The organism is Actinosynnema sp. NPDC050801 (assembly GCF_040673975.1).
In the GTDB taxonomy this organism is placed as follows: Bacteria; Actinomycetota; Actinomycetes; order Mycobacteriales; family Pseudonocardiaceae; genus Actinosynnema.
This window is the reverse complement of sequence record NZ_JBFAQZ010000002.1, coordinates 738,662-796,332: the sequence shown is the minus strand read 5'-3', so window position 1 is coordinate 796,332 and position 57,671 is coordinate 738,662. Positions and strand designations below refer to the sequence as shown.

Below are 57,671 nucleotides of genomic sequence, written 5' to 3'. Positions count from 1 at the left end.
GGCCTGGGTGGCGAGCACGTACTTGCCGGTGTTCTCGTTGTACGCCACCCCGAGCCGCCCGACCCACCCTGTCGAAGCCATGGTGTTGCCGTTGTGGATCGCGGTCGAGCGCGTCGCGACCCGGTTCTCGAACTTCCAGTTCACCAGGTCCCTGGACGAGTACACCGGGATCGACACGAACGAGACTTCGCCGTCGTACTTGCGCGTCGGGTTGGCCCGGTAGCTCTCGGCACCGCGGTAGTGCACGCCGTACCAGTAGTACGTGTCGCCGAACTTGAAGACGCCGCCGCCCTGCGAGTAGATGGGGTTGCCGGCCGTGTCGTTCCAGAAGGTGTTGTTGGTGATGGTCTGGAACGTGCCCTCGTCCGCAGCCTCCAGCTCGCCGGCGGCGGTGACCACGGCCGTCTTCGCCGCGGCGGCCTCCGTCGCGCTCGCCGAGGGGTTCTTCGCGACTTCATCCGCCGTGGTCAGCGCCTTGGCGAAGGGTTTCCAGGAGTCGGTGGTGTACTTGGTCGGGATGCGCGTCCGGTAGTCGGCGACCGTCTTCTTCAGACCGTGGGGATCGTCCGCCGCGTCCTCGACGCCAGGAGCGTCCTGGGCTGCCGGTGCGACCGCGGCGGCCGGGGCGGCTTCGGCGACGGGCTGCGCCGCGGCCGCCATCGACTGCGGTGTCAGCACCGACGCGAACAGCAGTGCGGCTGCGGTCAGGACGCGCCGTTTCAACGGCGTGCGCGATGTTCTGGTCATCTTGGTGCCTTTCACAGGGTGAGGTGATCGATGTTGGGCAGGCCGTCCGCCGCGGTCGGGTCCAGTCGGATGGTGTTGTCGCCGGCGTTCAGGGAGGCGGTGAGGGTCTTGGTGGACCAGGTCGTCCAGCTGCCGGTGGCCTCGAACGTGACCGTGGCGACCGTGGACCCGTTGACGACGAGGTTCGCCGGTCGCGCGGTGCCGCTGCCGTTGGCGAAGCGGATGCCGAGCGTCGCCGGGCCGGCTGTCGTCGCGTTGACGGTGAACTGGGCGTAGGCGCCCACGGCGGGGTTGCCGTTGCAGAACCCGGTGCCGGAGAAGCCGGCCTGGTTGGAGTCGATGGTGCCCTGGCACACCGCCGGTGCGGTCTCCGCCTCATAGCGCGACGGCGGTGGCGTGCCGCCGGACTGCTCGAAGGCGCCGAGGTCCGGCGCCGACCCCTGGTAGGGCAGGCCGACGTTGGTGCCCTTGTCGATCAGGGTGCTGTTCGCGGCGAGGCGGAGGTTGGGCAGCACGGGCAGGCTGCCGTCGGCCTGGCGTGGAGCGTCCCAACCGGATGTCGAGACGCTCTGGAACTGCGCGTCGGACAGGGGCAGGCCCAGGTTCCAGGAGTTGTTCGAGGCGCTCGTGCCGGTCATGTTCGCCGTGGCGGTGCCGTTGTAGGCGATGTTGTTGCGCAGGTTGCCCCGGCCGACGGACGCGCCGCTCGAACTGATTCCCCGCATGTCGAAGTTGGGGTGGTTCCCGTAGCCGGTGTTGTTGAAGTAGTCGTTGGCCACCGGGTGGTGGTTGGAGTAGAAACCCTGCGCCTTGTTGAGCAGCGCCACCGAGAAGCGGACGGTGTGCTTCACCGCGCCGGCGTCGTACTCGGCGCCGAAGCCGCCCACCTTGAAGCCTGCTCCGTTGCCGGAGGGCGTCGTCGTCCCCGGCACGTACCCGTTGCGCCAGGACCACGAGTTCTCGATGATCACGGGCGAGTAGGTGGAGATGAGGTCGTAACCGTCGTCGGCGTTCCACCACGCGCGGGAACCCCGGAACACGTTCGCGGGCCGACCGGCGGGCGTGTAGTGCGCACCGAACCCGTCGGCGTTCTCGCCGGGACCGTCCGAGCTGCGCAGGTCGTAGTTGTCGTGCGAATCCGTGTTGAGGACGAGGTTGCCGCCGCCACCGTTGATGAACAGGCCGGTTCCCATGTGGTGGTGGGTGTTGAGCAGCTCGAAGGTGTTGTTGCTACCGGAGACCCAGATGCCCCAGGACTCGGCGTTGAGGTTGTTGTTCTGCGGCACGCCGGTGACTTCCAGGCCTTTGAGGTGGAGGTGGCTGCCGGTGACGTTGAAGCCCTTGATCCGGCAGTCGTCCCGCATGGCCGAGAAGGTGAAGACCGGCTTCTCGCCGGGGTGGGCCCAGTAGCGGATGGGGTTGCCCGAGGTGCCGCTCTTGTTCAGGGTGATCGCGTCGACCCGGGCCGTCCGACTGGCACAGGCCGTCGTCGCGCGGGTGTAGGCGTAGGTGCCGCCCCGGAAGTAGACCGTGTCCCCCGCCGTGGCGACGGCCTGCGCGCGGGCGATGGACGCCCAGGGCGCGGCCTGTGTTCCCGCGGCGCTGTCGTTGCCGTTGGGTGCGACGTAGTAGGTGTTCCCGGCCGCTGCCGCCGTGCCGGGCACGATCGCGGCGCTCAGGGCGACGATCACTGAGGTGGCGGCGACCCGGCGAAGGGTCCGCCACCGTGGTGTGGGTTGCATCGGGATGTCCTCCGTCGGGAGTCACACGTTGAGGAAGCCGTCCATGGCGGCGTTCGGCCTGCGGGTGCCCGGGTCCCGGGCGGTGCCGGCGTAGCCGGTGAACGGTGAGTAGCCCTCGGGCTCCCAGAAGAACGTGCCGAGGCCGCCGAAGCCCTTCTGGCCGGTGATGAACTGCCGCAGCCCGTCGCGGACCTGGTTGGCCTGGGCCGGGTTGCTGATGCTGTCGTTCATGGCGCGGCCAGTGCCGTACGCGGTCATTCGATCTCCTTTGATCGAGTGCGAGCAGGGGGCGCGGCGGCAGGACTGTGAACGTGCACCGTCAGGTCGTGCTGTGCGCGGCGTTGGCCGTCCCAGCGCAGGCAATCGCGGTCCGGGCAGGCTGTTGCGGCGCAGCCGACAACAACACGTGGCAGCGCGGGGCCCTGACGGCGCGGCGACCTTGACCGAGCGGCTATCGGCATGGTCCGCGACGCGGTGAGGCGAACACGCTTCCGGTACGCCCGACCGACCCGGTGTGCTGAGTCAGCGGTCCGCCCCGACCGGAGCCGTAGGCGGCGGTAGTGTAAACGTTTGCACGTCTGGGGCTCAGCTTAGAGGATCGCCCGACGCTGTCAACAGCCTGTCGTCCGTAATCCGTGTGACCGCTGGACATCGGCATCGATCCCGTCTGACCCACCGCAGCCACCTGAAGGTAAACGTTTACACCGGTCGCACCGTCGGGCAGCGCCGCACGCAGGTTCCCGCAGTCTCCAGGACATTGTGGACCGGCGCCGGACCGATGGATCCGGATCGAGTCGACCCATCCTGGGTGGACCTGGGTGCCGCACTGTCGAACATTCGACGGAAGCGTCCGTTTGCCACGACCAGGCTGACCCGCTCGGGCTAGTGCATGGGAACGTGCACAGCCTGTTGGGACGCGTTTGTCGTGTTCTATCAAGGAAGTTGGCGTGTTTACATACGTGATGAGTCCGGTTACTGTGCACGTTCACAGGCCTCACCGCCATCCACCGTCCGCCGCCGCGGGTAGCAACGATGCAACTCCGACGAACGGAAATCCGCCATGCACAGATCAACGTTGATACGTGCACTGCTGGTCGTGACGTCATCGGTCCTTGTGGCCGGGACTGTGGCCCACCCGACCGCGGGAGCCGCGCCCGATGTCCCGCAGGCCGAGAGACTGGACCGCGGACTCATCAGCGTCCACACGGGGAAGGGCAACTTCGTCAGCTGGAGGCTGCTGACCGGTGACCCCCGGGGGACGGCCTTCAACGTCTACCGCGACGGCCTGAAGGTGACGTCCAGCCCGATCACGCGGACGAACTTCCAGGACCACGGCGCACCGGCGAGCACCATCTACTCGGTTCGTCCGGTGGTGAACGGTATCGAGCAGGTGAGTGCCGCTTCGGTGGAGCGCTCGCTGCGGATGTCGGCCCACACCGATGGCGAAGTGGGTGTCACCGCGAGCACGAGGGACGTGCCGTTGCAGATCCCCGCCGGTGGTTCGACGCCGTCGGGCAGCTTCACCTACGAGGCCAACGACGGCAGCGTCGGCGACCTGGACGGTGACGGGCAGTACGAGATCGTGCTGAAGTGGCAGCCGACCAACGCCAAGGACAACGCGCAGGCCGGCTACACGGGCAACACGATCCTCGACGCCTACAAGCTCGACGGCACCCGGCTGTGGCGGATCGACCTGGGGCGCAACATCCGCTCGGGCGCGCATTACACCCAGTTCCAGGTGTTCGACTACGACGGTGACGGCCGGGCCGAGGTGGCGATGAAGACCGCCGACGGCACCCGGTCCGGCACCGGCCAGGTGATCGGCAACGCCAGTGCCGACCACCGCAACTCCAGCGGTTACGTCCTGACCGGCCCGGAGTTCCTGACCGTGTTCCGCGGCACCGACGGCGCCGTCCTGGACACCGAGAACTACGTGCCGGGACGCGGCAACGTCGCCGACTGGGGCGACAACTACGGCAACCGGGTGGACCGGTTCCTGGCCGCGACGGCGTATGTGGACGGTTCGCGACCGAGCATCATCATGGCACGCGGCTACTACACCCGTGCCGTGGTCGTGGCATGGGACTTCCGCGGCGGACAGTTGACCCGGCGCTGGACCTACGACTCCGGCCGCGGTGGCGCGTACGGGCAGGGCAACCACAACCTGTCGGTCGCCGACGTGGACGCCGACGGTCGTGACGAGATCGTCTACGGCTCCGCGACGATCGACGACAACGGCACCCTGATGTACAGCACCGGCCTCGGCCACGGCGACGCCATGCACGTCAGCGACCTCGTACCGAGCAGGCCCGGCCTGGAAGTGTTCAACGTCCACGAGTGGACCAGCTCACCAGCCATGGACGTGCACGACGCACGGACCGGCGCGTTCCTCTACCGGGCACCGTCGTGCGGCTGCGACACCGGTCGCGGGGTCGCGGCGGATGTGTGGGCGGGCAACCCCGGCGCGGAGATCTGGTCCTCGTCGGTCGGCGGGCTGCGCAGCGCGGCCAACGGCAACCAGGTCGCCGCCCGCAAGCCCGGCTCGCAGAACTTCGTGATCTGGTGGGACGGCGACGCCCAACGGGAGCTGCTCGACGGCACCCAGATCTCCAAGTACGGCACAGGAGGCGACACACGCCTGCTCACCGGCTCCGGCGTGGCGTCCAACAACGGCACCAAGTCCACCCCCGTGCTCCAAGCCGACATCCTCGGCGACTGGCGCGAAGAGGTCATCTGGCGCACCGGCGACAACCGCGCGCTGAGGATCTACTCCACCACCGACCCGACCACCATCAGCCGCCCCTCGCTGATGCAGGACCGCCAGTACCGACTGGCCGTCGCCTGGCAGAACACCGCCTACAACCAGCCACCCCACCCCGGCTTCGCCGGCCCGTGACGCCGCTCGTCCCGATTCCCGCGACCATCCCTGCACCATAGGAGTCATCCATGACCATGCAACGGCGGACATTCCTCAGCGTGAGCGCGGCCGGAGCGGCGGGCGTCGGCCTGGGCCTGCTCGGCGTGGGCCAGGCGCTCGCCGCCCCCGTCGGTTCGCTGGCCACGGCGCCGACCACGCCGTTCGCGGTCGGCGTGCGCCGGTACAACTGGACCCGCGGCAGCCGCCCCTGCACCACCTACGTCTACTACCCCGCCACCGGCACCGCAGGCGGCAACCCCGTGACGGACGCGCCGGTCGCCAACGGCGTCTTCCCCGTCTACAACATGACCCACGGCTACGGCAGCAGCCCGCAGAACTCCCTGTTCATCATCCGGGCCCTGGCCTCGGCGGGCTTCATCGTCCCCGCGCCGCACTTCAACCACAACTTCACCGACGTCAACAACGGCAACACCTCCAAGGACGTCTCCCAGGTCATCACCAACACCCTCGCCCTCAACTCCAGCGGACCACTGGCCGGGCACATCGACACCTCGATCGGCGTCGGCGTCGCCGGCCACTCCCTGGGCGGCATGGTCACCCACGGCCTGCTCACCTCCTGGCCCGACAGCCGCATCATCTCCGCCAACCCCCAGTCCTGCGTCGACATGGGCAACCCGTCCTCCTCGGTCAACGCCAAGGTCCTGTTCGTCCACGGCGACCGCGACACCACCACCCAGTACTCCTCGGCCCGGCAGGCGTACACGGAGATGACCTGGCCGAAGGCGTTCCTGACCTTCGTCGGTGGCAGTCACACCAGCTTCTGGAGCGACCAGCGCTTCCCGAGGACGGTCGTCGACTGGGCCCGCTGGACCATGTACGGCGACACCGCCGCCCGCGACCGCCTCCCCGCCGACGCCTCCGGCTCCAACACCAGGTGGGAAGCCCAGCTCGGCACCACACCCACGGTGCCCGGCACCTACACCCTGGTGGCCCAGCACAGCGGCAAGGCCGCCGAGATCAACGGCGCCTCCACCGCAGCCGGCGCGGCGCTCGTCCAGCGGACCGTCACGAGCGGCACCCACCAGCAGTTCGAGTTCGTCGCCGCCGCCGACGGCCACGTCCGCCTCAAGGCACGCCACAGCAGCCTGTTCCTCCAGCCCACCGGCACCACCAACGGCGCGAACGTCGTCCAACAGGCCGACTCCACCGCCACCGGCCAGCAGTGGCGCGTGGTCGACCACGGCAGCAGCGTGGTCAGCCTCGTCAACCGGGAGTCCGGCCTGGCCTTGGACGTCTGGGAGCACTCCACCGCCGACGGCGCCCGCATCTCCCTCTACACCTACAACGCCGCCAGCCCCAACCAGCGCTTCACCCGCCGCAGCGTCTGACCAGGTGGCGGGGCTCGGCCGGCCCTACCCGGCGAGAGCCGGCCGAGCCCCGCGACGCCTTCCGGCGATTCGACCCCTGCATTGGAGTTCATCTTGCTCTCACTGAGAAAGCGCGCCGTGCTGCTCCTCACCGGTCTGGCCTCGGTCGTGGCCGGTGTCGGTGTCGTCATGCCCTCGGCCGCCTCCGCGGCAGCGACCCGCTACGAGGCCGAAGCCGCACCCGCCACCTGCGACGGCTCCATCGGGACCAACCACACCGGCTACTCCGGCAGCGGGTTCTGCGACGGGCGCGCCGCGGTCGGCGCGGCAGCCCAGTTCACGGTCAACACCGCGTCCGCGGGAACCGCCACGCTCAACGTCCGGTTCGCCAACGGCGGCACCGTCGCACGTCCCGTCGACGTCGTCGTCAACGGCGCCACGGCCCAGTCCGTGTCGTTCGAGCCCACCGGCACCTGGTCGACCTGGTCGACCCGATCCCTTCCGGTGCAGCTGAGTTCGGGCGGCAACACCGTTCGGCTCAGCCCGACCGGCGCCAGTGGTCTGCCCAATGTGGACTACGTCGAGCTGGAACTCGGCGACGGCTCGCCGCCCGGTCGGCCCGCGGAGTGCACCGGCACCTCGCCGATCAGGTGCCACTTCGCCGTCCCGCCCGGCAATTACACGGTGACGGCGTGGGTCGGCGACCGCGCCTCCGCCGGCAACACCTCGATGTCGGTGGAGGCCCGGCGGCGCATCCTGCCCGCGGTCGACACCGCGGCAGGCACCATCACCCAGCACGTCTTCACGATCAACGTGCGACAGCCCGAGGGCCAGCCGACCGGCCAGGGCGGCACGGGCACCCCGGGGTTGACCGTCACCTTCGCCGGCACGGCCCCCAAGCTCTCCGGCCTGACCGTCCAGCCCGCGACCGCCCCGCTGGCCGTGTACCTGGCCGGGGACTCCACCACGTGCGACCAGTTCACCGCCCCGTACACCGGGTGGGGGCAGATGCTGCCCGCACACGTGTCCGCCGGCGCGGTCATCGCCAACTACGGCGACTCCGGCGAGAGCTCGGGCAGCTTCCTCAACAACCCGGCCCTGTTCCCCGCGGTGAAGCCGCTGATCAAGCGGAACGACCTGGTCCTGATCCAGTTCGGGCACAACGACAAGTCCACGTCGGCGTCCGCCTTCCGGAGCAACCTCACCTCCATGGTCAACCAGGTGCGGGAGAAGGGCGGCGTTCCCGTCCTCGTCACCCCGCCGGTGCGACGGCAGTTCAGCGGAACCCAGCTCAACTCCACCGCCCTGCACGTCAACGGCCTGGGCGTCAACCTGCCCTCCGAGATGCGCAACCTCGGCTCCGCGCTCAACGTCCCGGTGATCGACCTCACCGCCAAGAGCGAAGCACTCGTGGAGTCGATGGGCCCCACCAACTCCGCCCAGCTCTTCCTCCGCCAAGCGGTGGACGGGGTCACCGACAACACCCACTTCTCCGAGTACGGCGCGGCGAAGATGGCCGAACTGGTCGTCCAGGGCGTCCGCGAACGCAACCTGCCCCTGGTCGGCTACCTGCGCTGACCAAGCAGACACCCTCCGGAGTTGTGCTTCCGGCTCGTGATCCGATGCCCGGCTACCGGCGTTCGTCGCGTCAGCGCTGGTGTCGCCAGGACGATCCGGCCGGGTGGAACTGGTCCACCCGGCCGGATTCGCGGCTTGGGCCGTGCCCGGTGCCGGATCGGATCCCGGTACACCGAGCGCTGCCGAGCGACCCGAACCTCACGCCAGCAAGGAGAACGGACGATCATGTCGGTCGCGGTTCCCGTCGAGGCGTCACCCCGCGCGCGGCGGTCGGGGCGCTCCGGTCGCACACGCGTCGAGCGGAGGGGTTGGCTGTTCGTCGCCCCGTTCCTCGCTGTGTTCGCCCTGGTGTTCCTCGCGCCGATCGCCTACGCCGTGTGGTTGAGCCTGTTCCGCGAACAGGTCTTCTTCGGCGGCACGACCTTCGTCGGGCTGGACAACTACGCCGCCGCCCTCGGTGACGACAAGTTCTGGTCGGCGTTCGGGCGCGTGCTGCTGTTCCTGGTGGTCCAGGTCCCGGTCATGCTCCTGCTCGCGCTGGTCGCGGCCCTGGCCATCGACAGCGCCCGGTTGCACGCCGCCGGGTTCTTCCGGATCGTGATCTTCCTGCCGTACGCGGTGCCCGCCGTGGTGGCGGCCCTGATGTGGGGCTTCATCTACGGCGACACCTTCGGCCTGGCCGCCGACCTCAACAACCTGTTCGGGCGGCCGGTCGTGCGGCCGCTGTCGGACGACTGGATCCTCGCCTCGATCGGCAACATCGTGACCTGGGAGTTCGTCGGCTACAACATGCTGATCCTCTACTCGGCGCTCAAGGTGGTGCCGCGCGACCTGTACGAGGCAGCGGCCATCGACGGCGCGGGCGCGTTCCGGACCATCCTGAGCATCAAGCTGCCCGCGATCCGCGGCGCGCTGGTGATCGCCACGATCTTCTCGATCATCGGCAGCTTCCAGCTGTTCAACGAGCCCAACGTGCTGCGCACCCTCGTGCCGAACGTGATCACCACGTCCTTCACGCCCAACATCTACGCCTACAACCTGTCCTTCGGCGGCCAGCAGTACGACTACGCGGCCGCCGTCGCGATCGTCATGGGCGTCATCACCGCCGTCATCGCCTACGTCGTGCAACTGCGCGGCGCGCGGAAGGACGCGTGACCACCGTGGCATCCGCAGGTTCGTTCCTCAGGCCCCGCAAGTCGGTCACGCTGACCGTCGTCATGACGGTGTACCTGGTCTACACGCTGGTGCCGCTGGCCTGGCTGCTGATCAACGCCACCAAGACCCAGCGAGCCCTGTTCACCACGCCGGGGCTGGCCTTCGGCGGCACGTTCGCGCTGTTCGACAACATCGCGGAGACCTTCACCTACAACGACGGCATCTTCCTGCGCTGGCTGGGCAACACCCTGCTCTACGTCGTCGTGGGAGCGGGCGGCGCGACCGTGCTGGCCACCGCCGCCGGCTACGGCCTGGCCAAGTACCGGTTCCGCGGTCGCAACGCGGTGTTCGCGGTGCTGCTCGGCGCCATCGCGATCCCCGGCACCGTGCTGGCCGTGCCGACGTTCCTGCTGTTCAGCGCACTCGATCTGACCAACACGCCGTGGGCGATCATCATTCCGTCGCTGATCAGCCCCTTCGGCCTCTACCTGGTCTGGGTGTACGCCACCGAAGCGGTGCCGGACGAGCTGATGGAGGCCGCCCGCATCGACGGCGCGGGCGAGGTCCGGATCTTCCTCACCGTCACGCTCCGGTTGCTCGCGCCCGGCATCGTCACGGTCGCGTTGTTCGCCGTGGTGTCCACCTGGAACAACTACTTCCTGCCGCTGATCATGCTCAGCGAGCCGGACTGGTACCCGCTGACCGTCGGCCTGAACCAGTGGAGCGCCCAGGCCAACGGCGCCGGCGCCCAGCCGGTCCACCATCTGGTGATCACCGGCTCGCTCATCACCATCACCCCGCTCGTCGTGGCGTTCCTGCTGCTCCAACGCTTCTGGCAGTCGGGCCTGGGCGCGGGCAGCGTCAAGCAGTAGGCCCGCACCCGCGGTCCCACCCGGTCGCCACGCCACCTCACCGTTCCCATGCCCGCCGTGAAAGGACCGCACATGTCACCGACCAGGCGTCCCTGGAAGGTCGCCGCCGCCCTAGCTGCCGCGCTCGTCACCGTCTTGTCCGGCTGCACCTCCGGCGGCGGCGCGGCGCCGAACGGAGCCACCGGCACGCAGGACGCCGTCGACGCGGCGCTGCGCGAAGGCGGCGAGATCACCTACTGGAGCTGGACCCCGTCGGCCAAGGCCCAGGTCGAGGCGTTCCAGCGGGAGTTCCCCCACGTCAAGGTCAACTACGTCAACGCGGGCAGCGGCAACGACCAGTACGTCAAGCTCCAGAACGCGATCAAGGCGGGTTCGGGTGCGCCCGACGTCGCCCAGATCGAGTACCAGACGCTGCCGCAGTTCGCCCTGCCCGGCTCGCTGGTCCCCCTCGACCAGTACGGCTTCGGCGCCTTCGAGGACGAGTTCACCCCGTCCACCTGGAACGCGGTGAAGGTCGGCGGTGTCCTGTACGGCGTGCCCCAGGACTCCGGGCCGATGGCCCTGTTCTACAACAAGCAGGTCTTCGACCAGTACGGCATCGCCGTGCCCAAGACCTGGGACGAGTACGTCGACGCGGCCGAGAAGCTCCACGCGGCGGACCCGACCAAGTACATCACCTCCGACGTCGGCGACGCGGGCTTCGCCACCAGCATGATCTGGCAGGCGGGCGGACGGCCGTTCAGCACCGACGGCAAGTCGGTGAAGATCAACCTCCAGGACGAGGGCACCGAGAAGTGGGTCTCGACCTGGAACCGGCTCGTCGAGGGCGAACTGATCGCCCCGATGGCCGGCTGGACCGACGCCTGGTACCGGGCGTTGGCCGACGGCACGATCGCCACACTCCCGTACGGCGCGTGGATGCCGGGCATCCTGCAGTCCTCGGTGCCCGACGGCGCCGGCAAGTGGGCCGTGGCGCCCATGCCGACCTACGACGGCAAGCCGGTGACCGCCGAGCACGGCGGCAGCACCCAGGCGGTGCTGAAGCAGAGCCCCAAGCCCGCGCTCGCGGCGGCCTTCGTACGCTGGCTCAACCACGGCAACGGCATCAAGCCGTTCCTGGAGAGCGGCGGCTTCCCCGCCACGAAGGCGGATCTGGACGCCCCGTCGTTCAAGGACGCGGAGTCGGCGTACTTCGGCGGGCAGAAGATCAACCAGGTGCTCACGGCCGCGGCCGGCCAGGTCGCGCCGGGCTGGAGCTACCTGCCCTACCAGCTCTACGCCAACAGCATCTTCGGTGACACCGTCGGCAAGTCCTACAAGGAGAACACCGACCTCGCACCGGGCCTCGAAGCCTGGCAGGAGGCACTGGTGGACTACGGCACCCAACAAGGTTTCACCGTCACCACCGGATGACCTCGTTCGCCGGCCGACGCCCTGCCGGCCTGCGAACACGCGGAGGTGATCCCGCCCGGCAGCGTCGCAGTGCCCACCAGACCAGTGCGGTCCGCCACCGTCGGCGTGGACCGCGCTGATGATCAGTGTCGAGGTGTGCTCGCTGCGACGCCGCTCGGGCGGGTGGTCGTGCGGTCAGGAGAGGTAGGGCCAGCCTGCGGAGTCGAGCCTGAGCAGGTTGATGCCGAGCAGCGACGCGCCGTTGTCGGCGTAGTAGTGGTAGACGAGGACGTCGCCGTCGCTGTCGGCGAGCACGTCCTGGTGGCCGGGGCCGTGGATGCTGCCCTGGCCCGCGAGGATCTCGGTACCGCCGCCGGAGGTCAGGGCGCGACCCGCGCGGTCCACATAGGGGCCGGTGACGCTGGTGGAGCGGCCGACCATCACCCGGTAGGTGCTCGCGGCGCCCTGGCAGCACCGGTCGAACGACACGAACAGGTAGTAGTAGGAGCCGCGCTTGACGATGTTCGGCGCCTCGATCGCCCCGCCGTTGCGACCGGCGATGGAGCGCACCGTCGAGTCCGACCGCAGGCCGGTGGACGGGTTGAGCGCGATCATCTTGATGCCCGACCAGAACGAGCCGAAGCTCAGCCACCAGCGGCCCTGGTCGTCGACCACCAGGTCGGGGTCGATGGCGTTGAAGTTGTCGCTGGTACGGGACTCGACCACGAGGCCGCGGTTGGTCCACGTGCCGGAGTTGCCGCTGGGGCTGGTGGCCAGGAAGATCGCCGACCGGTTCGAACCGAACGTGGAGGCCGAGTAGTACATGTAGTACTGGCCGTTGTGGAAGGACAGGTCCGGCGCCCACAGGTGACGTGAGTTGTTGGTGTAGGTGTTCGCCCACGGCGTGCCGTTGGGGAACGCCGCACCGGCGTTGCGGAACGCGGTGCGGTCCGCCGAGGTCTTCAGCGAGATGCCGTTGCCGGTGTGGGCGACCAGGTAGCTGCCGTCGGCGCGCTTGACGGTGGTCGGGTCGTGCACACCGATGTCACCGGTCACCCGACCGGGCGCGGGATACGCCGATGCGGAGGGTGCCGCCACGACGGTGGCGGCTATGACCACCAGACCTGTCAGAACGCGTTTCATCGAAAAGACCACGATGTCCTCGATTCCAGGCGAGTGGAAATGGCGGTCCGGGCTTGGCACGGCAGCGCAGTCGCCCCGTCGAGCGGCGAGGACGTGGTGCGACGACAGCGCGTATGTGCCGACGACCCGGAACGGCCCCGGCGGTCTGCGTGGTGCTCGATCACCGACCGCCTGAGCGTGTCAGCACGATAACGACGCCGATACCCGTCTAGCAAGAGGACCTGTTATCGTTAACACCCTTTGTGCAATCGAATCGTTCGACAGTCGAATGGTGTTCGACGTGTCGAACAGGAGTTGTAGATGTCGAATTCAATCGAATCGACGTCTACAAGATCCAGTATTGTTAGCGCTCACACTTGGCCAAGCGGTGACTGCGCACCGGCTTACGAGTGGAGGCCCGCCCCTCCGAACGGCGTCGAGCTCGGCGGGTCCACGACCCGGACCCCGCGGGCAGGGCACTGGTCAGCGCAGCGCCACCCCGTCGCCCGCCACGAGCAGGGCCAACTCGTCCTTGGTGGGCAGTCCTTCCCAGTCGCCGGTGGCCATCACGGCGAACGCACCGACCGCGTTGCCCCGGGCCAAGCGCTCCTCCGGCGCCAGGTCGTCGAGCAGTCCGGACAGGTAACCGGCGGTGAAGGCGTCGCCCGCGCCGATGGTGTCGACGGCGGTGACGCGGTGCGCGGGCGCGGTCCAGTCCCCGTCGCGGGTCCGCACGGAGGCGCCGTCCGCGCCGTGCTTGGTCACCAGTTCGGCGACGCCGGCCGCCATCAGCGGCTCGGGCCCGCCCACGAGGTCGAGCTCGTCCGGCGAGCCGATCACCACATCGGCGTTCCGGGCCAAGGGCGAGAGCACGGCGGCGGCGCGGTCCGTCGACCACAGCTTGGCGCGGAAGTTGACGTCAAACGACACGGTCCACCGTCGTTCGCGGGCATGGGCCAGGGCGGTGTGCACGGCGTCGAGCGCGGTGGCGCTCAGGGCCGGGGTGATGCCGGTGAGGTGCAGCAGGCGCGCGCCGCAGTCCGAACCCGCCGTCACGTCGTGGCGGTCCAGGCGCGACCCGGCCGATCCGGCGCGGTGGTAGAGGACGCGGGTGACGTCCGGGGTGCGCTGCTCGAACAGGATCAAGCCGGTGGGTGCGTCCGGGTCGCGGACGGCAGCGGAGACGTCGACGCCCTCGGCGCGCAGGGTCCGCAGGACCAGTTCGCCGGGCTCGTCGGCGCCGACCCGGCCGACCCAGCGCGCCGCGTGGCCGAGGCGGGACAGTCCGATCGCGACGGTCGCCTCCGCGCCGGCGATCGAGGTGCGGGCGTCGGCGCCGAGCCGCCACGTGCCGCGTGCGCGCAAGGACATCATGGTCTCGCCGACGAGCACGACGTCGGTCATGACACCGCCCGGAGGAAGCGGGCGGCGCGGTCGGCCAGCGCGGACAGGTCGCCTCCGTCGGCGGCGTCACCAACCAGCGGGCCGCCGACGCCGACGGCGAGCGCGCCGGCCGTGAGGTAGCGGGCGACGTCGTCGGCGCCGACACCGCCCACCGGCACGAACGGCACACCGGGGAACGGGCCGCGCAGGGCGGCGAGGTAGTCGGGCCCGTGGGCCGAGGCGGGGAAGAGCTTCACGGCCGCGGCTCCGGCCGTGACGGCGGCGTGCACCTCGGTGGGTGTCAGCGCACCGGCCAGCACGGGCAGGCCCAGCTCGATCGACGCGGTGACACCCTCCCCCAGCGCCGGGGTGACGGTGAACGTGGCGCCGGCTTCGCGGGCTCGGCGGGCGTCGTCGGCGGTCAGCACGGTGCCCGCGCCGATCCACGGCCCCAACCCGGCCAACCGTTCGAGCACGGTGAACGCGTCGCGGCTGGTGAGCGAGACCTCCAGCACCGCCACGCCGTGGTCGAGCAGGGTCTTGGCGGTGTCGACGCACGCGCCGGGGTCGTTGCCGCGGATGATGGCGAGCAGCCGGTGCTCGGCCAGGGCGTCGGAGATGCTCAAGGTCGTCCTCTCGATCAGTGTCACCACTCCGCGAACGAGCCGTCGTCGTGCCGCCACAGCGGTGGTCGCCACCGGTGGCCGACGGCGTCGGCGCGCCGCACCTCGTCCTCGTCCACCTCGATGCCCAGGCCGGGGGCTTCCCACCGGCGGATCACGCCCTCGGGGAACGCGAACGGCGTGCGGTCCACCACGTAGTCGAGCAGCTCGGCGTCTCGGTGGTAGTGGATGCCGACGCTCTGCTCCTGGATGAGGAAGTTGGGCGTGGCGAAGGCGACCTGGAGGCTCGCGGCCAAGGCGATCGGGCCGAGCGGGCAGTGCGGTGCCAGCAGCGCGTCGTGCGCCTCGGCCAGCGACGCGATGCGGCGCACCTCGGAGATGCCGCCGGCGTGGGACAGATCGGGTTGGGCGACGGCGATCCCGGCGCGCAGCACCGGCAGGAAGTCCGCGCGCGAGTACAGGCGTTCGCCGCAGGCGATGGGTACGGGGCTGGCGTTCACGATCTCGGCGAGCCGGTCGCCGTGCTCGGGCAGGACGGGTTCCTCCACGAACAGCGGGTGCAGGGGTGCCAGTTCGGGCAGCACGCGGCGTGCGGCGGCGGTGCCGAAGCGGCCGTGGAAGTCCACGGCGACGTCGCGGGTGTCGCCGATGACCTCGCGGACGGCGGCCAGCCGGGCGACGACCTCGGCGACCTCGGCGCGGTTGGGCAGCCGTCCGATCCGGCCACTGGCGTTCATCTTCACCGCGGTGAGCCCGGCTTCGACCTGTGCCGCGGCGGCGTCGGCGACCTCGGTGGGCTCGTCGCCGCCGATCCAGCCGTAGACGCGGACCTCGTCGCGGACCGCGCCGCCGAGCAGTTGGTGCACGGGCACGCCCAGCGACTTGCCGAGGATGTCCCACAGCGCCTGGTCGACACCTGCGACGGCGCTGGAGAGCACCGGTCCGCCGCGGTAGAAGGCCGACTTGGTCATCAGCTGCCACAGGTCCTCGATGCGGCGCGGGTCCGCGCCCAGCAACAGGTCCGACAGTTCACCGATCGCGGCGCGCACCGTCTCGGCACGGCCCTCGACGACGGGTTCACCCCACCCGACGACGCCCTCGTCGGTGGCGACGCGGCAGAAGAGCCAACGGGGTGGGACCAGGAAGGTCTCGACAGCGGTGATCTTCACGCGGTGCGCCTTCTCTCGGGGTCGGGGACCGGTCAGGACGAGGTCTTGTAGACGCTCCAGCCGCCGTCGACCGGCACCGAGGCGCCGGTGACGAAGGAGGCGTCGTCACCGACCAGGAAGGCGATGACGGCGGCGACCTCCTCGGCGCGGCCGAGGCGGCGCACGACGGTCTGCTCGGCGCTGGCGCGGCGGTCGTCCTCGTCGATGTCGGCCCAGGCGGCGGTGAGCACGGGTCCGGGCAGCACGGCGTTGACCCGCACCTCGGTCCCGTACTCGGCGGCGAGCTGACGGGTCAGGCCGGTGAGTCCCGCTTTGGCGGAGGCGTAGGCGGCGCGGCCGGGCAGGCCGATCAGGGCGTGCACCGAGGAGGTCAGCACCACCGCGCCACGCCGCTCGCGCCGCAGGTCGGGTAGGCATTCCCGAACGCCGAGGAACGCGCCGGTGAGGTTGACCGCGAGCTGCCGTTCCCAGGATGCGGTGGTGGTTTTGTGCGCGGGTCGCACGTCGACGGTGTAGGCGTTGTTGACCAGCACGTCGACCGGCCCCAACCGCTCCCGGCACGTCCGGACCGCGTCGGCCCAGTCCGCCTCGGAACCGACGTCGCAGTGCAGCGCTGTCGCCGATCCGCCGGCGGAGGTGATGGCCGATGCCACGGACCGCACCTCCGGGGACACGTCCAGCAGCGCCACGGCCGCGCCGTCGCGGGCAAGGCGGTGCGCGGTGGCCTCCCCGATGCCCCGGGCCGCGCCGGTGACCACGGCGACGCGCCCGGCGAGTGGCCCGGTCACCGGCGTTCCGCGGGCGCGGCCATGTTGTCGATGTCCTCCAGCGCCTTGGCCAGCAGGTCGAGCATCGCGAGCTCGGCACGCGGGGCGTCGCCGTCGCGCACCGCGTCGAGGACGGCGCGGTGACTGGGCACGGGATCGTCGACGTCGGTGTGGGCGTGGACCAGGCGGTCGCGGGCGCGCAGGCCGGGTTCCAGGAGCAGGTCCATGCGCGCGAACAGCTCGTTCCCGGTCGCGACCAGGAGCGCGCGGTGGAAGGCGGCGTCGGCTTCCGCCGCGGCCGTCGCGTCGTCACCGGCCGAGGCCATGGCGTCCAAAGCGGCGTCGAGCGACGTCAGGTCGGCTTGCGTGCGGCGCAGGGCGGCGCGGTGCGCCACGGCGGGTTCGATGACGGACCGCAGGTCGGCCAAGTCCCGCAGGACGCGTTCGGCGTCGCCGCCGTCGATGCGCCAGTCGATCACGTCGGCGTCCAGGAGGTTCCACGCCGAGCGCGGCCGCACGAAGGTGCCGCGCTTCTGCCTCGCGTCGACCAGGCCCTTGCCGGTCAGCACCTTCAGCGCCTCGCGCAGCACGGTGAGGCTGACGTCCAGTTCTTCCCCCAGTGCGCGGAGGTCGAGGACGTCACCGGGCGCGTAACGGCCCCCGACGATGCGCGAGCCGATGTCCTGCACGACCTGGTAGTGCACCCCGCGGCCGGTGTAGCGGGCCATGTTGCTCCTCCCAGCGGTGGTTGGCGACAGCCTACCAAGTCATCATTATTTATGAATACTTCTTGACAGTCGTGTGGCGGCTGCTCACGATGAACCCGCCGCTGACACAGGAGTCCAGGAGCGCCACATGCTCTCGCTGCACGCGCACGATCCCTCCCCGCCGCTGGTGGGGCACCTGCCGATGGGCTCCGCCCCTGGTGACGCCAGGCCGGTCCGGGTGGACAGCCGGGCGTTGAGCCGGGACGAGCGGCCGTGGCTGCCCGTGATGGGCGAGTTCCACTTCAGCCGCTTCCCCGAGTCGCTGTGGCGGCGCGAGTTGTCGTTGATGAAGGCGGGCGGCATCGACGTGGTCGCCACCTACCTGTTCTGGAACCACCACGAGGAGGTCCGCGGGCAGCGCCGCTTCGACGGCAACCGCGACGTGCGCCGCTTCGTGCGGCTGTGCGCCGAACTCGACCTGGTCGTGTCCGTGCGCATCGGTCCCTGGTCGCACGGCGAGTGCCGCAACGGCGGCTTCCCGGACTGGTTGTCCGAGGTGGCGTGCACGCCGCGCACCGACGACCCGGCGTACTTGGCCCTGGTGCGGCCCTACTACACCGCCATCGCCGAACAGCTGACCGGGCTGTGGTGGGGCGACGGCGGTCCGGTCGTCGCGGTGCAGGTGGAGAACGAGCTGTACGACCAGCCGGAGCACCTGGCCACGCTGCGCGCCGTGGCCGAGGAGGTGGGTATCAGCGCTCCCCTGTGGACCGCCACCGGGTGGGGTGCCGCGCGGCTCCCGCCGGACCTGCTGCTCCCCCTCTACGGCGGCTACCCCGAGGCGTTCTGGGAGGACGTCTCCGACGGGTGGGCGCGCGAGGTGCGCCGCCACTACTTCGCCACCCCGATCCGCGACGACCACGCGATCGGCGCCGACCTGCGCACGACCGCGCCCGAGGGCAGCGGACCCGACGACACGCGCTACCCGTACGCGACGTGCGAGCTGGGCGGGGGCATGGCCATCGCCTACCACCGCCGCCCGCTGGTCCCGGCGGCCGACGTGTCCTCGCTCGCCCTGGCCAAGCTGGCGAGCGGGTCGGCGTGGCAGGGCTACTACCTCTACCACGGCTGCTCCCAGCGGCTGGACCTCGCGACCCGCAACCAGGAGTCGCACGACACCGGCTACCCCAACGACCTGCCGGTGGTGGACTACGACTTCCAGGCCCCGCTGGGCGAGTACGGGCAGGTGCGCCCGTCGTTCGCCGCGCTGCGGCTCCAGCACCTGTTCATCCGCGACTGCGGCGCCGACCTCGCCCCGGCCGCACCGCACCTGCCCGACGAGCAGCCGCCGAACCTGGACGACCGGGGCACGTTGCGCTGGTCGGTGCGGTGGAGCGGCGGCCCGGCCTTCCTGTTCGTGAACAACCACCAGCCGCACGAGCCGCTGCCCGACCACGACGACGTGCGCTTCGAGGTGGTGCTCGGCGACCGCACCGTGCTGCTGCCCGCCCGAGGTGTGACGATCCGCTCCGGCGCGCACTTCGCGTGGCCGATCGCCTACCGCGTCGGCGGGGTGGAACTGGCCTGGGCGAGCGCCACACCGGTGGCGCGCTCGGACTGGGAGGGCGTGCCCACGGCCGTGTTCGTCGCGACCGCCGGTGTCAGCCCGCAGTTCGCCTTCCCCGCCGGGACCCGGGTGACCGGTGCGCGGATCGACGAGTCCGGCGTGGTCACCGTCGCCCACCCCGGTGTCGACACCGTCCTCACCGCCACCACACCGGACGGCGCGAGCACGCGGCTGCTGGTGCTCGACGAGGACAGCGGCCTGCGTTTGCAGCGCCTGGACGTGGCCGGCGTCGACACCCTCGTGCTGTGCGACGAACCCGTGGTGGCAGACGGTGAGGCGATGTGGGTGGAGACGACGGCCGATCACGTCGACGTGTCGTTCCTCCCCGTACCCCGGCAGGTCGTCGGTGAGCCGCACGGCGCGTTCACCCGCGTCCGCCTCGCGGCCGGCGGCACAGGGCACGAACCGGCGCTGGAAGTCGTGCGCGCCCACGCGCAGCCCCCGCCCGCCAGGACCGGTGGTTCCCAGCACCGGGCCTCGGCACCGCTGGACGAGGACTTCGAGCACGCCGCGGTGTTCCGCCTCGACGTGCCGGGCGAAGCGCTGCGCGGCGACGACGAGGTTCTCCTGGCGGTCGGCTTCACCGGCGACGTGGCACGCGCGTACGTCGACGGCCGGCTCGTGGCCGACCACTTCTGGTACGGCCCGCCGTGGGAGATCGGTCTGCGCCGATTCGCCGACGAGGTGGTGGAGCACGGAATCGAGATCAGGGTCCTGCCGCGGGCACCGGAAGCCGCGGTGTACGTCGATCCGTCGGTGCGCGCGCAGTACAAGGCCGCGCTGGACACCGCCTCGGTCGACTCGGTCCGGCTGGTGCGCCGCACGCGGGTGGAGCTGTGGTGAGCGCGCCGAGGGACCTGTTCACCAGGCGTTCCCTGCTGCGCGGTGCGCTGGGCGCCGCAACCGCGGGTGCGCTGGCCGCGTGCGGCTCGCGCTCGACGGCCCCGGTCACCTCCGGCGGGGTGGACCTGCGGATCTGGACCCACGACCCCGGCTACATCACCACCTTCACCAAGGCCGCCGCCGACCCCGCGCTCACCGGCGGGTCGACGTTCACCTTCCGGCCGCGGATCACCACGGTCGCACCGGGCGACATCGTGACGCGGATGATCGCCCAAGCCGTGGCCGACGGCAACACACCGGACCTGGCGGGTTTGGTCATCGACCAGTTCCCCCGGGTCATGGGCTCGGCCATCGCGGAGAACCTGTTCGTCGACCTGACCGACACCGTCGCGCCGTTCGGTGACGACCTGCTCAAACTCGCTCCGTACGCCGTGAGCGGCAAGCCCTACGGCCTGGACTCGGACAACTCGATCACCGTCCTGTACTACCGGCAGGACGTCTTCGCCGAGCACGGCGTCCCCGAGGACGTGGCCACGTGGGAGGAACTGGCCGAGCACGGGGAGCGCCTGGCCCGGGACGAGCAGATCAGCCTCGGCATGGTGTCGGTCGGCGACAACGGCGCGATCGTCAACGGCTTCACGCAGATGTTGCTGCAACGCGGCGGTCGGGTGTTCGACGAGTCGGGCGCGCTGGTGCTCGACTCGCCCGAGGCCGTCGAGGTGCTGGAGTTCCTGGCGCGCGGCGTGAGCAGCGGTTTCCTGCTCGCGCTGCCCGACCCGTACGGCAGCGCGTGCGCGGCGGCGCTGAAGTCCGGGCGGCTCGCCGCGACCGCCATGCCGAACTGGTACAACGCCTACGGGCTGCGGGCCAACGTGCCCGACCAGAAGGGCCGCTGGCGGATGCGCACGCTGCCCAGATTCGCCGGCGGCGGCCACCTGGCCACCACGCTCGGCGGCACGGCGTTCACCGTCGTCAAGGACAAGCCCGCCACCGAAGCGGCGCTGGAGTTCCTGCGGCGGGTCTACCTGACCCGCGAGGGCCAGGTGCTGCGCTACCACGCGGGCGGCTACCTGCCGACCCTGCGCCCCCTGTACCGCGACCCGGAACTGCTGGCCGTGCAGGACGAGTACCTCGGCGGGCAGCGGGTGTTCGACGTCTACTCCGCGGCGGCCGACGACCTGCCGCTGTTCCACCAGGCCGCGGGCATGCAGGTGCTGTCCGCCGTACTCGGCGGCCCCGTCCTCGACGCCCTCCGGGGACGCACGACCGCCCACGCCGCGATCCGGACGGGAATCGCGGCCTACCGCCGGCAGGTGAAGCGATGAGCACACCAACGCTCGAAAGAGCGCCGACCACCGCTCCCCCGGCCGGTGGACCGGGCTCGTGGTGGTCCCGCCACCAGCGCGAAGCAGCCCCTTACGCGTTCATCTCGCCCTTCTTCATCCTGTTCGGGCTGTTCATGGCCGTGCCGATCCTCGTCGGCCTGTACCTGAGCTGCACCGAGTGGGCCGGCCTGGGCACCCCGAAGTGGGTCGGCCCGCGCAACTACACCGACCTGCTCACCGACGCGAGCTTCTGGACGTCGATGGGCAACACCGCCGTGTACGTGCTGTTCACGCTGCTGGTCGTCGTGCCCGCCGCCCTGCTGATCGCCCAGGCGCTCAACACCCGCGGACTGCGCGGCCGCGACGTGTTCCGGCTCGCGTTCTTCATGCCGGTGGTCATCTCCCCCATCGTCATCACGCTGGTGTTCGGCCTGTTCTTCGACACCGAGTTCGGCATCGTCAACGGCGCGCTCAAGGCGGTGTTCGGATTCGGCGGCATCGACTGGACCGGCGACCCCGTCTGGGCCAAAGCCACCGTGATCATCCTCGTGCTGTGGCGCTGGACCGGCTACCTCACCGTGTTCTTCCTGGCCGGATTGCAGAACGTGCCGCGCGAGCTGTACGAGGCCGCCGCCCTCGACGGCGCCGGGCCGGTGCGCCGCTTCACCAGCGTCACGCTGCCCGCGCTCAAGCCGGTGACCGCGTTCATCGCCGTGACGGTGCTGGTGAGCACCGCGCAGATCTTCGACGAGCCCTTCCTCCTGACCCAGGGCGGACCGGGCGAGTCGACCCTGTCGGTGGCGATGTTCGTCTACCGCGCAGGCTTCCAGCGCCAACAGCTCGGCTACGCCGCCGCGGCGGGCGTGGTGCTGTTCCTCGTCGTCGTGGCCCTCGGGCTGCTGGCCAACCGCCTGCTCGGCGTGGGAAGGGACCCCCGATGAGCACCCTGACCACCACACGTCGACCGCTCGCCGGCCGCGTGCTGCTCTACGCGTTCCTGCTCACGCTGCTCGTCGTGTTCGCCCTGCCCTTGCTGTGGGCGCTGTCGGCGTCGTTCAAGAGCCGCGCGGACATCTTCGGCTACCCGCCGTCGCTGCTGCCGGACCCGGCGGTGCTGGCCAACTACCGAGGCCTGCTGGAGGCCCAACCGTTCTGGAGCTGGTTCACCATCAGCACGGTCGTCGCCGTCATCGCCACGGCCGTCTCGGTGCTGCTGTGCTCATTGGCCGGGTTCGCGTTCGCCAAGTACCGCTTCCGCGGCCGCAACGCGCTGTTCACGATCATGTTCAGCTCGCTGGCCGTGCCCTTCGCGGTGATCGTCGTGCCGCTGTTCATCATGGTCGCCAAGGCGCGCCTGACCGAGCCGTACTTCTCGCTCGTGGTGCCGTGGGTGGCCCCGGCGTTCGGGATCTTCATGATGCGCCAGTTCACCGAGCAGGCGGTTCCCGACGAGCTGCTCGACGCCGCCCGCATGGACGGCTGCACCGAGTTCGGCCTGTTCCGCCGCGTCGTGCTGCCGCTGCTGCGCCCGGCGCTGGGTGCGCTGGGCGTGTGGTCGTTCCTCAACAGCTACAACAGCCTGCTGTGGCCGCTCATCGTCATCAGCGAGCCGGAGGACTACACGCTGCCCATGGGCATCCAAGCGCTGTTCGGCGCCACCGGGCGGCAGTACGACCTGGTGCTCGCCGGGTCCGTGCTGGCCGCCGTGCCGAGCCTGCTGGTGTTCTTCCTGCTGCGCAAGCAACTGCTGGAGGGCTTGACCGCCGGGGCGGTGAAGGCGTGACCCCGGACAAGCTGACCATCACGCTGTGGGACTTCACCTGGTACACCCGCACCGGGCCGGGCGAGCCCTTCGAGGACCTGGACAACGCCTTCGCCGAAGCGGTGGAGCGCGGCTACAACACCGTGCGGATCTGCACCATGCCGCTGCTGCTGTTCGGCTCGGGCATGAACACCGCGCGGTTGCGGCTGGGCCCTTTGGGCGGCGGATACGGATCGCGGGTGCGCTGGTACGACGTGGGTGCGGAGACCGTCATCAACGCACGCGCATGGCTGCTGGAGCTGTTCCGCGCCGCACGACGGCACGACTGCCACGTCATCCTGTCCAGCTGGGAGTACCAGCAGAGCCCGTCGTTCGCGCTGGACCGCTCCTGGTTCGACGCGGTGATGGCGATCGACCCCGAGGACCGTCCCGTCGCGCTGGCGAACGCGCTGGCCGACCTGGTGGACCTCCTGGCCGAGCACGGACTGGACGACCGCGTGGCGTTCACCGAACTGCACAACGAGGTGCAGGCCGGGCACCTGACCGACGGCCTCGACGGCGATCTCGTGGTCGCGTTGCGCCCCAGGTTGGAGCGGGGGATCGAGCGGTTCAAGCAACGCCACCCCGACCGCCCGGTCACGGTCAACTACGCCGGGGTGCCGGTCGGCTCGATGCGCGGCATCCCCCGTGACGTCGACGTGGCGGTGTTCCACCCGTACGTGTACGGCGTGCTGGACGAACTGCTCGACGAGTTCGCCCTGCGCGACCCGTCCCGCCCGTTCCCGCAGGACCGCGCGCACCGGGAACTGCTGCGCCCCGGCGCTCCCGACTTCGACGACTGGCTGCCGCCACCCGACCAGCGTTGGCGACTGGAGGCCACGATCGTCGGTCGGCGCGAGCTGTACGTGCACGACTGGTGCGACCCCGACAAGTGGGACGCCTGGCTGTACGACCGCTACGCCACCCACCGCACCGCCATGCACCAACAGCTCGCCACCTGGATCGACGCCGCCGCCGACTGGGCCGCCGAAACCCGCGTCCCCTTGGTCTTCGGCGAGGGCTGGATCGGCTACACCCCGCTGCACAGCACCTTCGAGGAGGGTCCCATCGGCGCCGCGTTCTGCCGCACCGCCGCCGCAGCAGCCGCCAGGGTCGACGCGTGGGGCTCGGTCGTGTGCTCCAACGCCGCCCCGCACCACCCCATGTGGCAGGACATCGCGTTGCAACGCGAGTGCAACGCTCTGCTCAGCGGCTGACTCCCCCGCTCCGAACCTGCTCAAGGAGGAACAGGTACCCGAACCCCCATCAGCCGGTCCGGGCCGGCCGCATTCCTGACGGGCTTCGCGCTGATCGAGTGAATCGGCGACTGCCGCGCGGACTCCTCGACTGCTTCCGCACCATGGCGGAGCACCGGGCAACCCTGGGGTCGGCGGTGCGTCCTGTGTTCAGTGGGCGGGGAGGCCCACGGTGAGGGGGAAGATCATGCGCAAAATCTCATTGGTGGTCGTCGCTGTGCTGGCGGCGATGTCGTTGGTTCCGGGGAGTGCCGGGGCCAGTACCTGCGAGCCGGTCGACTGGGGTTCGGAGCTGAAGACCGTGTTCGACGGCACGGGCGGCACCGTGACCGACATCCGCTCAGGGCGTCACGAGTGCTTCGACCGGTTGGTGATCGACACCAACCTGGTCGAGGGCGGGTACTACGTGCGCTACACCGACGAGGTCACCTACGTCGGGTCGGGCGAGCCGGTTCCGCTGCGGGGTGGGGCGAAGTTGTTCGTGATGGCCTACACGCCGTCTTACGACGGGAACTACGACCCGACCTACCTGCCGGCGAACCCGACCGAGGTCGTGGACGTGACCGGGTACGAGACGTTCCGGCAGGTCGCCTGGGCCGGGTCCTGGGAAGGCACCACGGACCTGGGACTGGGCGTCCGCGCCCGGTTGCCGTTCCGGGTCTTCACGCTGCCGGACCGCGTCGTCGTGGACGTCGCCCACCGCTGGTGAGGCGTGGGGTTGCCCGCCGGGGCAACCCCACCACGCAGTGCGCGTGCCGTGGTCCGCACACCGGGACCACGGCACCGCAACCCGGAGGGGACGCACCAGCATCGTCACCGTCATCCGCGAGAGGTCGGCGCACCGCTCTTTTGCGGCTGCCACCTTCGGCCGCGCTGCTAGCCTCTGTTGGAGATCAGACGCGGTATCACGGGGTCGACGTGCAGAACGAGTTCTCCGGACATGCGCGCAATGTGGTCCAGGCCGGGATCATCTCGGGTGGCGTGCACATCAAGATCCCCACTCTGATCGCCCTCGGCGATGCACTTCGGTCAGCCCGACCTCGCCAGGCAGCAGTGGCAACTCGCCCTGCACATCTTCGACGCCCTGGACGCACCGAAAGCCGCCGAGATCCGCGCCCGCATCGAAGGCGCGGAACAGCCTACCGGGTGACGCCTCCCGCAGACCTCTCCTACCGGACGGTCGAACCAGGCGGGATCACGGGGCACCGTGCCGGTGGTGGCGTTCACCAGCGTCCTTCGCGGCACGCCGGTGCCGCCCGGTCCGGAGGCGCTGTGGCACGCGGCGACCGGTGAGTCGGAGGAGCTGCGCCAACTCCGCAAGGAGAACGCGGAACTCAAGCGCGTTAACGAGATCCTCAAGACCGCGTTCGCGTCTTTCGCGCGGCGGAACGCGACCCGACCGGCGACGGTCGTGAAGCTCGCCGAGCAGCTTCGCGGCCGCTTCGGGGTCGAGTTCGTCCTCCGGATCCTGGGCATCGCCTCCTCCACCTACCACGGCTGGGTGGCCCGCCAGATCGACCCCTCCCGTCGCGAGCGCGACGACCGGGCCATCTTGTCCGAGATCGCCGGCATCCATGCTGTCTCGGGCGGCACCTACGGCAACCCGCGAGCGCACCAGGTGCTGCGTCGCCGGGGTATCCGCATCTCGTGCAAGCGGGTCGAGCGGTTGATGCGCCAAGGCGGGTCACAAGGGGCGTTCCTGCGCAAACAGTGGCAGACACCGTCGACCAGGCGGGATCCGCGGACCGCACCGGCGCCGCACACCCGCCGTGTCGAATAGCTTTATGGTACAGTGGGTAACTGGCCCGTCACTAGTGGTTACCATGGATGTGCAGGGCGGTTGGCGGTCGTAGCAGAGACTGAAGATCCGGCCTCTCCTCATCGGGTTGAAACGGTATCGGCGTTGTGCCAGATAGCTGCTGCCGGAGACCGGAGTGCGGCTGGATCGTTCCACCTGGCTTGTCCTGCGCTCAACCAGGAGGACTTCGCAGATGGTCGAGTTGTGCGGAAAGACAGTCGAGCCGGACCTCCTCCCATTTCGACACTTCATCGTCGACGACTTATGGGAATCCGATCTGTTGACATCGGTGCTCGACGAGTTCCCGGACGAGTCCGATGACCGGTGGATTCGCTACGCGAGCGCCGACACCGAGGAAAAGCTCGAAGGTCCGGAGACGATGTTCGGGCCTGCCACTCGTCGCCTGGTCCGCATGATCGCCGAAATCGGTCCCGACCTGAGTTCGGTGTTCGCCATGCCGCCCCTCCGGCTGTCCACGGAAGGCGGTGGATACCACCAGACGAACCCGGGCGGCGGATTGGCCGTGCACGCGGACTTCAACCGCAGCGAGGACGGCCTCTACCGGCGGGTCAACGTGATCATCTACCTCAATCGCCGGGACCAGCCGGTCGAGGGTGGCGAGCTGCAACTCTGGGACCTCGACGGACCTCGTAAGCACGTGGTTCCGCAGTTCAACCGGACATTGGTCTTCGAGACCAGCGACCACTCCTTCCACGGGCACCCGGAACCACTGCGCGGTGTGCACCCGCGTCGGAGTTTCGCCGCCTACTTCTTCTCCGCAGAGCAACCGGACGGGTACTCCGAGGAGCACAGCACCATCTGGCACCCGCGAGGGATGCGGACGCCATGAGCCTGAACGCGCTCCTGATCGGCTACGGGTTCATCGCGCAGGGGCACGAAGCCCACTACCGCACCAACGGCCAGGTGACGATCGCCGGAGTCGTTGACCACTCGCCGCAGCGTCGACAAGCCGCCGAACGGCGCGGTCTCACGGTCTTCGCCGACGTGGCGACCGCCGTGCGGGAACTCGACATCGACTTCGTCGACATCTGCACACCGCCGACCTCGCACGCCGGGTACCTCACCATGGCACTGGAGCACGGTGTCAGCGCCCTGTGCGAGAAACCCATGTTCGTCAACGGGTCGGCCGTCGAGGCGGACATCTTTGACCGGTCGATCGACGGAGACGTCTTCGCCTTCCCGGTGCACAACTACCGCTTCGCGCCTGTGTTCCGGAGATTGCAACAGGTCGCGGACGAACACCCGGGAGGGCCGGCGTTCGGTGAGGTGCGGGTGGTCCGCAGCGGACACGCCCGCGGGGTCGTCGACTGGCTGCCGGACTGGCGGAGGGACAACGCCATCGCCAACGGGGGGATCCTGACCGACCACGGCCCGCACGCGATCTACACCGCCGAGATGATGGCCGGCTCCCGGGTCGAGGCGGTGTCGGCGTGGTTGCACTTCGAGTCCGCCGACAGCGACAACGAAACCACCGTCAACCTTCGGCTGCGCTTCGCCAACGGTGCGAGCACCACGGTGTTCCTCACGTGGGAGGCCGACACCCGCGAGTCGCACTATGCGATGATCTTCGACGACGGTTTCGTCACCGTTGACGACGACCGGATCCACAGCACCGTTCCCGGGTCCCGGTTCGTGGAGGACGTCCGATCGGACTTCAACGACGCGTCGCACTCGTCGTGGTTCGGCGGGGTTCTGGACGAGTACCTGTCAGCACATCACGACAAAGAGCTGCGGCGCTCCCGGCTGGTCGAGGCGCGACGGGTGCAGCGCTGCATCTCGGCGGCGTACTCGTCGGCGTCGGACAACGCCCGGTGGCAGGTGGTCGAGTCGTGACCGACGTCGAACTCCGCACCTCGGGGTTGTTGGACACGGCGTTGCGGGTGGACGCCCGTGCGCGAGCCCGCGGTCCGATCACCGGACGGGATTACGACGTCGATGCCTACCCGGTGCACGCGCGCAGCGCCAAGGGCTCCCGCATCCGTGACGACAGTGGTCGCGAGTACCTCGACTTCCTCCTCGGTTACGGCCCGATCGTGCTGGGGCACAACGACGACCGGGTGAACAACGCGGTGATCCGGTGTCTCGTCGACGGCGGGGCCAACTGCATGGCGCCGTTGTGGCCGCCGGAGCAGGTCGAACTGTGCGACCTGCTGTGCGAGGTCGTCCCCAACGCCGAAGCGGCGTTCCTGCTGAAGACGGGTTCCGATGCCACCTCTGCCGCGGTGCGCCTGGCCAGGATCCACACAGGGCGCGAAGTTGTCCTCCGGGCGGGTTACAACGGCTGGCACGACTGGTCGGCGCCGCGTCCGGTGGGGATCCCGGAGTCGGTCCGGTCGCTGACCCGGGAGTTCGACTTCGACGACCTGCACAACCTCGAAGAGCTCCTCTCGGACGACGAGGGCCGCGTCGCCGCGGTGATGACGACCCCTTTCCAGGAGTCACGGACCACCAGTGCACATCTCGCGGCGATCAGGGACGCGGCGCACCGCCACGGAGCCCTGTTCATCCTGGACGAGATGCGAAGCGGGTTCCGGCTCGCACTCGGCGGTGCGCAGGAGTACTTCGGGGTCGACGCGGACATGGCGACCTTCAGCAAGGCGATGGCCAACGGCTTCGCGATCTCCGCGCTCACCGGTCGTGCGGAGGTGCTCGACGGCCTGTCGCGGACGAAGATCTCGTCGACGTTCTTCGCCAGCCGCCCGGAGATGGCGGCGGCCATCACCACCGTGAGGCTACTGCGTGACACGGATGCGCTGGAGACGATCCGGATCCGGGGGGAACAGCTGTTGGACGGCATGCGCCCGATCTTCGCGAACCACCGGGACGTGGTGAGCGTGCACGGCTACGGACCGATGCCGGCACTGGTGTTCGCGCCGGAACCGGCTGCTCGCGCTGCGGCTGACCGGTTCGTGGAGGCGTGTGCCGCACGGGGCGTGCTGGTCCACCCGAACCACCAGTGGTTCGTCTCCGAATCGCACACATCGAAGGACATCGATCACGCGCTGGAAGTCTTCGACGCGGCCGCGGCAGCGTTGTGATGGCGGCGTTCGAGCACATCACGGATCGCTTGCTGCAAGCTGTCCTCGACGTCGAGGACGTCCTCCGGACCGTGGATCGAGATGGCCGGGAGTCGGCCGAGGGGTCGGCGAACCCCGCCGACGTCGCCGCGCACAAGCACCTGGTGTCCAGCGCGGCGGCGGTGGCGGTGCGAGCGATCTCGGAGGAGGACGCGGAGCCGGGCGAGGGACGCCCGCTCGCGTCCGGTCTGCGGGTCTACGTCGACCCGGTCGACGGCAGCCGGAACTGGGAGACCGGGAGCGGTCCGTTCGGCCCGAGCGTGTGCCTGCTGGACTCGGCAGGTCCACTGTGGAGTGCGGTGTACGACATCGGCGCCGGCCGGCTGGTGACGGCGGAACGCGGTCGTGGTGTCACCACCCGGTCGACGCTGCCGCAGCACGACGTCGAACGCCGTCCACCGGTGGTGTTGGGTGGACCTTCGTGGGCCCCGCCCGAACCCGGTCTGCGGCACGCGGTCAACGGCGCCACGGCGCACGACCTGTGCGCGCTGGCCTTGGGCGAGTGTGAGATCTACCTCGACACCACGAACACCGTCCGCCCGTGGGACTACCTGGGCGGACTGCTCGTCCTGTGGGAGGCAGGCGGCTACTGCGCCGACCTGGACGGTCGTGTGCTCGTTCCGGCTGCGGAAGAGCGCTTCACCCGCAGGCTCGTTGCCTTGTCGCCGGCCATGACGGCGGCGGTCCGCACGTCGAGCACGGGGAGGGCCTCAACGTGAGAGTCGGTGTCATCGCGCCACCGTGGCTCGTTCCCGCCACGTCCTACGGCGGTGTCGAGAACGCGATCGACACGGTGTGCAGGGGCTTGGCGATACTCGGTAACGACGTGTTCCTGTGGGCGGCAGAAGGATCGACGTGCCCCGTGACGACGAGCGGGTCGCAGGCCGCGACGGACAACGCGGCCGCGTGGCACTCGGCACCGGAGGAGGCGGACCACGTCCTGAAGGGGTATGAGTGGCTCGACGGGCATGCTGTCGACGTCGTGGAGGACCACACCTACCTCGGCCCGCTGATCGGGCCCCTGCTGACGCGCGCGCCCGTCGTCGCGGTGAACTCGTTGCCTTTCACCTCACCGCACCGGGAGGGATCGCATCCCGACCTGTCGCGCATCTACGCCGAAGCGGCTCGGCGCGCCCACGTGGTGGCGATCAGCGCCGACCAGGCGACAGGCGCGGCGGCCCCGGTCGCGGCCGTCCTCCACCACGGGACCGGATTCGTCGAGGAGACCGCCAGGTTGCGGGCCAGGCCACCTGGACCCGACAGCTACGCGGCGGTGCTCGGGCGCATGTCACCGGACAAGGGCATCGTCGAATCGATCAGGGCGGGTCTGGACGCCGGACTCGGCGTGCGCATCGCGGCCCGGATGGAAGAGCCCAAGGAGTTCTCCTACTTCCACGATCAGGTGGCGCCACTGGTGGACGGGGACCGCGTCAGCTATCTCGGCTGCTTGGGGCGTGCGGAGCGCGATGCCTTCCTCGCAGAGGCCGTCTGCTTGATCAACCTCGCGCAGTGGCCGGAGCCGTTCGGTCTGGTGACCATCGAGTCGATGGCCGTCGGCACCCCGGTCGTGGCGACTCGTGTGGGCGCGGCTCCGGAGCTCATCACGCCGGGGATCACCGGCTTTCTCGTCGACTCCGAACCCGACGCGGCCGAAGCCGTGGGCGAGTGCGGATCCCTCGACCGGTCTTCGGTCTACCACGAGGCGCGGAGGCGGTTCAGCGCGACGGCGTGCGCGCGTCGACGGATGGCCTTCTACTCGGAAATCGTGAAGGGTGCCGATTCGTGACCGACGAATCCTCGGAGCGGGACGTGACGGTCTCGATCCTCGTCGTCAACTGGAACTCCGCCGGTGAGACCGCGAGCTGCGTCGAGTACCTGCGCAGCCGTGGTCCCGCCGACCGGGTCGAGTTCATCGTCGTCGACAACGCGTCGAGCACGTCGCTCGAACCAGTGGAGCAGGTGCTCGGACCTGCCGACAAGTTGATCGTGTCGCCGGTGAACCTCGGCTTCGGCGCGGCCTGCAACCTCGCCGCCACCGTCGCACGTGGGCAGAAGCTGTTGCTGCTGAACCCCGATGCCCGGGTGGACGCAGGCGCCGTGATGCGGATGGCGGACGCGCTGGACGCCGATCCGACGGTGGGTTGCGTCGGGATCCGCCACGTGTTCGAGGACGGTTCTCTCCAGTGGAGCACGGATGACGCGCCCACCGTCGGACGCGAGATCTTCTTCCTGACGCCCTTCTCCGATTGGAAGCCGGCCCACCTGCTGATCGGTTCACCACGTCGCTGGTCCGATCACACCGAAGACCTCGACGTGGACTGGGTCAACGGCGCCTGCATGATGATCACAAGGAATGTGTGGGACGACGTGCGGGGATTCGACGAGCGGTTCTTCCTGTTCGCCGAGGAACTCGACCTCTGCCTCCGGATCCGGGCTTCTGACCGAAGGGTGAGGTTCCTGTCCGATCCGACAGTGGTTCATCGCCTCGGTGGCAGCTTCTCGCACGGCAATGCACGAGAACTGAGACTGGCGCTGCTGAACCAAGGTATGCTCCGCTACTTCCACAAACACCGCTCGCGGCCGGCGTACGCCGTGTTCGACATCGGCCTGAGACTCGTCGCGCTCGCCGGCATCGCGTGGTCCGGTGCGGCGGCCCTCTATGAGCGGCGGCGTGGGCAGGAGCTGCCCTCCGCGGTGTGGGCACGCCTGTGCCAGGGGGAACAGGGAATATCCGGGCGGGCTTGCATCCGGGCCTGGTGGCGAGTGCTCACCGTCCGCCGGGACGCCGTGCTCCGACCATCATCGGAGTCCGCCGCATGATCACACTGGGACTGCACCGCTACGTCCGACTCGCCCGCGTGGACGGCGCGAGGCCCCTGATGGTCTTTAGCGCGCTGGCTCGCCTCGGTGCGGCGATGATCGGCGTCGGTGTGATCGCGATGATCGCTTTCCGGGACAACGGTTTCGACACCGCCGGCATCGTCACCGCAGCGGGACTCGCATCGCTGGGCGTCTGCGGTCCGTTCGTCGGGCGTTTCATGGATCGTGTCCGCGGCGGAGCATGGGTCTTCGCGGCCTGCGCGGCGTCGACGGCGAGCCTCCTGTTGGTGACGTGGCTGTCGTTCACGCACGCGCCGGCGTACGTGCTCGCCATCGCCTACATCCCGTTCGGCGTGCAGCCCCAACTCGGCGGACTGGTGCGGGCTCGATGGGTGGAGAGACTCGGCTCGGACCGCAAAGCCGTGCACACCGCCAACGCCTACGAACAGATCGTCGAGGAGAGCTGCTACCTCATCGGACCGGCGTTGAGCGGCGGTCTGGCCGCCTGGTTCTTCCCCGAGGCCGGCACCCTCGTAGCGGCCGCGCTGTTCCTCATCGGGGCCGCGGGGTTCGCGTTCCTGGTCAACCACGAGCGCAGGCCGGACGACGACCACGTCCAAGATCCGAACCGCCCGGCTCGCAGGCCCCTGTCGGACGTGCGGCTGCTCGGCTTGGCCGTGTCGACGGGCTTGCTCGGTGGTGTCTTCGGGTCCTATGACGTTCTCGCGGTGGCATACGGTGACCAAGCCGGTGCGCGCGGGGTCGGCGGAATGCTCATCGCCGTGTTCGCCGTGGGCTCACTGATCGGAGGCCTGGTGAACGGCGCATACGCCTCAGCACGGCATCCATCGCGCCGGTTGGCCGGGTGCCTGCTCGGATTGTGCGTATCGCTCGCGTTCGCGCCCTTCGCGCAAACGATCCTTCTACAGTGCGTTGTGGCGTTCGGTGCCGGTTTGTTCGTGGCACCGTCGCTCGCAGCGTCAATGACGTGGGCTCAACAGATCGTGCGCCGGGACAGCCTGGTCGAAGGGATGGCAATCGTCACGACCGCAATCATGTTCGGTGTGTCGATCTCGGCGTGGATTGCCGGTTTGGCCGCAACCGCGCTATCGCTGCCGCACGCCTTCCTCCTGTCGCTGGGGTTCGCCGTCCTGTCGCTGTCAGGCTGCCTGGTATGCCGCCGCCTGATGGGAGTTCCCCGATAGCTCGGGGCGACTGAAGCGCTCCGATTGTCGTGGATGCTCTCATGTGCACCGACGTCAGTAAGTGGTCAGTTCAGTATGGGCTGGCGTGGCGGCTCTGCCGACGCCGCAGGATGTTTTTAGATCACCGTGTGCGTATCGGGAGTCGGTGCGACAGCGCACCGATGAGATCGTCGGTAGGCACAAGGTCCAGTTCCTGGAGAACCAACCAGCCGACGAGCCGGACGAAGATCAGGTACAGCAGTCGCAATACCACGCTTCACGATCATGCCCCTGAGGCTCGGGTGCACGGTCACCGCAGATCAGCGGCCCAGCGCAGAGTTCTGACACCCGGCGCGGTCAGGTCCTCGATCGGCGGCCATCGCGATGCGGCGTGGTCGGACAACCGCTCCTGCGACTCGGCGACGTCCCGTATGCGTCAGATCCTAGAGACCAAGGCGCTGCTGCTCGGCCTGCACCACTCGTTGCTCCACCGACACCGCTGAGTCCAGCGCGCTCGCGTGCGAGTGCTTCATGTCGCTTTCGCGCGCGTAGTGGTCGAACAGCAGGGTCTTGTGGTCGCGGATCTCCTGCACCCGCGCGTCCACGCTGTCCTTGACCAGCAACCGGTGCACGTGGACCTTGCGGACCTGGCCCATCCGGTGACAGCGCGCGATCGCCTGGTCCTCCGTGCTCGGCTTCCACTGCGGCTCGGCGATGATCACCACGGACGCGGCCTGGATGTTGAGGCCCACGCCGCCCGCCTCGATCTGGGCCACCAGCACCGCGTGGTCCTCGCACGCCGTGAACGCGTCCACCAGTTGTTGACGGCCCTGCGCCGACGTCGCGCCGGTCAGGGGACCGAAGACCTCGACGTGGTCCGCGACCGCGTCCAGCACGTCGTGGAAGTACGAGAACACCACGACCTTCCAGCCGTTGTCCCTCGACTCCTCGATGATCTCCAGCAGCCGCTCCAGCTTCGCCGACCCGCGGGGCGTGCCCGGCGCGTAGGCGGCGCGGCGCATCGCCATCAGGTTCCCCTCGCGCACCGCGTCGAGGTACGCAGCCCGGTCCTGCTTGCCGAACTCGATCCAGTCCTCCACCTCCAGCAGCTCCGGCAACTCCCCCAGCACGTCCTCCTGGTTGCGCCGCAGGTACACCGGTGCGACAACGCGGCGGAAGGCCTGCGCTCCCACCAAGGCGTCGATGGCACCCGTGCGGGCGGCGACGCTCGGCTGGAGGTAGGCGACCAGGTTGCGGAACTCCTCGACGCGGTTCTCCATCGGCGTGCCGGTGAGGAGCACGGCCCGCTCCGCGCGCTGCACGATCGTGTTGACCGCCTGTGAGCGCTGCGTGTCCGGGTTCTTCACGTAGTGCGCCTCGTCGACCACGACCAGCGCCGGGCGGAACCTCTTCGGCAGCACCAGTTTCGGCAACGTGCCGAACGTCGTCACGCCGACACCGCCCTGCGCCAACCACTCGCCGACCGCGCCGTCGCGGCCCGCGCCGTGCATCCGGTGCGGCACGAGGTCGCTGTGCCTGGCGATCTCGTTGACCCAGTTGACGACGACGCTCGCCGGGCAGACCACCAGGAACCCACGCCGCCCACCGGCGGCGAGGCTGGCCATCACCGCGATGGCCTCGATCGTCTTGCCCAGGCCCATCTCGTCGCCGATGATGACACGTTTGCGGGCCAGCGCGAACTTGGCCCCGAACACCTGGTAGCCGCGCAGCGACACGTTCAGCAGGCTGGTGTCCAGTGCGGTCGCGTCGACCTCGTGCTCGATGTCGGCCGGGACGAAGCCCTTGGCGGCACTGCGATCCGGCATCGCGTCCGCACCGGCGAGGTCGGCGAGGAGCGTGTTGTAGGCGGCCGCGTCGAGCTCGTAGTCGCGCCACAACGCGCGGTGATCCAGGTCCGGCACGCGCAGCTGCGTGCCCACCGCGCGCAACGCCGCCACGTCGCGACTGGCCAGCAGGGCCTCAAGCCGGTCGAGCGAATCGATGGCGGCCCGTCGGTTCTTCCGCGAGGAGAAGAACATCCGCACCCGGCTCCAGGCACGGGATGCGGCGCGCACGTCGGCGTCGACCGTGCCGAGCACGTCTCCGAGCGGCTCGCGCAGCGGACCGACGAGCTGGTTCGCCCGGCGCAGCTTGGACATCAGCTGCAGCAACTCGGTCTGGACGGGGTCAGCGCGGTCGGGGTTCAGCCGGACAGTCGTGTCGCGCGCGACGCCGTCGACGACGGCGCGGGCGACCCGCACGATCTGCTCGGCGGACTGCATGCCGACTCCGGGCACGCCGTCGAGCTGTTCCGGGCGCGCCTCGGCGACGTCGGCGACAGTCCGGTACCCGGCGGCCTTCAGCTTGCTCAGCCGCAGGTTCGCCTTCGTGTCCCGGAGCTTGTCCACCGGCATGGCGCGGAGCTGGTCAACCACCAGCGAGTCCCGGACCGCCTGGTACTTCGCGGCGGCGAGCGCGAGCAGCCGATCAGGTTCGGCGCGCACCTCTGCCGCCTCGGCGCGGAACGCCTCCGCGGCGGCCAGCACCGCGCGAGCATGCCTACCGACCTTCGACGAGTCGTCCACCCGTGTCCTTTCGTCAGGCGGTCCGAGAGTACCGGACCCAGACCTGTCGTCCGGGGTCGGAGCACGTGACGCAGTCGGTCGCGCCGCCGACGACGTGGCGAACCCAGTGGTTCCAACCGTTGGTTCGTCGGGGGTTGTTACCAGGCGATGGTGTCGTCGAGGTAGAGGCCGCAGCGCAGTCGAGTGCTTCCTGCCTGGTAACCGCTGGGCAGGACGGAGTCCTCGTAGTCGTGATGGCCGGCGCGGTAGGTGGCGAAGCCCCAGGTGGTAGCGGATCCGGTGGAGCGCAGCCGGAACAGCGGCGAGGTCTTGGTGGCGTCAGGGCCGGGTGAGGAGCGCTGTTGACCGGGTTACTCCACGAGCCGGCCCATCCACCAGTTGCCGGGCGCGGCCGGGTCGGTGCTCGACCAGAACTGCACGCACGCGCGGATGAACTCCTCGGCGGTGAGGTGGCCGTTGCCGTCGGTGTCGAGGTGCGCGAAGGCCTCGGCGGCCTCGGTCTCGGTCAGGTCCGGGAAGTGACCCCCCTGGAACAGGAAGAACTCCCGGGGGTTCACGCCACCGCCGGCATCGACGTCGGCGATGGCGAGGAACGCCTCGGCCAACGCGCCCACACTGGCCGCCGCGGCCTCCGGATCGTCGGCGAGCGAGCCGGTGGAGACGAGGAACTGCTCGCGCGAGATGGCCGTGCCACCACCGGCGATGTGCGGCAGGTGCAGGTCGCGCCAGATCCGCAGGTAGGCATCGACGATGCGCTGCTCGGACGGCGAGTCGGGCTCGTGACCGAGGGACTTGGCGACCCGCTTGCCCATCAGGACGTGGTCGTCCTCGGTGAGCAGCTCGTCCCCGTCGACATCCAGGTGGTCGAACCCCTGGTTGATCTTGGCCTTGAGCAGGTCGGTGACGGGCACGAACCCTCCGCATGTGATCAGGTGACGCAGACGGACACAGGATCAGGCCGTCGAGACCATGCGAGCAAGCCCCGAATGGATCTACCGAGGTCACTCGGTCGGGTCACACCGATGAGACGACGATTCAGGGCCTCTCGCGGGCTCCGCAGGTGGCCGAGCCTTCGCGGGTGATCTTCACCCTAGGCGGGGATTGTGCTCTCGCGCGCGCTTGGAGAACCTGGCAACGCATCCGACACGAAGGACTGACTTCCCATGGTGACGACCGGACGACGTCGATTTGCCGTGATGGCCGCGGTCGTCCTGGCAACGGTGGTGCCGGGGCACTCCAGCGCCGCCGCCGATCCGCGACCCGGCGACGTGCTGCGCGCCGAACCGGCGGTGTTCACCGTGGATCCGCTGCTGCGCCTCCCGGTCCCCGGCGTGCGCGCCACCCGGGTGCTCTACCACTCCAGCACCGCGACCGGTGAGCCGAACACCGTGTCGGGCACCGTGCTGGTACCCGCGGCTCCCCACCGGGGTCCACGTCCGGTCGTGGGGTACGCGGTGGGTACGCACGGCCTCGGTGACGACTGCGCCCCCTCGCGTCAGATGAGCCGGGGCACCGAAACGGAGGCGTTGCAGATCTCCGGCCTGCTGGCCAGGGGATGGGCGGTCGCGGTAACCGACTACGAGGGCCTGGGCACGCCCGGCCAGCACACCTACATGGTGGGCCCCAGCGCCGGACACGCCGTCCTCGACGTGGTGCGGGCCGCGATCCGGCTGCCTGCGGCAGGCCTGTCCACCGACTCCCCCGTGGCCGTGTGGGGCTACTCCCAGGGCGGCGCCGCCGCTGGTTGGGCCGCGCAAGAACACCCCCGCTACGCACCCGAACTGAAAATGGCCGGTGTGGTCGCGGGCGGAGTACCGGCGGACGTCGCCGCGGTGGCACGACACCTGGACGGCGGACCGTTCTTCGGGCTCGGCATGGCGGCTGCGATCGGGCTGGACGCCGCGTTCCCCGAACTGTCCTTGCCGGACCACCTCACCGATGCCGGCCGTGCCCTGGTCGCAGCGCACCGCGACGACTGCCTCATCGGGCTGCTCCCGCCGTTCGCGCTGCGCACGTTCGCCCAGCTGACCACCACGGACCTGCTCGCACACCCGCAGTGGCAGGCCGCGTTCGACCGCAGCCGACTCGGCGGCACGGCACCTTCCGCGCCGGTCCTGCTGCAGCACGGCCTGCTCGACGAGGTCATCCCGTACTCCGTCGGGACAGGTCTTCGCGATCGGTACTGCGCCCAAGGCGTCACCGTCGAGTTCCAGACCTACGCGCCGGCCGACCACGTCCTCGGCGCCCTCGTGACCGCTCCGGCCGCGACCGCCTGGCTCGGTGACCGCTTCGCCAACGCCCCCACCACCGACACCTGCTGAAAGCCCCTCACACCCCGACGGACTTCGAGTGGCGCGTGCATTCCGAGACCAGGGGCATACGTCTGGCCGAAGCGTCCCAATTGGCTCCAACCCTGAGGTCTCCTGGACGATTGACAGCTTCAGGCACGTACGACAGCCTGACTGTCCAGTGTGATTCCGCGAACGACGTTCGCCGGGATGTGCGTAGCCGCGCTCGACCCGCTGGTGTCGTCCAGCACTCCACCACCTCACCGATGGCGCAGGCCGTCGATTACGGACGTTAGGTAAGCGCTTTCCAAAGTGTTTCCGCCTCAACCTCGACGCGAGCTCGGCCGGGGAGGTGAAGTGGAACACCGGGTCGACCGACGCCAACCCGGCTGGACCTTCGAACCCGAGTAGCCGACTCAGGCAGGAGAACCCCCGATGCATGCCGACCACCGCGGAACACGCAGACGCCTCCGGCCCGTGGCCGTGCTCGCCGTCGCGGCCGTGACGATCGCGCTCGTCGCCCCGACGGCGCAAGCCGCGGCCCGTGTCCTCATCGACGAGACGTTCGGCTCCCAGACGTCCCCGACGAACTTCGGCTTCCCCACCGGGGCCGCGGTGGCCAACGGGGTCCTGAACGTCACCAGCGGGATGCGCAACTACACCACGTCGGTCAAGGCGTTCGACGCGGCCGTCGCCGGTGAACGCACCCTCGACCTGACCTTCGACTGGCGGACGGCGGTCGCCACCAGCGGGAACAAGACGGGTGTCGAGCTGCGCGACAGCCAGGGCAACCTCGTGTTCTCGCTCGCCGGCACCACCACCGAACTGCGGTACGGCCTGGCCGGCCCGGTGTCCGACTCGACGTCCGCACCGGACTCGCTCAACCCGACGTGGACCAGGGTCGCCTACGACCGCGCCAAGTGGTACACGGTGAACCTGCACTTGGACTTCACGCTCCAGCGGGTGCAGTACACGATCTCCACCAAGGAGACCTCCGCGCGGGTGATGGCTTCCGGCACGGCGAACATCACCGGTAGGAACCTCGCGAAGCTCGTCGCGTGCAACTATTACGGGGCGGGCGTGCAGTCCATCGACAACTTCCGCCTCAGCGCACCGGCGACCGCCGTCAACGGGCAGCTGCGGGGCAAGACGGTGTACGCGTTCGGCGACAGCATCGTCTTCGGCCACTCCTACGCGCGCAGCTTCGTGAACCTCACGGCCGAGCGCGAACTCATGAACCTGACCAAGTACGCCGTGAACGGCGCGGCGATCGGCCCCTCCGCCAACCAGATCATCACCCAGGTTCGCGGGGCCGCCTCGAGGTCACCCGACTACGTGGTGTTCAACGGAGGCACCAACGACGCCGAACTCATCTACGCCAACCGGTACCGGGTCGGCGCCCTGGCGGCCGGCTTCGACCCCGCCGCGTTCGACAGGTCGACCTACGCGGGCTCCCTCGAGACCACCATCCACGCCATGCGGACCAAGTGGCCGACCGCGCGGATCGTGTACGTCGCCGTGCACAAGCTCGGCTCCCGCGACTGGAACACCCAACTCGCGATCCGCTCGGTGACGTCGCAGATCAGCGCCAAGTGGGGCATCACGGTCGCGGACGTGTTCAACGACGCCACCCTGGACACCCGCATCGACAGCCACCGGGTGGCGTACACGTTCAACAGCCTGGTCAACGGCTACCCGGGAACCGGCGGCACCGGCACGCACCCGAACATCGCCGGTATCACCGCCTTCTACGTCCCGGTCCTCACCGACGCGTTGACCCGACCATGACCACGGGTCCCAGGATCCGCGACGTCCGCCAGGCGCGTGGAGTGGCATCTTGAACTCGGTCACCATTGGACCTTTCAAGCTGCCACTTTGGCGGGCAGTCTCGGTAGGAGAGTCGTTCGCCGCCGAAGGGGTTGTCCTGACATGTACGTTCCCGCCCACTTCTCTCCCGGGGACGAGGCGGTCCACGACCTGCTGACCGACCACGGAGCCGCGGACCTGGTCACCGCCACGCCCGACGGCCTGGTCGCCACGATGCTGCCGTTCGTCTACGACCGGGAGCGGCAGGTCCTGCTGGGACACGTCGCCCGCAACAACGACCACTGGCGCCGACCGGTGATCGGTGACGCGCTGGTCATCGTGCACGGCCCCGACTCCTACATCACACCGTCCTGGTACGCGACCAAGGCCGAGCACGGGCGGGTCGTGCCCACCTGGAACTACATGACCGCGCACGTGTACGGCACCCTGACCGTCCACGACGACCCCGACTGGGTCGCCGAGGTCGTGCACCGCCTCACCGACCACCACGAGGCCGACCGGGAACATCCGTGGTCGGTCGACGACGCGCCGGAGAAGTTCATCCGCGGGACGTTGAAGGCCATCGTGGGCGTCGAGCTGACCATCACGCGCGTCGAGGCCAAGTTCAAACTCAGCCAGAACCGCCCGGACGCCGACATCGACGGCGTGATCGCCGGACTCCGGCGGCGCGGTGACCAGGCGGGCGCGGACGCGGTCGACAGCCACCGTCCTCACCCGACCTCCCGCCACCACTCCCCCCGTTAGCGCGCCCGGCGGTCCACGCGAGGCACATCAAGCACCACGCCGGCCGCCGACGCGGCGGTACGCGGTCAGCCGAGCAGGCGCTCGGTCGCGGCGAGTCTGACGCACAGGGTCAGGCCGTCCATCGCCTCGGCGAGTTCGGGCAACGGCGGGTAGGTCGGCGCGATCCGGATCACCGTGTCGTCGGGGTCCTTGCCGTAGGGGAACGGCGCCCCGGCAGGCGTGAGCGCGATGCCGGCCTCTGCCGCCAGGTCGACCACCCGGGAGGCACAACCGGGCATGAGTTCCAGTGAGACGAAGTAGCCGCCTTGCGGGGTGGTCCACGACGCCACGCCGGTGCCGCCGAGCTGTTCGGAGAACGTCCGCTCGACCAGGTCGAACTTGGGCTTGAGCAGCTCGCGGTGCCGTGCCATGTGCGCGAGCACGCCCTCGGCACTGCGCAGGAGACGCACGTGGCGCAACTGGTTGGTCTTGTCCGGGCCGATCGTGCGCTTGCCGAGGTGACCGACGAACCAGTCCAGGTTGGACTCCGACGCACCGAGGAAACCGACGCCCGCGCCCGCGAACGTGATCTTCGAGGTGGAGCCGAAGACCAGCGGCCGGTCCGCGTTGCCCGCCGCCTCGCACGCATCGAGGAGGTTGTCGATCTCGCGCGGTCGGGTGGTGAGGTGGTGCACCGCGTAGGCGTTGTCCCAGAAGATCCGGAAGTCCGGTGCGGCGGCACGCATCCCGGCCAGCCGTCGCACGGTCTCCGGCGAGTAGACGTCGGCCGTCGGGTTGCTGTACTTGGGGACACACCAGATGCCCTTGATCCGGGCGTCGTCTGCCACCAGCCGCTCGACCTCGGCCAGGTCCGGGCCGTCGCCGGTCAGCGGCACCGGGATCATCTCGATGCCCAGCTTCTCGCAGATCGCGAAGTGCCGGTCGTAACCGGGGACCGGGCACAGGAAGGCCACGCCGTCGTCCCGCCACGGCCGGTCGACTCCCGGCACGCCGAACAGCACCGCGTGCACCAGGTAGTCGTGCATCAGCTCAAGGCTGGAGTTGCCGCCGGCGATCAGCCGCTCCGGCGGCACGCCCAGCAGCGGACCGAAGATCTCCCGCAGTTCCGGCAGGCCGCGCAGCCCGCCGTAGTTGCGGGTGTCGGAACCGTCGGCGGCGTGGTGATCACCCGCGCCGGGGAGTTCGAGCAGCGGCGTGGACAGGTCCAGCTGCTCGGCCGAGGGTTTGCCACGGGTCAGGTCGAGCCGCAGGCCGCGCGTCCGCAGTTCCTCGTGCGCGCTGCGCAACTGCGCACCCATCTCGGACAACTCTTCGCGGGGCAGGCTGGAGAACGTCACCGTCGCATGATCCCTGATGGTGATTCCGCCCTGCCACGGTGGGGTGGCCGGCACCACCGTGTTCCCCGGATCACTGCCGAGCCAGACCGGCCATGCGGTTGACCACAGACTTGTCGCCGAACGCACCTGTCCCCTGGGTTCCTCACGACAGCGTGGAACCCCGATTTGTGCGGATGACATTTCCCGCGTCGGCACTACTGTCACGTCGGCTTGGGGGTCCGGATGATCGACATTCCACCCGACGACGGGGTTGACGGTCGTGCCGCGACGGCGAACACGCACAGCGGTGTGGCCCGCGACGTCGTGCAGGCACGGGACATCCACGGCGACGTTCGCCTGGACACGCCTTCCCTGCCGCGGTTGTGGCCGTCCGCCGCGGTGCTCGCCGTGGCGGTGATCGTCGCAGCGTCGATCATCGCCTGGCCGCGGTCGGACGACCCTACGACCGGTGCGCCGACGGACCTGCAGGTGGGGATCGACATGTCCCACAACGACCAGGGCCCGTGGGGGTACGTCTCCGAGTCCCCCGACTTCCCCGGCGACGCCATCGTGGACCGGCTGGCCGAACCGATGGCGGCAACGAACCGTGACCTGGTACGGGAGATCCGCACGTTGGACGGGGCGATCAGCCTCCACCGCCACCAGGTCCGACTGCACCTGGTAGGTCCCGTCGGAGGTACCAGGGTGACCGACATCAGGCCGGTCATCCGGAGTACCGCACCGCCGCCCTCCGGCAGCCTCGTCCACGCGCCACCCCAAGGAGGTGAAGAGTCCTCGCAAGTGCTGCTACTCCTGGACGACGGGTTCCCCGTGCTCCAGGACTCCGAACCGATGCCCTCACCCCCGCCGGGCGAGGCAGGCCGTCGGATACCCACCGGCCCGTACTTCCCCGGGCACACGATCAACCTCGCCGCCGGCGAGACCCACGAGATCGCGCTGACCACCGTCGTGAAGTTCCGCAGCTACGAGTACGACCTGGTGATCACCCACCAGACCGGGAGCGAGATCCGCGAGAAGGCGGTCGACAACAACGGCCAACCGTTCCGAGTCGCCGGTCGCTCGTGCAGCAGCGAACACGTCGCGTCCTACCAAGCCGCCTACCGGTTGACCACCGGTTTCAGCGTGGTCGCCGAGTTCGACCCCGCTCGCATCGATCTCAGCCCGAGCCGCTGCTGACCGCCCATGCCCAACGACAACCGCAAGCTGCTCGGGTGGAGCATCGTCGCCGCCGTGCTGATCATCCTGGCCGCCCTGGTCGTCCGAACGTTGCTCGACTCCCCCGAGATCGTGCAAGGGCAGGCTCCGACGACCACGACACGATCGTCGTCAACGACGACCCCTCCCGCCGGTCGGACTTGCGACCAGGTCAAGAGCACGGACGCGGGCGACCAACCAGTGCCCACGGCCCTGCTCGCACAGGTGCGCGCGATCCACGAGGCAGCGTGCCAAGCGGACCCCCGCGCACTGCTCGACATCCTCCGCACCACACCGGGCCATGAACTGCCGGAACTGACCCTTGAACAACTACGCACCGACCCCACGGCCAAGGCGGCTCTCGCCCTTGCCCTCGAAACGGCTCCACGCCCAGACCAGGGCGGCCACACCTACTGCGCGCCGAACGGCGCCGCTGCGGTCTTCGGACGCGGAACCCTCAACCGCCCAGGCGGCATCACAGCCTTCACGACACGGCCCACGCCCATGACCGAAGGACTCTGCCGGGTGTGACGGCACGGCCACGCCGCGGTCCGGCTGCTGCTCGTGCGCGTCGGTGGCCGAGGCAACGAACGGTGACGACGCCTGTCGGGCACGGTGAAGGTGCGGCGAAGCCGGGAGCTGTCGGAAACCGCACCGCTCGCCGCACGCGGTCGCGTAATGTCACCGATGGTTACTTGATGTCACCCAGCACTGGCGGGGGATCGGGTGGTTGACGAACGGCCGGGCACCTCTTATGACGCCTTCCTGTCCTACAGCCACGCCGCGGACGACCGGCTCGCGCCGGCGGTCGAAGTGGGTCTGCACCGGCTGGCCAAGCGGTGGAACCAACTGCGGGCGCTGCGGGTGTTCCGCGACCGGACCAACCTCGCCGCCAACCCCGACCTGTGGGGCACCATCACCGCCGCGCTGGACCGTTCCCGCTTCTTCGTCCTGCTGGCCTCACCCGAAGCGGCGGCGTCGCCGTGGGTGGGACGCGAGGTCGAGCACTGGGTCGAGCACCGGGAGCGGGACACCTTCCTGATCGTGCTGACCGGCGGCACGATCGCCTGGGGCGGGGACGACTTCGACTGGGACCGCACCGACGCGTTGCCGCCGCGGCTGCGTGGCTGGTTCACCGCCGAGCCGCTGTGGGTCGACCTGAGTTGGGCGCGCGAGGAGGCGCAGCTGTCGCTGGGGCACGCCGGCTTCCGCCGGGCCGTGGCGGCCTTGGCGGCGCCGATCCACGGCCGTGACGTCGACGCCATCGACAGCGAGGACGCGCGACAACACCGACTCGGCAGGCGATTACGCCGGATCGCGGTGGGCGGGGTCGCGCTGCTGCTCACCGTCGCCTCGGTGTTGGGCGCCCTGCTCTGGTCCCGGACCGAGGACCAGCACACCGCGGACCTCTCACGGCAGCTCGCGGCACGCAGCCAGGCCGTGGGCGACCGGGACCCGGAGTTGGCCCGGCTACTCGCCCTGGCCGGTCACGCGGTCGACCCGACCGACGAGTCGCGCACGGCGATGCTCCTGGCCGCCGACCGCGCCGGCCTGGCCGCCATGGACGGCGGCGAGGACCCGGTTCACGCCGTCGCCGTCGGTCCACGCGGCACGCTGGTCGCCGGGGCGATGGAGGTGCGCCACTGGGACCTCGCCACCCGCCGGGAGGTCGCGCCCACGCAGCCGTTGGACGACGGCCCCGTCAAGACGGTGGTGTTCAGCCCCGACCTCTCGCACCTCGCCGTCACGAGTCGGCGCAAGGTGCAGGTGTGGACGTTGGACGAGCAGGGCGTGCCGCGCAACCCGCGGCTGGTGGCCACCCATCCCCTCGACGACGCCGATCGCCCTGAGCACCGGACGGTGGCGTTCAGCCCCGACGGGAGCCTGCTGGCGGTCAGCGGGTCGGAGCATTCCGTGCAGCTGTGGGACGTGCGGACCTCCCAACGGGTCGCCCACGGTGACCTCGGGCCGCAGTTCCCCGCCATCACCACGTGGACCTCGAACGTGGCGTTCAGCCCGGCCGGGTCACTGATCGCGACCAGTGGCCGCGACGGGCGGCTCCGGTTCCGCGACGCGACCACCCTCACCCCGGTCGGCGAGCCGCTGACCGCCCACCCGACCGACACCACCGACCACGCCGCACCCGCCGTGGCCTTCAGCCCGGACGGCGCGCTGCTGGCCACGACGAGCCCGGACGGCGTCGTCCGGCTCTGGGACACCGCCGTGCGCCGTCCGGTCGGCGAACCCCTCACCGCTCCCACCAGCGGCGACCCGACCACGGCACGCCCTTCAGTGGCCTTCAGCCACGACGGGCACCTCCTGGCGACGGGTGGCCGTGACGGTGCCGTGCGGCTGTTCGACGTCAAGACCCGACGCCAGGTCGGCGACCCGCTGCCGGGGCACGCCGGTCCGGTGCTGTCCGTGGCGTTCGCCCCGGACGGTCCGACGCTGGTCTCCGGCGACGGCGACGGCGTGATCCGCGTCTGGGACGTCGAGAACCACCTGCGGACCGCCGACCCGATGACCGGCCACCCCGGCCCGGTCCACGCCGCCGCGTTCAGCCCCGACAGCCGGTTCCTGGCGACCGGCGGTGACTACGGTAGGGGTTTCGCCCCGCCGGCGCAGGGCTCCTACTGCGCCGAGCGCAGCCAGGACGTCTGCGTCTACGGCGACGGGTGGGAGGCGTCCCTGACCCGCCTCGGGTTCGACCCGGGGCTCCTGGACGACGACGAGGTCGCCCACCTCCGGTCGCGGGTCGTGGACGGACCGACCGTACTGCTGTGGGACACCGCCCGGCGCACCCCGGTCGGCCGGTTGACGACGGGCGACACGCGGACCGTGCGCTCGTTGGCGTACAGCCCGGACGGCTCGACGCTGCTGGTCGGCGGTGCGCAGGCGGGGCCGGGCGTCGCGACAGCCGGCACCGTGTCGACGGTGGATCCCGCCACGGGCCGGGTCCGCGTCGCCGCCCAGTACGGCCCGATCCGTCCGGTGTGGTCGGTGGCCTACTCCCCGACGGCCGGACGGTGGCGCTGGCCTCGAACAGCCTCGAACGCGACGGCGAGAAGGCCACGGTCCACTACTGGGATCCCGCAGCCGGGACGTCGACCCGAACCGTGATGAAGGGCCGGACGGCGTACACCACCGCGTTCAGCCCGGACGGCCGGATCCTGGTCGCGGGCGCGGAGGACGGCGCCGTGCACCTGTGGCCCGTCAACGGAGGCGACGGTGTCACGTTGGCGCAGGCGCACGACGGACCGGTCCGCTCCGTGGCGTTCAGCCCCGACGGCACGACGCTGGCCACCGCCGGTTCGGACAACCTCGTGTGGCTGTGGGACGTCGGGACGCGCAGCCGGATCGGCGAACCACTGACCGGGCACAGCGGGCAGGTGTTCTCGGTGGCGTTCAGCCCGGACGGCGAGTTGCTGGCCTCCGGCGGCGGGGACGGCACGGTGAGGCTCTGGCAGGTCGCCTCCCGGCAGCGGGTCGGGCCCACGCACCTCGCCCACGACGGCGCCGTCCGGGCGGTGGCCTTCAGCCCCGACGGCACGATGCTCGCCGGGGTCGGAGAGGACGGGTCGGTGCGCCTGTGGCGGGCCGACCACCTGGTCGACGTCGAACGCGCGCTGTGCGCCCGGGTGAGCAGGTCGCTGACGGCCGAGGAGTGGGCCGAGTACGCGCCGGACGTGCCGCACCGGCAGGTGTGCCCGTGACCCGGCTTCTCGGACGGCGCGATGAGTCGGAGAGGACTCGATGATCCGCAGTCGCATCCTTATCACGGTCTTTGCGGCGGTCGCGCTCGTCTCGTGCGGCGGGGCCGATCGACCGACACCACCGACCACCTCGACAGCCGCCTCCACATCCAGGGTCGTACCGCTCGACCCCGAACAGCGGCTCCGGGAACTCGACACCACCTACGGTGTCAACTCCCTGCTGTCGTGCTCGCCGGAGCGTCTCGACAAGGCGCGCTGCGCCGACGAACTGATCGGCGCCGGCAGAGCCGTCGAGAAGTTCAAGGAAGCCGTCATCGCGGACGAGACCACGACAGCGGAGCTGTCCCACAAGATCGTCGAAGCAGCGGACGACGTCCTGGGCGCGGTGAACGTCATGAAGAAGGGAGGGTGCAACGGCATGGGCCCTCCCTCCGCCGCCGAGGGCTCCCTGTCGCTGTGCGACACCTCCGCGATGATCGCGGTCCTGGCGTGGATGGAATTGCAAGCCGTTGCCAGTGGTCAGTGAGGTCCACGCGATCGGGATCCCAGTGGGCGAGTGCCCCGCCGGGAGGTACCCGCAGACCGGCGACGGCGGCGGGCCGGGCCCGTCCGCAGTCAGCGACCCGTCCGGCAGCGAGGGCGGGCGATCACCCGCGCGGCCAGCACCGGCGTCAGCACCGACTGCACCCATGCGCCGATGACGAAGACCCGGTGCCGGCGGTGCTCGCGAGCGCGCCGCGCGTCTCGTCCGGTCGAGTGGAGTTATACGGCCGAACGAGCGACCGGTGCGTCAAGTGACGTGGAGCCGCCTGCCGCAGTAGGTAGAACCGCCTGGTTCGTCGACGCACCACGCGGTCTGCGTGTCGGTGGAGGGGTCGTATGGTGGGTTCGGGTGGACACGCGGTGCACCGCACGATGGTCCTGGTCGACGTGGAGGGCTTCGGGACGCGGTCGCGGACGCTGCCGCATCAGCGCAGCACCCGCGACGGGCTGTACGCGGTGGTAGCCCGAGCACTCGCTGCGGCCGGGGTGCCCTGGGAGGCGTGCTACCACGAGGACCGCGGCGACAGCGTGGTGGTGCTCGTCCCGCCGGAGTACCCCAAGGCGCCGCTGGTCGAGGTGCTGCCCGAGGCGTTGGCGCGGGCGGTGCGCGGGCACAACACCACCAGCCCCGACGCGGCACGCGTCCGGCTTCGGTTGGCCGTGCACGCCGGGGAGGTCCTTTTCGACGACCACGGCGTCACCTCCACCCCGCTGACCACCGCCTTCCGACTCCTCGACGCCGCACCCCTCAAGACCGCGCTGGCCGACTCGCCGGGTCTGCTGGCCATGGTCGTCTCCCCGGTGGTGTTCAACGACGTCGTGCGGCACTCCGCCGTGATCGACCCGGCGACCTTCCGGCCGATCCGGGTCACCGTGAAGGAACTCCGCGACCACGCCTGGATCGCTCTGCCCGATCACCCCTACCCACCGGATCCCACGGTCCTCGACCAGCCGCCCACCGACCTCGCGCCTGACCACCAGGCCCCGGACACGGCCGACGGCGACACAACCCGGACCGGAGCCCAAGGGTCGCGAAGCGTGAACATCGTCGGTGGCGTGCACGGCACCGGACCGGGGATCACCATCGGCGCGGCCACCGGCGACCACCTCACCATCGGCCCACCACCACCTCCCGGGCGGACCGAGGAGCCCAGGGACCCCCGGTAGCCGACGCGGACCACGGGCACACCGTGTCGGCACCCGACGCCGCCCAGGACGACACCACCCTCGAACCCGACACCAACGACACCACCGACACCGGACGGGCGACCACGGCACGCACATCGTTACAGGTCCACGGCGGAGTCAACGCGACCGGCAACAGCACCGCCATCGGCAACCTCGTCGGCAACGTCCACTACCACCAGCCCTCGCCTCGGGTCGCATGGCCGGTACGGGTGGGGATCCCGGACGCACCGGCGGACCACTACCAGGAGCGCCAGGCCCACGCGGCGCTCGTGGAGACGTTGACCGCGGGACGAGCGGTCGTGGTGGTCGGTGTCCCGCCGCGTGCCGGGGTAGTGGTGTCGGGGTTGGGAGGTGTGGGCAAAACCCAACTGGCAGCCCGCCATGCCTGGCAGACCTGGCCCGACACCTCGGTGGATGTGGCGGTGTGGGTGTCGGCGCTGTCGCGCGACGCCGTGGTCACCGCCTACGCCGACGCCGCCGTGCGGGTGCTGGTCGAGCAGGACCCGCGGATCGCCGACCGGTCGTCCGACGAGGCGGCGGGGTTGTTCCGGGAATGGCTGGCGGCGACGTCGCGGCGGTGGCTCGTGGTGTTGGACGACGTACAGGACCCTGGCGACCTGCGGGGGCTGGAACCGCCGGCGAGCCAGGGCGGGCAGGTGGTGATCACCAGTCGACTGCGCGACCGGGCGTTGGCGCGCGGCGGCCACCGGGTGATCGAGTTGGACGTGTTCACCCGAGGTGAGGCCGTGGCCTATTTGGCCGAGGCGCTGGCCGGCACCACCGATGTCGCCCACCGAGGTCAACTGGAGAGCTTGGCGGCGGAGCTGGGATGGTTGCCGTTGGCGCTGGGCCAGGCTGCGGCGTACATCGTCGATCAACCCCTGCTCACCGTGGCCGGCTACCGGACAATGCTGGCCGACCGGCGACGCACCCTGTCCGAGCTGACCCCGCCCGAGCACTCCCTTCCCGAACACCAGCTCACGGTCGCGGCGACCTGGTCCCTGTCGATCGAACGCGCCGACCGAGCCGACGACGCCGCCCGATCGAAGGGCGCAGGACTGGCCAGACCGCTGCTGGAACTGGCCGCTCTGCTCGACGCCAACGGCACCCCGCTGGCGGTGTTCACCGGTCAGCCCGTCCTGGACCACCTCACCGCCCTGACCGGACGCGAGATCGCCGCCACCGACGTCCACGAAGGACTGAGCCGACTCCACAGGTTCCACCTGATCCGCCTCACACCCGACCGGCCCGCACGCGCGGTCGCCGTGCACGCCTTGGTCCAACGCGCGGTCCGCGACACCCTTGCTCCCGACCGGCTGCACGCCCTAGCCCACACCACCGCGGATGCGCTGAACACCGCTTGGCCCACGATCGACACAAGGGATCCCGAACTGGCTCAGGCGTTGCGATCCGGCACCGACACGCTCCATGCCAACACCACCCCCAGCCTGCTCAACCCCGGGCTGAACGCCGTGCTCAGCCGCGCCGGTGAGTCCATCGGCGACACCGGCCGGTTCCACGCCGCGCTCACCTACTGGCACGCCCTGCACGACCAAGCTCGGACCCACCTCGGTCCTGACCACCCCGGCACCCTGACCACCCGCGCCAACGTCGCGTTCTGGCGGGGCAGGGCCGGTGATCCGGCGGGGGCAGCAGCCGAATTCCAGGTGTCGCTTGCCGATTACCTGCGAGTCCTGGGCCCCGACCACCTCGACACCCTGACCACCCGGGGCAACCTCGCCCGCTCGCTGGGTGAGGCCGGTGACCTGGCGGGAGCGGTAGCCCAGTTGGAGGTGCTGCTGGCCGACCGCCTCAGGGTCCTGGGACCCGACCACGCCGACACCTTGAGAACCCGCAACAACCTTGCCTACTTCCGTCGTGAGGCCGGTGACCCGGCGGGGGCGGCCGCCGAGTTCGAGGTGGTGCTGGCCGACCGGCTGCGCGTCTTGGGACCCGACCACCCCGACACCTTGGAAACTCGCAACAACCTCGCCTACATGCGCCACGAAGTCGGCGACCCGATGGGGGCCACCGCCGAGTTCGAGGTGCTGCTGGCCGACTACCTGCGCGTCCTGGGACCCCATCACCCCAACACCCTGACCATCCGCAACAACCTCGCCCACTGGCGAGGTGAAGCCGGTGACCAGGCAGGGGCGGTTGCCGAACTGGAGGTACTGCTGGCCGACCGGCTCAGGGTCCAGGGACCCGACCACCCCGAAACCCTGACCGCCCGACACGACATCGCCTACTGGCGGGGTCGAGCCGGCGACCAGGCGAGGGCGGTTGCCGAACTGGAGGTGCTGCTGGCCGACAACCTGCGCGTCCTGGGACCCGACCACCCGAACACGTTGACCTCCCGCAGCAACCTCGCCCGCTCGCGAGGTAGCGCCGGTGACATGGCGGGAGCGGCAGCCGAGTTCGAGTTGCTGCTGGCCGACCGGCTCAGGGTCCAGGGACCCGATCACCCCGAAACCCTGAAGACCCGCAGCGATCTCGCCTACTGCCGACATGAGGTCGGTGATCTCGCGGGAGCGGTAGCCGACCTGGAAGGACTGTTGGTGGACTGCCTGCGCGTCATGGGACCCGACCACCCCGGCACCTCGACCACCCGCAACCGCCTCGCCGAATGGCGGCGGGCGGTGGAGCAGCAGGGCACCGACACCGGGACGTGACAGCCGTGCTGTTGCGAACGTGCTGGGCAGGTCAGCCCTGTAGCGGCTGCTTGAGGCCCGGCACCCGTTCCGCGCCGTAGAGCGTGCCGAGAGCCGTGTCGACGAGCTGGTCCACGGTCACGCCACGCTGCCCGGCGACGGTCTTGAGCGCCTCGTCACCGGCGGCCATCAGCGGTCGGGCGTCGAACCGCCAGGAGCCGGACTCCTTGCGGAACCGCAGCTCCACACCGGCGGACTGGCCGCGCGAGGTCATGTCCACCCGCGCCGTGTCGCCGTCCACGACCACCGTGCCCAGGTCGACGTTGGCCAGGCTGTTCTCGCTCACCATGCCCTTCGCCACCGCCGCGGACACCAACCGCCCGACCGACATCCCCCGCAGCTGGCCGGCACCGAACTCGGCGCGCAGCACGTAGACCAACATCGACGAGGTCACACCGTGCCCGTGCACCTGCTGCTCCGAACCGGTGAGGGCGAGGTCGCGGGCCTTGGTGTAGTAGCCCAGCATCTCCTGCGTCGTCATGGGTCCGGCGGGATGACGTGGGACGAGCCGGGTCACCGAGCCGGGTCAGGTACACGGTGGGCGGGCGAGCGTTCCCCGTGGCAGGAGGTGCGCGGTGCCGGGGTGTTCCCCTCTTGGGATCAGCTCCTGGGATCAGCGGCGGGTGTCGTAGGTCTCGCGGGCGGCGAGGACTTCTTCGATGTGTTGCTCGGCCCAGCGGCCCAGTGCCTGGAGGGGTGTGTGCAGTGTGCATCCGAGGGTGGTGAGTTCGTACTCGACCCTGGGTGGCATCTCGGCGTAGACGTGTCGGGTGACCAGTCCGTCGCGTTCCAGGTCTCGCAGCGTCTCGGTGAGGACCTTCCCGCTGATCCCGTCGACCGTGTTGCGCAGGTCGCCGAAGCGCATGCGGCCGTCGCTGAGGGCGATCACCACCATGGCCGTCCACTTGTTGGCGATGCGGGCCAGTGATGTGCGGGACGGGCAGGTCGCGGTGAGCACGTTGAACTCCGGGTGCTGGGACATGGGCTGTCTCCGTTCCTCACCGGGGCGGGGGTGGCGGGCTGCACGGGGCGGGTACACGGCAGTCCGAGGGTGGCCGGGCGGACTCGGCACAAGTGGTGGAGGAGGACCACCCGCCTTCGACGACGTCGCCGAACCGGTGTCAGTGGGCGTCCCAGAAGACGTCCTCGGCGTCCTGGTCGGCGGAGAACAGCCACACCTCGGCGATCCGGTCGCCCTCGACCCGGAAGACGTCGATGCCGTCCATCGACATCTCGGCGCCGTCGCGTCGGGCGCTGAAGTGGACCGGGATGGTGAACAGCGCGCCGTTGACCATGGTGGGGCCGGTCGGCGTGATCTCCAGCGTGCCGTTGGTCGCGGCCATCTGGGCACCGAGCATCCGGTTGACCGCGTCGCCTCCGACGTGCGCGCCGGCCAGGCGGTGGTTGCCGGGCTGGTGCCACACGACGTCCTCGGTGAACAAGGCGGCGACCGCGCCGAAGTCCTTCGCGGCCACCGCGTCGGCGTACTTGCCGGCGACGGCGAGCGTGGTGCTGGAACCCATCGTGAACATCTCCTTGGTGACCAGTTGTTGAGGGGGCCATCATTCACCGCGGGTAACCAGCCACCTCAAGGTAACTATCGCTCCAGTGTGACCCAGGTCATACGCACCTCATCATCCGTCGAGCGGGCAATCGACGCGATCCGGTGGTCGGTCTCGTGCCCGAGGTAGCTCTCCGAAGTGGAGCGGTGACCCGGCGGCGTCGGCGACCTGGAGCGTCCTGTCGATCGGGCGTCGGCAAGCCCACCACGGCGAAGTCGACCACCGACGCGTCGAACTGCCGGGCGGCGATTTTCGGGATCCGGTCCGGCGGTGCTGTGCGATGACCTATCGTGTGAGCCGCTGAGTCGGATCTGGGTAGGGGGTCTTGGGTGGACGGGCTTCTCGTCCTGCTGCTCGTTGTCGTCGCAGCGGCGGTCGGGGCGGTGGCGGTCGGGCTGTGGCTGCGCAAGCGGAAACCGGTGGTGGCCAAGGCTCCGGTGGATCCGTTCGCGGACAACGATCACCACGCGATCCACGGCGACCCCCGCAGGCTCAAGGCCGGTGACCTGGTCGATCTGCGCGGTGAGTCCTACGTGGTGCGGGGCACCCTGCGGCTCGACGAGGGCGGCTGGTCCTGGTCGGAGCACCTGTTGGAGCAGACCGACGGCGAGCGGGTGTGGTTGTCGGTCGAGGAGGACCCGGAGCTGGAACTGGTCGCCTGGACCGAGTTCGACACCGCCCTGGCACCGGGGCCGAAGACGCTTGCGCACGACGGGAAGCAGTACCGCTCCGACGAGTCGGGCGAGGCGAAGTTCCGCAGTGAGGCGACGACCGGGCTCAACGCCGAAGGTGTCGTCAAGTACCACGACTACACCGCCGGTGACTCGCTGCTGTCCTTCGAGGCCTACGGCGAAGCCGACTGGGAAGCGACGATCGGCGCGAAGCTGTCCATCTACGACGTGCGCATCTACCCTGCGAGCTCCGAATGAGCGACGAACCCCTGACTCCCGCGGTGAAGAAGCCGCGATTCTGGTTCTGGACGGCGGGCATCCTCGGCGTCGTCGCCGGCGTGATCGCCATCGCGGTGCTCGCGCGCGGGACGACCGTGCGTGACCACGTCGACAGCACCTACTCCCGCGCGGCGCACCTGGACCGGGGCGAGGAGATCGCCTTCACCAGTCCGCGGGCACCGAGCCTGGTGGCCGCGGACATCGTGGGGCGGTGGAAGCCGGTGTCGCAGTACGCGGACGCGAGCGGGGTCTACCTGCGGTACAACGACGACATGGTGCTGGTCCGTCCACAGGGGACCGGCAGCGTCATCCGGGTCGACGACGTGGACCGCGCCTACCGCACGTACCACTCGTCGGTGGGTGGCAACTGGGGCTGGACGTCCGGGCACGGGGAGTCGTTCCGGGGACGGGGTCCGGGGGCTGGCAAGTGAAGAAGGCGATCGTCTGGGTCACCGTCATCGCGGTGGTCTTCGTGATGGTGTCCGTGGAATCGGGTTGGTGGTCGCCGAGCGACAACGACACCACCATCCCGACGCTGTCGGAGGCCGACGGCAAGGACCTCGTCAGCAGGCTCGCGAAAGCCGAAGCGGCACAGGGTGTCTGCTACGGCTGGGTCGTGTCCGACGGCTCGGGTGATCCGGTCACCTCCGGTTCGAGCCGAGGCGTCGGCGTGTCCGCCGACAAGTGCGGGCGGTACGCGATCCTGGCCAGCACGATCACCTACACCTCGGAGTCGAGCGAGTCGGAGGACTCCGCCTCGGTGACCGTGCGCACCTCGAGCGGACTGCCCGACCTGACCTTGTCGGACCTGTCCCGCGTGGGCGTGGACACGGCCGCCCTGCTGGCGGAGCCGACCACGACGACCGCCTACGGCGCGCTCGCGCTCCCCTTGCTCCTGGCCGAGAAGGGCGATGTCGCACCCTTGGAACCCGTTGTGGCGACAGCGCAAGCCGCCACCCCGATCGGGCGTCCGGGCTCCGACTTCGCCGCCAGCCACCCCGGTGCGATCATCGCACTGTCGATCTTCGGCGGAGCCGCCCTGATCGGTCTCGTCGTCGGATTCATCCTGCGCCGCAAGCGCGGTCAAGAAGGGTAGTCACCGTGTCCGACCTGCTCAACGGACTGCTCGGCACGCTGGCCTACGGGGCCGTCGGTCTGGTCCTCATGTCGCTGGGCTTCGTGCTCGTCGACGTCGCCACACCCGGCAAGCTGCGGGACCTGATCTGGGTCGAGCGCAACCGCAACGCCGCGGTCCTGCTGTGCTCGGGCCTGCTCGGCATCGGCATCATCCTCACCACCGCCATCGTGATCAGCGACGACAACGTCGCCGTGGGGCTGCTGAACACCGCCGTGTACGGCGTGATCGGCCTGGTGCTGATGAGCCTCGCGTTCGTCGTGATCGACCTCGTGACCCCGGGCAGTCTCGGCGAGGTCATCTCCACCGAGGAAGGCCATCCGGGGGTCTGGGTCTCGGCCACCGCGCACGTCGTCGTCAGCGTGATCATCGCCGCCACCATCTCATGACCCGTACCCGGTCGGCCAGGATCGCGCTGCTGGCGACCGTGTTCGTGTGCGCGGCGTGCGGGCTCGTCTACGAACTCGCCCTCGTCGCGCTCGGCAGCTACCTGATCGGCGACACCGTCGGGCAGGCGTCGATCGTCGTCTCACTCATGGTGTTCGCCATGGGCATGGGCGCGCTCCTGGCGAAACCGCTGCAGCGCAAGGCTGCCGCGGCCTTCGCCGCGGTGGAGTTGGTGCTCGCGCTGCTGGGCGGGCTGAGCGTCTTGCTGCTGTACGCGGCGTTCGCCTGGCTCAGCCTCTACACCCCGGCGCTCATCGCGATGGCGCTCGTCCTGGGCACGCTCATCGGCGCGGAGATCCCGCTGCTGATGGAGATGCTGCAGCGGATCCGCCGCCAGGAGGCGGGTTCGGCGGTCGCCGACCTGTTCGCCGCCGACTACGTGGGCGCGCTGCTCGGCGGGCTCGCGTTCCCGTTCGTGCTGCTCCCCCTGTTCGGCCAGATCGAGGGCGCGCTGGTGGTCGGCATGGTCAACGCCGTGGCGGGACTCGGGCTGGTGCTGACCGTGTTCCGCACCGAACTGGGTCACCAGGCCAAAGCCGTCCTCATCGGCTCGGCCGTGGTCGTCGGCGGCGTGCTGGGCGGCGCGTACGTCATGGCCCAGGACTTCGAGGTCACCGCCCGCCAGGCCCTCTACGCCGACCCGGTCGTGCACGCGGAGCGCACGCCGTACCAGGAGATCGTGCTGACCGAGTCGGTCTCCCTGACGGGTGCCCACGACGTGCGGTTGTTCCTCAACGGCGACCTGCAGTTCAGTTCAGTCGACGAGTACCGCTACCACGAGGCGATGGTGCACCCGGCGATGTCCGGTCCGCACCGCCGCGTGCTCGTCCTCGGTGGCGGCGACGGCCTCGGACTCCGCGAGATCCTGCGCTACCCCGACGTCGAGCGGGTGACCCTGGTCGAGTTGGACCCGGCGATGATCGACTTGGCTCGCACGGACTCGCGGCTGACTTCGCTGAACGGCAACGCCTTCGCCGATCCGCGAGTGGTCGTGCGGACGGAGGACGCCTTCACCTGGCTGCGCGGCGCGACCGACCGTTACGACGTCATCATCGTGGACATGCCGGACGCCGACTCCACCGCGACGGCCAAGCTCTACTCGCTGGAGTTCTACGGCCTGGTCGAACGCGCGCTGGCCCCCGACGGCCGGATGGCGGTCCAGTCCGGCTCCCCGTACTTCGCCCCCAACGCCTTCTGGTGCGTCGAGAACACGTTGCGCGCCGCAGGTCTGAAGACCGTGCCGTACGAGGTGTCGGTCCCCGCGTTCGGCGAGTGGGGATTCCACCTCGCCGCCCGCGAGACCACACCGTCGCTCACCCTGCCGTCCGGGGTGCCGCTGCGCTCACTGGATCCGGCGACGCTGGCGGCCGCGGCCGTGTTCCCGCCCGACCGCCGCAACCCCGGCGACCTGGCGGTGTCGACCCTGATGGACCCCGTCATCCTGCGCTACGCGCGGGAAGAGTGGACGAACTACTGAGGCTGACCGCTCCACGTCGGGCCTCGCCGCAGTCGAGGGAACACCCGCGCAGGGGCGGCTCCTCCGGTCTGTCTCTGCGCATACCCCCAGGACGTCCGCTCTTGCCCGAGCTGGATCTCCTCCGCTTTCCTCGGCAGGAAAGCACGACGAAACCGACATCAGGACGATGGTCACGTCGCCAGGCCGGAGCAGGGCCTGGACAAGCAGACGTACCGAACCGACTGATGGATGCGATCCGAGGGGGACACATGAACGGCAGAGGGTGGAAGTCGGGTTTCGTCGCGCTGAGCGCGGCGGTCGCGACCGTACTTTCGGTGAGCCCGGCCCAGGCGGACTACCCGGGTAACTCCGATTCGTACGGCACCACGTTCGTGGACGGTGACGGTACCCTCACCGACGACTTCGGGGACCACTTCGAGGAACTCGGCAACTCGCTGTGCTACGGCTGCGGCGAGTCGTCGAACACCGACATCGTCATGCTCTGGCAGAGCATCCTCGTCGCCGAGCACTACCTGGACTTCCACGACGTGGACGGGGACTTCGGGTCCAAGACCAAGGCCGCCACCATCCAGTGGCAGCGCAGCCGCGGGCTCGACGCCGACGGCATGGTCGGGGACGCCACCTGGAGCAGGGCCGACGACCGGCTCGTCTGGGTCGGGTCGACCGTGCGGTACAAGAGCGCCGGTCTCTTCGGGTTCGTGGAACTGCACCGGGGA

General features: G+C 69.8%; 52 protein-coding genes (2 of these 52 running past the window's edge). 37 read left to right on the top strand and 15 right to left on the bottom strand.

Annotated elements, in window-relative coordinates; genetic code table 11:
• The 3 genes in view from AB0K14_RS07985 to AB0K14_RS07975 are tightly spaced (at most 21 nt apart) and all read right to left on the bottom strand, a layout consistent with a single transcriptional unit that may run on beyond the window.
• Positions 1 to 747: the start of a family 43 glycosylhydrolase gene (locus AB0K14_RS07985; RefSeq protein ID WP_360459712.1), read on the bottom strand. It extends 1,461 nt beyond the left edge of the window; 747 of the gene's 2,208 nt are visible here — the first part of the coding sequence; the start codon lies at positions 745 to 747; the stop codon falls past the left edge of the window.
• An 11-nt stretch (positions 748 to 758) separates the two neighbouring features.
• Positions 759 to 2,489: a carbohydrate-binding protein gene (locus AB0K14_RS07980; RefSeq protein WP_360459711.1), complete on the bottom strand. Its 1,731-nt coding sequence runs from the start codon at positions 2,487 to 2,489 to the stop codon at positions 759 to 761.
• Positions 2,490 to 2,510: 21 nt separating this feature from the next.
• Positions 2,511 to 2,747: a hypothetical protein gene (locus AB0K14_RS07975; protein WP_360459709.1), complete on the bottom strand. Its 237-nt coding sequence runs from the start codon at positions 2,745 to 2,747 to the stop codon at positions 2,511 to 2,513.
• 838 nt (positions 2,748 to 3,585) lie between these two features.
• Here AB0K14_RS07975 and AB0K14_RS07970 point away from each other — a divergent pair.
• From AB0K14_RS07970 to AB0K14_RS07945, 6 genes are all read left to right on the top strand, one after another.
• Positions 3,586 to 5,385, top strand: coding sequence for a rhamnogalacturonan lyase (locus AB0K14_RS07970; protein WP_360459707.1), 1,800 nt, complete (start codon positions 3,586 to 3,588; stop codon positions 5,383 to 5,385).
• 50 nt (positions 5,386 to 5,435) lie between these two features.
• Positions 5,436 to 6,755, top strand: a complete 1,320-nt coding sequence (locus tag AB0K14_RS07965; RefSeq protein ID WP_360459705.1) for an RICIN domain-containing protein — start codon at positions 5,436 to 5,438, stop codon at positions 6,753 to 6,755.
• A 93-nt stretch (positions 6,756 to 6,848) separates the two neighbouring features.
• Complete coding sequence (locus tag AB0K14_RS07960) at positions 6,849 to 8,312, top strand: GDSL-type esterase/lipase family protein (RefSeq protein WP_360459704.1); 1,464 nt, start codon at positions 6,849 to 6,851, stop codon at positions 8,310 to 8,312.
• A 225-nt stretch (positions 8,313 to 8,537) separates the two neighbouring features.
• Entirely contained in the window at positions 8,538 to 9,467 is a 930-nt protein-coding gene (locus AB0K14_RS07955; protein WP_360459702.1) for a sugar ABC transporter permease, read from the top strand.
• Positions 9,468 to 9,529: 62 nt separating this feature from the next.
• Positions 9,530 to 10,339, top strand: coding sequence for a carbohydrate ABC transporter permease (locus AB0K14_RS07950; protein ID WP_360459730.1), 810 nt, complete (start codon positions 9,530 to 9,532; stop codon positions 10,337 to 10,339).
• Between the two features lie 72 nt (positions 10,340 to 10,411).
• The gene (locus AB0K14_RS07945; protein WP_360459700.1) at positions 10,412 to 11,752 is read left to right on the top strand and encodes a sugar ABC transporter substrate-binding protein; all 1,341 of its coding nucleotides are present in this window, start codon (positions 10,412 to 10,414) and stop codon (positions 11,750 to 11,752) included.
• 174 nt (positions 11,753 to 11,926) lie between these two features.
• Here AB0K14_RS07945 and AB0K14_RS07940 read toward each other — a convergent pair whose 3' ends face one another.
• The 6 genes from AB0K14_RS07940 to AB0K14_RS07915 all read right to left on the bottom strand — a co-directional run bounded on the left by AB0K14_RS07940 (position 11,927) and on the right by AB0K14_RS07915 (position 17,523).
• Complete coding sequence (locus AB0K14_RS07940; RefSeq protein ID WP_360459698.1) at positions 11,927 to 12,874, bottom strand: arabinan endo-1,5-alpha-L-arabinosidase; 948 nt, start codon at positions 12,872 to 12,874, stop codon at positions 11,927 to 11,929.
• A 462-nt stretch (positions 12,875 to 13,336) separates the two neighbouring features.
• Positions 13,337 to 14,257 (bottom strand): sugar kinase, encoded by a 921-nt coding sequence (locus AB0K14_RS07935; protein WP_360459697.1) that lies wholly within the window; start codon positions 14,255 to 14,257, stop codon positions 13,337 to 13,339.
• Positions 14,254 to 14,862, bottom strand: coding sequence for a bifunctional 4-hydroxy-2-oxoglutarate aldolase/2-dehydro-3-deoxy-phosphogluconate aldolase (locus AB0K14_RS07930; protein ID WP_360459695.1), 609 nt, complete (start codon positions 14,860 to 14,862; stop codon positions 14,254 to 14,256). Before AB0K14_RS07930 ends, AB0K14_RS07935 begins: the two co-directional genes overlap by 4 nt.
• 20 nt (positions 14,863 to 14,882) lie before the next feature.
• Entirely contained in the window at positions 14,883 to 16,028 is a 1,146-nt protein-coding gene (gene dgoD, locus AB0K14_RS07925; RefSeq protein ID WP_360459693.1) for a galactonate dehydratase, read from the bottom strand.
• 32 nt (positions 16,029 to 16,060) lie between these two features.
• A complete protein-coding gene (locus tag AB0K14_RS07920; RefSeq protein WP_360459691.1) occupies positions 16,061 to 16,816 on the bottom strand; it encodes an SDR family NAD(P)-dependent oxidoreductase in 756 nt (251 codons plus the stop codon).
• Complete coding sequence (locus AB0K14_RS07915) at positions 16,813 to 17,523, bottom strand: FadR/GntR family transcriptional regulator (RefSeq protein ID WP_360459689.1); 711 nt, start codon at positions 17,521 to 17,523, stop codon at positions 16,813 to 16,815. Before AB0K14_RS07915 ends, AB0K14_RS07920 begins: the two co-directional genes overlap by 4 nt.
• Before the next feature lie 127 nt (positions 17,524 to 17,650).
• Between AB0K14_RS07915 and AB0K14_RS07910 the strand changes: the two genes are divergently transcribed.
• From AB0K14_RS07910 to AB0K14_RS07840, 15 genes are all read left to right on the top strand, one after another.
• Complete coding sequence (locus tag AB0K14_RS07910; protein WP_360459687.1) at positions 17,651 to 19,972, top strand: beta-galactosidase; 2,322 nt, start codon at positions 17,651 to 17,653, stop codon at positions 19,970 to 19,972.
• On the top strand, positions 19,969 to 21,297 hold the full coding sequence (locus AB0K14_RS07905) for an extracellular solute-binding protein (RefSeq protein ID WP_360459686.1): 1,329 nt from the start codon (positions 19,969 to 19,971) through the stop codon (positions 21,295 to 21,297). Before AB0K14_RS07910 ends, AB0K14_RS07905 begins: the two co-directional genes overlap by 4 nt.
• A complete protein-coding gene (locus AB0K14_RS07900) occupies positions 21,294 to 22,238 on the top strand; it encodes a sugar ABC transporter permease (RefSeq protein WP_360459684.1) in 945 nt (314 codons plus the stop codon). The genes AB0K14_RS07905 and AB0K14_RS07900 overlap by 4 nt, the downstream gene beginning before the upstream one ends.
• Positions 22,235 to 23,080, top strand: coding sequence for a carbohydrate ABC transporter permease (locus AB0K14_RS07895; protein WP_360459682.1), 846 nt, complete (start codon positions 22,235 to 22,237; stop codon positions 23,078 to 23,080). Before AB0K14_RS07900 ends, AB0K14_RS07895 begins: the two co-directional genes overlap by 4 nt.
• Complete coding sequence (locus AB0K14_RS07890; protein ID WP_360459680.1) at positions 23,077 to 24,315, top strand: cellulase-like family protein; 1,239 nt, start codon at positions 23,077 to 23,079, stop codon at positions 24,313 to 24,315. Before AB0K14_RS07895 ends, AB0K14_RS07890 begins: the two co-directional genes overlap by 4 nt.
• Before the next feature lie 226 nt (positions 24,316 to 24,541).
• Positions 24,542 to 25,063 (top strand): hypothetical protein, encoded by a 522-nt coding sequence (locus tag AB0K14_RS07885; protein ID WP_360459678.1) that lies wholly within the window; start codon positions 24,542 to 24,544, stop codon positions 25,061 to 25,063.
• Between the two features lie 309 nt (positions 25,064 to 25,372).
• The gene (locus AB0K14_RS07880; protein ID WP_360459676.1) at positions 25,373 to 25,504 is read left to right on the top strand and encodes a hypothetical protein; all 132 of its coding nucleotides are present in this window, start codon (positions 25,373 to 25,375) and stop codon (positions 25,502 to 25,504) included.
• Between the two features lie 66 nt (positions 25,505 to 25,570).
• Entirely contained in the window at positions 25,571 to 26,134 is a 564-nt protein-coding gene (locus tag AB0K14_RS07875) for an IS3 family transposase (protein WP_360459674.1), read from the top strand.
• 211 nt (positions 26,135 to 26,345) lie between these two features.
• Positions 26,346 to 27,002, top strand: coding sequence for a 2OG-Fe(II) oxygenase (locus AB0K14_RS07870; protein WP_360459672.1), 657 nt, complete (start codon positions 26,346 to 26,348; stop codon positions 27,000 to 27,002).
• Positions 26,999 to 28,006 (top strand): Gfo/Idh/MocA family oxidoreductase, encoded by a 1,008-nt coding sequence (locus tag AB0K14_RS07865; RefSeq protein WP_360459670.1) that lies wholly within the window; start codon positions 26,999 to 27,001, stop codon positions 28,004 to 28,006. Before AB0K14_RS07870 ends, AB0K14_RS07865 begins: the two co-directional genes overlap by 4 nt.
• Entirely contained in the window at positions 28,003 to 29,211 is a 1,209-nt protein-coding gene (locus AB0K14_RS07860) for an aminotransferase class III-fold pyridoxal phosphate-dependent enzyme (RefSeq protein WP_360459668.1), read from the top strand. Before AB0K14_RS07865 ends, AB0K14_RS07860 begins: the two co-directional genes overlap by 4 nt.
• A 29-nt stretch (positions 29,212 to 29,240) precedes the next feature.
• Positions 29,241 to 29,969, top strand: coding sequence for an inositol monophosphatase family protein (locus AB0K14_RS07855; RefSeq protein ID WP_360459666.1), 729 nt, complete (start codon positions 29,241 to 29,243; stop codon positions 29,967 to 29,969).
• 143 nt (positions 29,970 to 30,112) lie between these two features.
• Positions 30,113 to 31,036: a glycosyltransferase gene (locus AB0K14_RS07850; protein ID WP_360459664.1), complete on the top strand. Its 924-nt coding sequence runs from the start codon at positions 30,113 to 30,115 to the stop codon at positions 31,034 to 31,036.
• Positions 31,033 to 32,070, top strand: a complete 1,038-nt coding sequence (locus tag AB0K14_RS07845; RefSeq protein ID WP_360459662.1) for a glycosyltransferase family 2 protein — start codon at positions 31,033 to 31,035, stop codon at positions 32,068 to 32,070. Before AB0K14_RS07850 ends, AB0K14_RS07845 begins: the two co-directional genes overlap by 4 nt.
• Positions 32,067 to 33,275 (top strand): MFS transporter, encoded by a 1,209-nt coding sequence (locus AB0K14_RS07840; protein ID WP_360459660.1) that lies wholly within the window; start codon positions 32,067 to 32,069, stop codon positions 33,273 to 33,275. Before AB0K14_RS07845 ends, AB0K14_RS07840 begins: the two co-directional genes overlap by 4 nt.
• Before the next feature lie 422 nt (positions 33,276 to 33,697).
• Here AB0K14_RS07840 and AB0K14_RS07835 read toward each other — a convergent pair whose 3' ends face one another.
• Positions 33,698 to 35,839, bottom strand: coding sequence for an SNF2-related protein (locus AB0K14_RS07835; RefSeq protein WP_360459658.1), 2,142 nt, complete (start codon positions 35,837 to 35,839; stop codon positions 33,698 to 33,700).
• Between the two features lie 350 nt (positions 35,840 to 36,189).
• The gene (locus AB0K14_RS07830) at positions 36,190 to 36,750 is read right to left on the bottom strand and encodes an EF-hand domain-containing protein (RefSeq protein ID WP_360459656.1); all 561 of its coding nucleotides are present in this window, start codon (positions 36,748 to 36,750) and stop codon (positions 36,190 to 36,192) included.
• 285 nt (positions 36,751 to 37,035) lie between these two features.
• Here AB0K14_RS07830 and AB0K14_RS07825 point away from each other — a divergent pair, with 285 nt between their 5' ends.
• The 3 genes from AB0K14_RS07825 (at position 37,036) to AB0K14_RS07815 (ending at position 40,698) form a co-directional block, all read left to right on the top strand.
• Positions 37,036 to 38,160, top strand: coding sequence for a lipase family protein (locus tag AB0K14_RS07825; RefSeq protein ID WP_360459654.1), 1,125 nt, complete (start codon positions 37,036 to 37,038; stop codon positions 38,158 to 38,160).
• A 444-nt stretch (positions 38,161 to 38,604) separates the two neighbouring features.
• Positions 38,605 to 39,915: an SGNH/GDSL hydrolase family protein gene (locus AB0K14_RS07820; RefSeq protein WP_360459652.1), complete on the top strand. Its 1,311-nt coding sequence runs from the start codon at positions 38,605 to 38,607 to the stop codon at positions 39,913 to 39,915.
• 141 nt (positions 39,916 to 40,056) lie between these two features.
• Complete coding sequence (locus AB0K14_RS07815) at positions 40,057 to 40,698, top strand: FMN-binding negative transcriptional regulator (protein WP_360459650.1); 642 nt, start codon at positions 40,057 to 40,059, stop codon at positions 40,696 to 40,698.
• Between the two features lie 65 nt (positions 40,699 to 40,763).
• On the opposite strand, the gene AB0K14_RS07810 is transcribed toward AB0K14_RS07815, so the two are convergent.
• Positions 40,764 to 42,005: an aminotransferase class I/II-fold pyridoxal phosphate-dependent enzyme gene (locus AB0K14_RS07810; protein ID WP_360459728.1), complete on the bottom strand. Its 1,242-nt coding sequence runs from the start codon at positions 42,003 to 42,005 to the stop codon at positions 40,764 to 40,766.
• A gap of 252 nt (positions 42,006 to 42,257) precedes the next feature.
• Here AB0K14_RS07810 and AB0K14_RS07805 point away from each other — a divergent pair, with 252 nt between their 5' ends.
• From AB0K14_RS07805 to AB0K14_RS07775, 7 genes are all read left to right on the top strand, one after another.
• Entirely contained in the window at positions 42,258 to 43,211 is a 954-nt protein-coding gene (locus tag AB0K14_RS07805) for a hypothetical protein (RefSeq protein ID WP_360459648.1), read from the top strand.
• 6 nt (positions 43,212 to 43,217) lie between these two features.
• The gene (locus AB0K14_RS07800) at positions 43,218 to 43,760 is read left to right on the top strand and encodes a hypothetical protein (protein WP_360459646.1); all 543 of its coding nucleotides are present in this window, start codon (positions 43,218 to 43,220) and stop codon (positions 43,758 to 43,760) included.
• A 195-nt stretch (positions 43,761 to 43,955) separates the two neighbouring features.
• Positions 43,956 to 46,349, top strand: coding sequence for a TIR domain-containing protein (locus AB0K14_RS07795; protein ID WP_360459644.1), 2,394 nt, complete (start codon positions 43,956 to 43,958; stop codon positions 46,347 to 46,349).
• Positions 46,349 to 46,942, top strand: a complete 594-nt coding sequence (locus tag AB0K14_RS07790; protein ID WP_360459642.1) for a WD40 repeat domain-containing protein — start codon at positions 46,349 to 46,351, stop codon at positions 46,940 to 46,942. The genes AB0K14_RS07795 and AB0K14_RS07790 overlap by 1 nt, the downstream gene beginning before the upstream one ends.
• 40 nt (positions 46,943 to 46,982) lie before the next feature.
• Positions 46,983 to 47,468 carry a hypothetical protein gene (locus AB0K14_RS07785; RefSeq protein ID WP_360459641.1) on the top strand — a complete coding sequence of 162 codons (486 nt, stop codon included), beginning with the start codon at positions 46,983 to 46,985 and terminating at the stop codon, positions 47,466 to 47,468.
• A 377-nt stretch (positions 47,469 to 47,845) separates the two neighbouring features.
• Positions 47,846 to 48,652, top strand: a complete 807-nt coding sequence (locus AB0K14_RS07780; protein ID WP_360459639.1) for a hypothetical protein — start codon at positions 47,846 to 47,848, stop codon at positions 48,650 to 48,652.
• A 23-nt stretch (positions 48,653 to 48,675) separates the two neighbouring features.
• Positions 48,676 to 51,345 (top strand): tetratricopeptide repeat protein, encoded by a 2,670-nt coding sequence (locus tag AB0K14_RS07775; RefSeq protein WP_360459637.1) that lies wholly within the window; start codon positions 48,676 to 48,678, stop codon positions 51,343 to 51,345.
• 31 nt (positions 51,346 to 51,376) lie between these two features.
• On the opposite strand, the gene AB0K14_RS07770 is transcribed toward AB0K14_RS07775, so the two are convergent.
• From AB0K14_RS07770 to AB0K14_RS07760, 3 genes are all read right to left on the bottom strand, one after another.
• Positions 51,377 to 51,865: a hypothetical protein gene (locus tag AB0K14_RS07770; RefSeq protein ID WP_360459635.1), complete on the bottom strand. Its 489-nt coding sequence runs from the start codon at positions 51,863 to 51,865 to the stop codon at positions 51,377 to 51,379.
• Between the two features lie 132 nt (positions 51,866 to 51,997).
• The gene (locus tag AB0K14_RS07765; RefSeq protein WP_360459633.1) at positions 51,998 to 52,366 is read right to left on the bottom strand and encodes a helix-turn-helix domain-containing protein; all 369 of its coding nucleotides are present in this window, start codon (positions 52,364 to 52,366) and stop codon (positions 51,998 to 52,000) included.
• Positions 52,367 to 52,505: 139 nt separating this feature from the next.
• On the bottom strand, positions 52,506 to 52,907 hold the full coding sequence (locus tag AB0K14_RS07760) for a nuclear transport factor 2 family protein (RefSeq protein ID WP_360459631.1): 402 nt from the start codon (positions 52,905 to 52,907) through the stop codon (positions 52,506 to 52,508).
• 368 nt (positions 52,908 to 53,275) lie between these two features.
• Here AB0K14_RS07760 and AB0K14_RS07755 point away from each other — a divergent pair, with 368 nt between their 5' ends.
• The 6 genes from AB0K14_RS07755 to AB0K14_RS07730 form a co-directional block, all read left to right on the top strand.
• Positions 53,276 to 53,875 carry a DUF4178 domain-containing protein gene (locus AB0K14_RS07755; protein ID WP_360459629.1) on the top strand — a complete coding sequence of 200 codons (600 nt, stop codon included), beginning with the start codon at positions 53,276 to 53,278 and terminating at the stop codon, positions 53,873 to 53,875.
• Between the two features lie 23 nt (positions 53,876 to 53,898).
• Complete coding sequence (locus AB0K14_RS07750; protein WP_360459627.1) at positions 53,899 to 54,327, top strand: DUF4247 domain-containing protein; 429 nt, start codon at positions 53,899 to 53,901, stop codon at positions 54,325 to 54,327.
• Entirely contained in the window at positions 54,324 to 54,992 is a 669-nt protein-coding gene (locus AB0K14_RS07745) for a hypothetical protein (RefSeq protein WP_360459625.1), read from the top strand. Before AB0K14_RS07750 ends, AB0K14_RS07745 begins: the two co-directional genes overlap by 4 nt.
• Positions 54,993 to 54,997: 5 nt before the next feature.
• Complete coding sequence (locus tag AB0K14_RS07740) at positions 54,998 to 55,420, top strand: DUF350 domain-containing protein (protein ID WP_360459623.1); 423 nt, start codon at positions 54,998 to 55,000, stop codon at positions 55,418 to 55,420.
• Entirely contained in the window at positions 55,417 to 56,955 is a 1,539-nt protein-coding gene (locus AB0K14_RS07735; protein WP_360459621.1) for a polyamine aminopropyltransferase, read from the top strand. Before AB0K14_RS07740 ends, AB0K14_RS07735 begins: the two co-directional genes overlap by 4 nt.
• 248 nt (positions 56,956 to 57,203) lie before the next feature.
• A protein-coding gene (locus tag AB0K14_RS07730; protein ID WP_360459619.1) for a peptidoglycan-binding protein crosses the window boundary here: on the top strand, positions 57,204 to 57,671 show its 5' portion. The gene runs 123 nt beyond the window's last position; the window shows 468 of its 591 coding nt (coding positions 1-468); the start codon lies at positions 57,204 to 57,206; its stop codon lies beyond the right edge, outside the window.

Bases quoted from the DNA above. Each gene is read 5' to 3' on its own strand.
- AB0K14_RS07980 (WP_360459711.1), bottom strand. From the start codon at position 2,489: ATGCAACCCACACCACGGTGGCGGACCCTTCGCCGGGTCGCCGCCACC.
- AB0K14_RS07975 (WP_360459709.1), bottom strand. From the start codon at position 2,747: ATGACCGCGTACGGCACTGGCCGCGCCATGAACGACAGCATCAGCAAC.
- AB0K14_RS07965 (WP_360459705.1), top strand. From the start codon at position 5,436: ATGACCATGCAACGGCGGACATTCCTCAGCGTGAGCGCGGCCGGAGCG.
- AB0K14_RS07955 (WP_360459702.1), top strand. From the start codon at position 8,538: ATGTCGGTCGCGGTTCCCGTCGAGGCGTCACCCCGCGCGCGGCGGTCG.
- AB0K14_RS07950 (WP_360459730.1), top strand. From the start codon at position 9,530: ATGACGGTGTACCTGGTCTACACGCTGGTGCCGCTGGCCTGGCTGCTG.
- AB0K14_RS07945 (WP_360459700.1), top strand. From the start codon at position 10,412: ATGTCACCGACCAGGCGTCCCTGGAAGGTCGCCGCCGCCCTAGCTGCC.
- AB0K14_RS07940 (WP_360459698.1), bottom strand. From the start codon at position 12,874: ATGAAACGCGTTCTGACAGGTCTGGTGGTCATAGCCGCCACCGTCGTG.
- AB0K14_RS07935 (WP_360459697.1), bottom strand. From the start codon at position 14,257: ATGACCGACGTCGTGCTCGTCGGCGAGACCATGATGTCCTTGCGCGCA.
- AB0K14_RS07915 (WP_360459689.1), bottom strand. From the start codon at position 17,523: ATGGCCCGCTACACCGGCCGCGGGGTGCACTACCAGGTCGTGCAGGAC.
- AB0K14_RS07910 (WP_360459687.1), top strand. From the start codon at position 17,651: ATGCTCTCGCTGCACGCGCACGATCCCTCCCCGCCGCTGGTGGGGCAC.
- AB0K14_RS07900 (WP_360459684.1), top strand. From the start codon at position 21,294: ATGAGCACACCAACGCTCGAAAGAGCGCCGACCACCGCTCCCCCGGCC.
- AB0K14_RS07895 (WP_360459682.1), top strand. From the start codon at position 22,235: ATGAGCACCCTGACCACCACACGTCGACCGCTCGCCGGCCGCGTGCTG.
- AB0K14_RS07885 (WP_360459678.1), top strand. From the start codon at position 24,542: ATGCGCAAAATCTCATTGGTGGTCGTCGCTGTGCTGGCGGCGATGTCG.
- AB0K14_RS07880 (WP_360459676.1), top strand. From the start codon at position 25,373: ATGCACTTCGGTCAGCCCGACCTCGCCAGGCAGCAGTGGCAACTCGCC.
- AB0K14_RS07870 (WP_360459672.1), top strand. From the start codon at position 26,346: ATGGTCGAGTTGTGCGGAAAGACAGTCGAGCCGGACCTCCTCCCATTT.
- AB0K14_RS07865 (WP_360459670.1), top strand. From the start codon at position 26,999: ATGAGCCTGAACGCGCTCCTGATCGGCTACGGGTTCATCGCGCAGGGG.
- AB0K14_RS07840 (WP_360459660.1), top strand. From the start codon at position 32,067: ATGATCACACTGGGACTGCACCGCTACGTCCGACTCGCCCGCGTGGAC.
- AB0K14_RS07825 (WP_360459654.1), top strand. From the start codon at position 37,036: ATGGCCGCGGTCGTCCTGGCAACGGTGGTGCCGGGGCACTCCAGCGCC.
- AB0K14_RS07815 (WP_360459650.1), top strand. From the start codon at position 40,057: ATGTACGTTCCCGCCCACTTCTCTCCCGGGGACGAGGCGGTCCACGAC.
- AB0K14_RS07805 (WP_360459648.1), top strand. From the start codon at position 42,258: ATGATCGACATTCCACCCGACGACGGGGTTGACGGTCGTGCCGCGACG.
- AB0K14_RS07800 (WP_360459646.1), top strand. From the start codon at position 43,218: ATGCCCAACGACAACCGCAAGCTGCTCGGGTGGAGCATCGTCGCCGCC.
- AB0K14_RS07790 (WP_360459642.1), top strand. From the start codon at position 46,349: ATGAAGGGCCGGACGGCGTACACCACCGCGTTCAGCCCGGACGGCCGG.
- AB0K14_RS07785 (WP_360459641.1), top strand. From the start codon at position 46,983: ATGATCCGCAGTCGCATCCTTATCACGGTCTTTGCGGCGGTCGCGCTC.
- AB0K14_RS07770 (WP_360459635.1), bottom strand. From the start codon at position 51,865: ATGACGACGCAGGAGATGCTGGGCTACTACACCAAGGCCCGCGACCTC.
- AB0K14_RS07765 (WP_360459633.1), bottom strand. From the start codon at position 52,366: ATGTCCCAGCACCCGGAGTTCAACGTGCTCACCGCGACCTGCCCGTCC.
- AB0K14_RS07760 (WP_360459631.1), bottom strand. From the start codon at position 52,907: ATGGGTTCCAGCACCACGCTCGCCGTCGCCGGCAAGTACGCCGACGCG.
- AB0K14_RS07735 (WP_360459621.1), top strand. From the start codon at position 55,417: ATGACCCGTACCCGGTCGGCCAGGATCGCGCTGCTGGCGACCGTGTTC.